64 protein-coding genes and 1 tRNA gene (1 of these 65 only partly in view) are annotated in these 54585 nt (G+C 71.7%); 45 read left to right on the plus strand and 20 right to left on the minus strand.

What is annotated here, in order from left to right:
* Both AAG827_RS00805 and AAG827_RS00810 read left to right on the plus strand, forming a co-directional pair.
* A partial coding sequence (locus AAG827_RS00805; protein WP_341923863.1) for an SAF domain-containing protein occupies positions 1 to 642 on the plus strand: 642 nt, incomplete at its 5' end.
* A 65-nt stretch (positions 643 to 707) separates the two neighbouring features.
* Positions 708 to 1076 (plus strand): MscL family protein, encoded by a 369-nt coding sequence (locus AAG827_RS00810; protein WP_341923864.1) that lies wholly within the window; start codon positions 708 to 710, stop codon positions 1074 to 1076.
* 26 nt (positions 1077 to 1102) lie between these two features.
* Here AAG827_RS00810 and AAG827_RS00815 read toward each other — a convergent pair whose 3' ends face one another.
* A complete protein-coding gene (locus tag AAG827_RS00815) occupies positions 1103 to 1300 on the minus strand; it encodes a hypothetical protein (protein ID WP_341923865.1) in 198 nt (65 codons plus the stop codon).
* Positions 1300 to 2538 (minus strand): LCP family protein, encoded by a 1239-nt coding sequence (locus AAG827_RS00820; protein ID WP_341923866.1) that lies wholly within the window; start codon positions 2536 to 2538, stop codon positions 1300 to 1302. The genes AAG827_RS00815 and AAG827_RS00820 overlap by 1 nt, the downstream gene beginning before the upstream one ends.
* 149 nt (positions 2539 to 2687) lie before the next feature.
* On the opposite strand from AAG827_RS00820, the gene AAG827_RS00825 reads away from it, so the two are divergent.
* Together AAG827_RS00825 and AAG827_RS00830 are read left to right on the plus strand one after the other, a co-directional pair.
* Positions 2688 to 2760, plus strand: a tRNA-Arg gene (locus AAG827_RS00825).
* 26 nt (positions 2761 to 2786) lie between these two features.
* Positions 2787 to 3983, plus strand: coding sequence for a YibE/F family protein (locus AAG827_RS00830; RefSeq protein WP_341923867.1), 1197 nt, complete (start codon positions 2787 to 2789; stop codon positions 3981 to 3983).
* Between the two features lies 1 nt (position 3984).
* On the opposite strand, the gene AAG827_RS00835 is transcribed toward AAG827_RS00830, so the two are convergent.
* Positions 3985 to 5163: a saccharopine dehydrogenase NADP-binding domain-containing protein gene (locus AAG827_RS00835; protein ID WP_341923868.1), complete on the minus strand. Its 1179-nt coding sequence runs from the start codon at positions 5161 to 5163 to the stop codon at positions 3985 to 3987.
* Positions 5164 to 5213: 50 nt separating this feature from the next.
* Between AAG827_RS00835 and AAG827_RS00840 the strand changes: the two genes are divergently transcribed.
* The gene (locus AAG827_RS00840; protein WP_341923869.1) at positions 5214 to 5483 is read left to right on the plus strand and encodes a DUF2277 domain-containing protein; all 270 of its coding nucleotides are present in this window, start codon (positions 5214 to 5216) and stop codon (positions 5481 to 5483) included.
* A complete protein-coding gene (locus AAG827_RS00845) occupies positions 5480 to 6310 on the plus strand; it encodes a Sir2 family NAD-dependent protein deacetylase (RefSeq protein WP_341923871.1) in 831 nt (276 codons plus the stop codon). Before AAG827_RS00840 ends, AAG827_RS00845 begins: the two co-directional genes overlap by 4 nt.
* On the opposite strand, the gene AAG827_RS00850 is transcribed toward AAG827_RS00845, so the two are convergent.
* On the minus strand, positions 6303 to 6668 hold the full coding sequence (locus AAG827_RS00850; RefSeq protein WP_341923873.1) for a hypothetical protein: 366 nt from the start codon (positions 6666 to 6668) through the stop codon (positions 6303 to 6305). The genes AAG827_RS00845 and AAG827_RS00850 overlap by 8 nt on opposite strands.
* Positions 6669 to 6862: 194 nt before the next feature.
* Complete coding sequence (locus AAG827_RS00855) at positions 6863 to 7549, minus strand: metal-dependent transcriptional regulator (protein ID WP_341923874.1); 687 nt, start codon at positions 7547 to 7549, stop codon at positions 6863 to 6865.
* A gap of 78 nt (positions 7550 to 7627) precedes the next feature.
* On the opposite strand from AAG827_RS00855, the gene AAG827_RS00860 reads away from it, so the two are divergent.
* Genes AAG827_RS00860 through AAG827_RS00870 form a run of 3 tightly spaced genes read left to right on the plus strand, consistent with a single transcriptional unit; the run spans position 7628 to position 11279 of the window.
* Positions 7628 to 8950: a deoxyribodipyrimidine photo-lyase gene (locus AAG827_RS00860; RefSeq protein ID WP_341923875.1), complete on the plus strand. Its 1323-nt coding sequence runs from the start codon at positions 7628 to 7630 to the stop codon at positions 8948 to 8950.
* Complete coding sequence (locus AAG827_RS00865) at positions 8947 to 9699, plus strand: hypothetical protein (RefSeq protein ID WP_341923876.1); 753 nt, start codon at positions 8947 to 8949, stop codon at positions 9697 to 9699. Before AAG827_RS00860 ends, AAG827_RS00865 begins: the two co-directional genes overlap by 4 nt.
* Positions 9696 to 11279, plus strand: a complete 1584-nt coding sequence (locus AAG827_RS00870; protein WP_341923878.1) for a glycoside hydrolase family 13 protein — start codon at positions 9696 to 9698, stop codon at positions 11277 to 11279. The genes AAG827_RS00865 and AAG827_RS00870 overlap by 4 nt, the downstream gene beginning before the upstream one ends.
* Here the strand turns inward: AAG827_RS00870 and AAG827_RS00875 are convergent.
* From AAG827_RS00875 to flgN, 11 genes are all read right to left on the minus strand, one after another.
* A complete protein-coding gene (locus AAG827_RS00875) occupies positions 11263 to 11706 on the minus strand; it encodes a MarR family transcriptional regulator (protein WP_341923879.1) in 444 nt (147 codons plus the stop codon). The two genes, AAG827_RS00870 and AAG827_RS00875, sit on opposite strands and share 17 nt — an antisense overlap.
* Positions 11703 to 11945 (minus strand): hypothetical protein, encoded by a 243-nt coding sequence (locus AAG827_RS00880; RefSeq protein WP_341923880.1) that lies wholly within the window; start codon positions 11943 to 11945, stop codon positions 11703 to 11705. Before AAG827_RS00880 ends, AAG827_RS00875 begins: the two co-directional genes overlap by 4 nt.
* On the minus strand, positions 11903 to 13351 hold the full coding sequence (locus AAG827_RS00885) for an MFS transporter (RefSeq protein ID WP_341923881.1): 1449 nt from the start codon (positions 13349 to 13351) through the stop codon (positions 11903 to 11905). The genes AAG827_RS00880 and AAG827_RS00885 overlap by 43 nt, the downstream gene beginning before the upstream one ends.
* 162 nt (positions 13352 to 13513) lie before the next feature.
* Complete coding sequence (locus AAG827_RS00890; RefSeq protein ID WP_341924036.1) at positions 13514 to 15940, minus strand: methyl-accepting chemotaxis protein; 2427 nt, start codon at positions 15938 to 15940, stop codon at positions 13514 to 13516.
* 5 nt (positions 15941 to 15945) lie between these two features.
* Entirely contained in the window at positions 15946 to 16473 is a 528-nt protein-coding gene (locus AAG827_RS00895; RefSeq protein WP_341923883.1) for a chemotaxis protein CheW, read from the minus strand.
* Positions 16470 to 18749 carry a chemotaxis protein CheA gene (locus tag AAG827_RS00900; RefSeq protein ID WP_341923884.1) on the minus strand — a complete coding sequence of 760 codons (2280 nt, stop codon included), beginning with the start codon at positions 18747 to 18749 and terminating at the stop codon, positions 16470 to 16472. The genes AAG827_RS00895 and AAG827_RS00900 overlap by 4 nt, the downstream gene beginning before the upstream one ends.
* A gap of 102 nt (positions 18750 to 18851) precedes the next feature.
* Entirely contained in the window at positions 18852 to 19088 is a 237-nt protein-coding gene (gene csrA / locus AAG827_RS00905; protein ID WP_341923885.1) for a carbon storage regulator CsrA, read from the minus strand.
* Positions 19089 to 19182: 94 nt separating this feature from the next.
* The gene (locus AAG827_RS00910; protein WP_341923886.1) at positions 19183 to 19623 is read right to left on the minus strand and encodes a flagellar assembly protein FliW; all 441 of its coding nucleotides are present in this window, start codon (positions 19621 to 19623) and stop codon (positions 19183 to 19185) included.
* 32 nt (positions 19624 to 19655) lie between these two features.
* On the minus strand, positions 19656 to 20546 hold the full coding sequence (locus AAG827_RS00915) for a flagellin (RefSeq protein WP_341923887.1): 891 nt from the start codon (positions 20544 to 20546) through the stop codon (positions 19656 to 19658).
* Positions 20546 to 21940, minus strand: a complete 1395-nt coding sequence (gene flgK, locus AAG827_RS00920) for a flagellar hook-associated protein FlgK (RefSeq protein WP_341923888.1) — start codon at positions 21938 to 21940, stop codon at positions 20546 to 20548. Before flgK ends, AAG827_RS00915 begins: the two co-directional genes overlap by 1 nt.
* A gap of 1 nt (position 21941) precedes the next feature.
* Positions 21942 to 22418, minus strand: a complete 477-nt coding sequence (flgN, locus tag AAG827_RS00925) for a flagellar export chaperone FlgN (protein ID WP_341924037.1) — start codon at positions 22416 to 22418, stop codon at positions 21942 to 21944.
* 270 nt (positions 22419 to 22688) lie between these two features.
* Between flgN and AAG827_RS00930 the strand changes: the two genes are divergently transcribed.
* The 5 genes from AAG827_RS00930 (at position 22689) to AAG827_RS00950 (ending at position 27135) form a co-directional block, all read left to right on the plus strand.
* Entirely contained in the window at positions 22689 to 23534 is an 846-nt protein-coding gene (locus AAG827_RS00930) for a sigma-70 family RNA polymerase sigma factor (protein ID WP_341923889.1), read from the plus strand.
* A gap of 201 nt (positions 23535 to 23735) precedes the next feature.
* A complete protein-coding gene (locus tag AAG827_RS00935) occupies positions 23736 to 24863 on the plus strand; it encodes a flagellin (protein ID WP_341923890.1) in 1128 nt (375 codons plus the stop codon).
* A 131-nt stretch (positions 24864 to 24994) separates the two neighbouring features.
* Positions 24995 to 26335: a flagellar filament capping protein FliD gene (fliD, locus tag AAG827_RS00940; protein ID WP_341923891.1), complete on the plus strand. Its 1341-nt coding sequence runs from the start codon at positions 24995 to 24997 to the stop codon at positions 26333 to 26335.
* A gap of 67 nt (positions 26336 to 26402) precedes the next feature.
* The gene (locus AAG827_RS00945; protein ID WP_309649192.1) at positions 26403 to 26783 is read left to right on the plus strand and encodes a flagellar export chaperone FliS; all 381 of its coding nucleotides are present in this window, start codon (positions 26403 to 26405) and stop codon (positions 26781 to 26783) included.
* Positions 26784 to 26790: 7 nt separating this feature from the next.
* Positions 26791 to 27135: a hypothetical protein gene (locus tag AAG827_RS00950; protein ID WP_341923892.1), complete on the plus strand. Its 345-nt coding sequence runs from the start codon at positions 26791 to 26793 to the stop codon at positions 27133 to 27135.
* Positions 27136 to 27208: 73 nt separating this feature from the next.
* On the opposite strand, the gene AAG827_RS00955 is transcribed toward AAG827_RS00950, so the two are convergent.
* Complete coding sequence (locus AAG827_RS00955; protein WP_341923893.1) at positions 27209 to 28255, minus strand: chemotaxis response regulator protein-glutamate methylesterase; 1047 nt, start codon at positions 28253 to 28255, stop codon at positions 27209 to 27211.
* A 99-nt stretch (positions 28256 to 28354) separates the two neighbouring features.
* Between AAG827_RS00955 and AAG827_RS00960 the strand changes: the two genes are divergently transcribed.
* The 30 genes from AAG827_RS00960 (at position 28355) to AAG827_RS01105 (ending at position 51611) form a co-directional block, all read left to right on the plus strand.
* On the plus strand, positions 28355 to 29209 hold the full coding sequence (locus AAG827_RS00960) for a protein-glutamate O-methyltransferase CheR (protein WP_341923894.1): 855 nt from the start codon (positions 28355 to 28357) through the stop codon (positions 29207 to 29209).
* Between the two features lie 60 nt (positions 29210 to 29269).
* The gene (locus tag AAG827_RS00965) at positions 29270 to 29653 is read left to right on the plus strand and encodes a response regulator (RefSeq protein ID WP_341923895.1); all 384 of its coding nucleotides are present in this window, start codon (positions 29270 to 29272) and stop codon (positions 29651 to 29653) included.
* Positions 29653 to 30147: a chemotaxis protein CheX gene (locus AAG827_RS00970; RefSeq protein ID WP_341923896.1), complete on the plus strand. Its 495-nt coding sequence runs from the start codon at positions 29653 to 29655 to the stop codon at positions 30145 to 30147. Before AAG827_RS00965 ends, AAG827_RS00970 begins: the two co-directional genes overlap by 1 nt.
* On the plus strand, positions 30144 to 30506 hold the full coding sequence (locus AAG827_RS00975; protein WP_341923897.1) for a response regulator: 363 nt from the start codon (positions 30144 to 30146) through the stop codon (positions 30504 to 30506). Before AAG827_RS00970 ends, AAG827_RS00975 begins: the two co-directional genes overlap by 4 nt.
* 10 nt (positions 30507 to 30516) lie before the next feature.
* A complete protein-coding gene (locus AAG827_RS00980) occupies positions 30517 to 30999 on the plus strand; it encodes a hypothetical protein (protein ID WP_341923898.1) in 483 nt (160 codons plus the stop codon).
* 144 nt (positions 31000 to 31143) lie between these two features.
* Positions 31144 to 31503, plus strand: coding sequence for a flagellar basal body protein (locus AAG827_RS00985; RefSeq protein WP_341923899.1), 360 nt, complete (start codon positions 31144 to 31146; stop codon positions 31501 to 31503).
* Positions 31503 to 31895, plus strand: coding sequence for a flagellar basal body rod C-terminal domain-containing protein (locus AAG827_RS00990; protein ID WP_341923901.1), 393 nt, complete (start codon positions 31503 to 31505; stop codon positions 31893 to 31895). The genes AAG827_RS00985 and AAG827_RS00990 overlap by 1 nt, the downstream gene beginning before the upstream one ends.
* Positions 31895 to 32233, plus strand: a complete 339-nt coding sequence (gene fliE, locus AAG827_RS00995) for a flagellar hook-basal body complex protein FliE (protein WP_341923903.1) — start codon at positions 31895 to 31897, stop codon at positions 32231 to 32233. Before AAG827_RS00990 ends, fliE begins: the two co-directional genes overlap by 1 nt.
* Positions 32233 to 33813: a flagellar basal-body MS-ring/collar protein FliF gene (gene fliF, locus AAG827_RS01000; RefSeq protein ID WP_341923904.1), complete on the plus strand. Its 1581-nt coding sequence runs from the start codon at positions 32233 to 32235 to the stop codon at positions 33811 to 33813. Before fliE ends, fliF begins: the two co-directional genes overlap by 1 nt.
* Positions 33813 to 34826: a flagellar motor switch protein FliG gene (fliG, locus tag AAG827_RS01005; RefSeq protein ID WP_341923905.1), complete on the plus strand. Its 1014-nt coding sequence runs from the start codon at positions 33813 to 33815 to the stop codon at positions 34824 to 34826. The genes fliF and fliG overlap by 1 nt, the downstream gene beginning before the upstream one ends.
* Positions 34810 to 35547, plus strand: coding sequence for a FliH/SctL family protein (locus AAG827_RS01010; protein WP_341923906.1), 738 nt, complete (start codon positions 34810 to 34812; stop codon positions 35545 to 35547). The genes fliG and AAG827_RS01010 overlap by 17 nt, the downstream gene beginning before the upstream one ends.
* A complete protein-coding gene (locus tag AAG827_RS01015) occupies positions 35544 to 36848 on the plus strand; it encodes a FliI/YscN family ATPase (RefSeq protein ID WP_341923907.1) in 1305 nt (434 codons plus the stop codon). The genes AAG827_RS01010 and AAG827_RS01015 overlap by 4 nt, the downstream gene beginning before the upstream one ends.
* Positions 36845 to 37291 carry a flagellar export protein FliJ gene (locus AAG827_RS01020; protein ID WP_341923908.1) on the plus strand — a complete coding sequence of 149 codons (447 nt, stop codon included), beginning with the start codon at positions 36845 to 36847 and terminating at the stop codon, positions 37289 to 37291. Before AAG827_RS01015 ends, AAG827_RS01020 begins: the two co-directional genes overlap by 4 nt.
* Positions 37288 to 38265: a transglycosylase SLT domain-containing protein gene (locus AAG827_RS01025; protein WP_341923909.1), complete on the plus strand. Its 978-nt coding sequence runs from the start codon at positions 37288 to 37290 to the stop codon at positions 38263 to 38265. The genes AAG827_RS01020 and AAG827_RS01025 overlap by 4 nt, the downstream gene beginning before the upstream one ends.
* A complete protein-coding gene (locus AAG827_RS01030; protein WP_341923910.1) occupies positions 38265 to 39572 on the plus strand; it encodes a flagellar hook-length control protein FliK in 1308 nt (435 codons plus the stop codon). Before AAG827_RS01025 ends, AAG827_RS01030 begins: the two co-directional genes overlap by 1 nt.
* Positions 39573 to 39585: 13 nt before the next feature.
* A complete protein-coding gene (locus tag AAG827_RS01035; RefSeq protein ID WP_341923911.1) occupies positions 39586 to 40080 on the plus strand; it encodes a flagellar hook capping FlgD N-terminal domain-containing protein in 495 nt (164 codons plus the stop codon).
* A gap of 19 nt (positions 40081 to 40099) precedes the next feature.
* Positions 40100 to 40954: a flagellar hook-basal body complex protein gene (locus AAG827_RS01040; protein WP_341923912.1), complete on the plus strand. Its 855-nt coding sequence runs from the start codon at positions 40100 to 40102 to the stop codon at positions 40952 to 40954.
* A gap of 146 nt (positions 40955 to 41100) precedes the next feature.
* A complete protein-coding gene (locus tag AAG827_RS01045) occupies positions 41101 to 41463 on the plus strand; it encodes a flagellar FlbD family protein (protein ID WP_341923913.1) in 363 nt (120 codons plus the stop codon).
* Positions 41463 to 42230, plus strand: coding sequence for a motility protein A (locus tag AAG827_RS01050; protein WP_341923914.1), 768 nt, complete (start codon positions 41463 to 41465; stop codon positions 42228 to 42230). Before AAG827_RS01045 ends, AAG827_RS01050 begins: the two co-directional genes overlap by 1 nt.
* Position 42231: 1 nt before the next feature.
* Positions 42232 to 43128: a flagellar motor protein MotB gene (locus tag AAG827_RS01055; protein ID WP_341923915.1), complete on the plus strand. Its 897-nt coding sequence runs from the start codon at positions 42232 to 42234 to the stop codon at positions 43126 to 43128.
* The gene (locus AAG827_RS01060; protein ID WP_341923916.1) at positions 43125 to 43574 is read left to right on the plus strand and encodes a flagellar basal body-associated FliL family protein; all 450 of its coding nucleotides are present in this window, start codon (positions 43125 to 43127) and stop codon (positions 43572 to 43574) included. Before AAG827_RS01055 ends, AAG827_RS01060 begins: the two co-directional genes overlap by 4 nt.
* Before the next feature lie 106 nt (positions 43575 to 43680).
* Positions 43681 to 44643 (plus strand): flagellar motor switch protein FliM, encoded by a 963-nt coding sequence (locus AAG827_RS01065; RefSeq protein WP_341923917.1) that lies wholly within the window; start codon positions 43681 to 43683, stop codon positions 44641 to 44643.
* Positions 44640 to 45455 carry a flagellar motor switch protein FliN gene (gene fliN, locus AAG827_RS01070; protein ID WP_341923918.1) on the plus strand — a complete coding sequence of 272 codons (816 nt, stop codon included), beginning with the start codon at positions 44640 to 44642 and terminating at the stop codon, positions 45453 to 45455. The genes AAG827_RS01065 and fliN overlap by 4 nt, the downstream gene beginning before the upstream one ends.
* A 3-nt stretch (positions 45456 to 45458) precedes the next feature.
* Positions 45459 to 46034, plus strand: coding sequence for a flagellar biosynthetic protein FliO (locus AAG827_RS01075; protein WP_341923919.1), 576 nt, complete (start codon positions 45459 to 45461; stop codon positions 46032 to 46034).
* Positions 46035 to 46087: 53 nt separating this feature from the next.
* Positions 46088 to 46987, plus strand: a complete 900-nt coding sequence (gene fliP, locus AAG827_RS01080; RefSeq protein ID WP_341923920.1) for a flagellar type III secretion system pore protein FliP — start codon at positions 46088 to 46090, stop codon at positions 46985 to 46987.
* 6 nt (positions 46988 to 46993) lie between these two features.
* Complete coding sequence (gene fliQ, locus AAG827_RS01085; protein WP_341923921.1) at positions 46994 to 47263, plus strand: flagellar biosynthesis protein FliQ; 270 nt, start codon at positions 46994 to 46996, stop codon at positions 47261 to 47263.
* Entirely contained in the window at positions 47263 to 48030 is a 768-nt protein-coding gene (locus AAG827_RS01090) for a flagellar biosynthetic protein FliR (protein WP_341923923.1), read from the plus strand. The genes fliQ and AAG827_RS01090 overlap by 1 nt, the downstream gene beginning before the upstream one ends.
* Positions 48027 to 49178 (plus strand): EscU/YscU/HrcU family type III secretion system export apparatus switch protein, encoded by a 1152-nt coding sequence (locus tag AAG827_RS01095; protein ID WP_341923924.1) that lies wholly within the window; start codon positions 48027 to 48029, stop codon positions 49176 to 49178. Before AAG827_RS01090 ends, AAG827_RS01095 begins: the two co-directional genes overlap by 4 nt.
* A gap of 76 nt (positions 49179 to 49254) precedes the next feature.
* A complete protein-coding gene (gene flhA / locus AAG827_RS01100) occupies positions 49255 to 51315 on the plus strand; it encodes a flagellar biosynthesis protein FlhA (protein WP_341923925.1) in 2061 nt (686 codons plus the stop codon).
* Positions 51312 to 51611, plus strand: coding sequence for a hypothetical protein (locus tag AAG827_RS01105; protein WP_341923926.1), 300 nt, complete (start codon positions 51312 to 51314; stop codon positions 51609 to 51611). Before flhA ends, AAG827_RS01105 begins: the two co-directional genes overlap by 4 nt.
* A 186-nt stretch (positions 51612 to 51797) precedes the next feature.
* Here the strand turns inward: AAG827_RS01105 and AAG827_RS01110 are convergent, their stop codons facing one another.
* On the minus strand, positions 51798 to 52382 hold the full coding sequence (locus AAG827_RS01110) for an AAA family ATPase (RefSeq protein WP_341923928.1): 585 nt from the start codon (positions 52380 to 52382) through the stop codon (positions 51798 to 51800).
* A 146-nt stretch (positions 52383 to 52528) separates the two neighbouring features.
* Between AAG827_RS01110 and AAG827_RS01115 the strand changes: the two genes are divergently transcribed.
* The gene (locus AAG827_RS01115; protein WP_341923929.1) at positions 52529 to 52774 is read left to right on the plus strand and encodes a hypothetical protein; all 246 of its coding nucleotides are present in this window, start codon (positions 52529 to 52531) and stop codon (positions 52772 to 52774) included.
* 24 nt (positions 52775 to 52798) lie between these two features.
* On the opposite strand, the gene AAG827_RS01120 is transcribed toward AAG827_RS01115, so the two are convergent.
* A complete protein-coding gene (locus AAG827_RS01120; protein WP_341923930.1) occupies positions 52799 to 54127 on the minus strand; it encodes a DUF222 domain-containing protein in 1329 nt (442 codons plus the stop codon).
* A gap of 179 nt (positions 54128 to 54306) precedes the next feature.
* A protein-coding gene (locus AAG827_RS01125) for an ABC transporter ATP-binding protein (RefSeq protein ID WP_341924038.1) crosses the window boundary here: on the minus strand, positions 54307 to 54585 show its 3' end. 1509 nt of this gene lie beyond the right edge of the window; 279 of the gene's 1788 nt are visible here — the last part of the coding sequence; its start codon lies off the right edge, out of view — the gene reads right to left on this strand; the stop codon is at positions 54307 to 54309.

Below are 54585 nucleotides of genomic sequence, written 5' to 3' on the forward strand. Positions count from 1 at the left end.
CGTCGGGGGATGGACTCCCTGACCCGCGTCCGCCGTGTCGCCCTCGCCACACGACGAGCCGTCCTGCGCCGTCGTCGGCTGCTGGCCTCGGCACTCACCGCCGTGGCGGTGGCAGCCGGCCTGCACGCGGTCGCCGCACCGCCCGAGCCGACGACCGGGGTCGTCGTGGCGGCCCACGACCTCGCCGCCGGCACCGTGCTCGCGCCCGGTGACCTCACGTCGGTGGACCTGCCGCCCGGTGCCGTCCCGTCCGAGGTCGTCGACGACCCTCTGGGGCGGGTGCTCGCGGGACCGGTGCGCGCCGGCGAGCCGCTGACCGACGTGCGCCTGGTGGGGCCCACCCTGGTCGCCGGCCGCTCCGACCTCGTCGCGGCGCCGGTGCGGCTCCCCGACGCCGCGATGGCCGACCTGCTGCAGGTCGGTGACCTGATCGACCTGGTCGCGGCCGACCCGCAGCGCGGCACCAGCGAGGTCGTCGCCGCCGCGGTGCCCGTGCTGGCCCTGCCCCGTTCCTCGCCGGCGGCTGGTGCAACGGGACTGCCGGGCAGCCTCGTGGTCGTCGGGCTGGGCGAGGGTGACGTCGGTCCCATCGCAGCGGCGTCCGTGCGCTCCTTCGTGACATTCACCTGGAGCACGGGCTAGTTTCGCGGAGACCCGAGGCCGCGCGCCTCGAGATCCATCCCTCGTCCCATCTCTAGGAGCGGCACATGTCCGGGTTCAAGAACTTCATCCTCCGCGGCAACCTGATCGACCTGGCCGTCGCGGTCATCATCGGCACCGCCTTCACCGCGGTCGTCACCGCCTTCACCGGCATGCTGATGTCGGCCATCGCCAAGGTCAGCGGCGGCAAGGAGCCCAACTTCGACACCTTCGCTCCCGGCGACGTGCTGATCGGCCCGTTCCTGACCGCGATGGTGGCGTTCCTGATCCTGGCCGCGGTCGTCTACTTCTTCGTCGTCACGCCCTACGTGAAGGCCAAGGAGAAGTTCTTCCCCAGCCCGGAGCCGGGCACCCCCGAGGACGTCCGACTGCTCCAGGAGATCCGCGACCTGCTGGCCAACCGCCCGCAGGTCTGACCCACCGGATCACCGATGGTGCCGTCTCACCCGTGGTGGGGCGGCACCTGCGCCTTGAGCCACGCCTCGGAGGCGTCCTCACGCGGCGCCGACCCGGGGTCGCGCTCGTCGCTCGTGGTGTCGGGCAGGGCGTCGCCGAAGATCTCCGCGAGCCGCTTCCTGCGCTCCCAGGCGGACTCCGCCGGGTTCGTGTCGCGCCCCGGCTGCTCAACCTGCTCAGCCATCAGGCGCACAGCCCGGCGGCCTCGCGGGCCGCGGCCACGTCCTCGTCGGGCTCGCTGGGAGACGCACCGTCGCTCGGGGACGCCCCACCGCTGGGTGAGCCGGAGCCGGGCAGCTCGCCGGCGTTGATCGCACCCGAGCTGAGGCGGCGGCTGAGCGGCTCGTCGTCGACGACCTTCTGCCACACGTCGTCGGCCTCGGGGAGCCACACGACGCGCCCCTCGAAGCCCTCGCGGGTGTCGTACTCGAACGGCACGGTGACGAACTTGATGTTGTCGAGGCCGATGTTCTTGAAGCCCAGGCCGGCCTTGCCGATCTTGAAGACGTTCTCCAGCCCGGGGTCGACGATGAGCGACTTGGTGGCGGCGTTGAGGAAGCCCACCAACCGGTCGAAGCGGGCCAGGGTGCCCCCGGAGACGACCTTGTTGGCCATGGCGGCGATGAACGCCTGCTGGCGGGCGATGCGGCCGATGTCGGAGCCGTCGCCGAGCGTGTAGCGGGCCCGGACGTAGTTGAGGGCCTCCTTGCCGCGCACCTCGCGGGTGCCGGCCGGGATGTTGATGCCGTGCTCGGGGTCCTCGATGTCCTCGGGGATGCAGACCTCGACGCCGTCGATGGCGTCGACCATGTCGCGGAAGCCGGAGAAGTCGACGACGACGAAGTGGTCCACGAAGACCCCGGTCAGCTGCTCGAACTGCTGGATCGTGCACGCGGGGCCGCCCAGCGCGAAGGCGGTGTTCCACTGCTCGTTCTCGCCGCCCGGGATGGTCTCGCCGTCCTCGGTCTTGCAGTCGGGACGGGTCACCAGGGAGTCGCGCGGGATGCTGACGCCGTAGGCCTGCTTCCGGTCGGCCGAGAGGTGCATCAGGATCGTGGTGTCCGAGCGGGCGCCGTCGCCGGTGAGCCCGTCGATGTTGTTGCCCTCGCCCTCGCGGCTGTCGGAGCCCATCACCAGGATGTTGAGCGGCTCCTGCGGCACGTCGGAGGCCTGGTCCTGCTTCTCGGGGCGGTTCTCGAGCTGGCTCGAGACGTCGAGCACCGTGAGGTTGTCGTTGAGGTGGCGGTAGATGAAGACCACCGAGAGGCCGGTGACCATCCCCAGGACGATCAGCGTGCTGAGGAGCACCTTGCCCACGACGTGGGTCCGCGGCGCCTTGCCACGGCGTCGCCCCCTGGTCGTGGCGGGCGAGACCTGCTCAGCAGCACGCTGCTCAGCGGGGTTCGACTCAGCGTCGGACATGCATCACCCTTCGGGGCGGGGACGTGGGCGCACCTGTACATCGTGACGGTCAACTCAAATAGTCGCCCTGACCCGCCGGTAAGGCCAAACCGGCGGTGCGCGGGGCCGCATTCGTCAGGGCGGCACCGGGCTGACAAAATGACCCCCAAGCCCCAGTAGCTCAGTGGATAGAGCAGCCGCCTCCTAAGCGAAAGGTCGCAAGTTCGACTCTTGCCTGGGGCACACCGCAGGACGACGCCAGGAGACCCATGGGGCACGGACACGGCCATTCCCACCGCGCGGGCGGCGAGGACGACTTCGAGGTGGACCGGACGCCGCGCCTGGTGCTGCTGACCGCCCTGGCCCTCGTCGCGGTCGTCACGCTCGTGGGGCTGGCGCTGCTGTGGCCCGACGGCGACGCCAAGGACGAGCTCCAGGGCTCGGTGGGCTTCGCGGCGGAGGGCGTGACCTTCCCCGAGGCGGTGGTGCGCGAGGTGCAGCGCGCGTGCGCAGCCGACGAGAACCCCGCCGAGGCCGGGTGCGGGCGGATCCGGGCGATCGTCGACGAGGGCGCGAGCGAGGGCACCCAGGTGCTCGTCGACGTGCCCCCTCAGATCAGCGACTCCGGCCTCGACCCCGGCGACCGCATCGAGCTGGTCCGTCAGCCGCAGGAGGGCGAGGGCCAGTTCGGCTACTTCGGCACCGAGCGCTCGAGCCCGCTGTGGATCCTGACCATCGCGTTCGTCGTCGTGGTGCTCGGGATCGCCCGCCTGCGCGGCCTGATGGCGCTGCTCGGCCTGGCGTTCGCCAGCGTCGTGGTGCTCGGCTTCGCGGTCCCGGCGCTGCTCACCGGCGAGCCGGGCATCCCCGTGGCCCTGGTCGCGGCGACCGCGATCATGTACGTCGTCCTCTACACGACCCACGGCTTCTCGGTCCGCACCAGCACCGCGCTCGCCGGGACCCTGGCCGGCCTCGCGATCACCGCCGCGGTCGGGTGGTGGGCGGTGCGCTCGACGCACCTGTCCGGCATCGCCGACGAGAGCGGCGGCTTCCTCACGACCTTCGCCGGCGAGATCAACTTCCAGGGCCTGCTGACGGCCGCCGTGATCATCGCCGGGCTCGGCGTGCTCAACGACGTCACCATCACCCAGTCGTCGGCGGTCTGGGAGCTGCGCGCCGCCTCGCCGACGATGAGCCGCACCGAGATCTTCACCAGCGGCATGCGCATCGGGCGCGACCACATCGCCTCGACGATCTACACGATCGTGTTCGCCTACGCCGGGACCGCGCTCACGCTGCTGCTCGTGCTCCAGCTCTACGACCGGCCGATGACCGACCTGATCGGCACCGAGGAGATCGCCGAGGAGATCGTGCGCTCGCTCACCAGCAGCATCGGCCTCGTGCTCGCCGTGCCGATCACGACGTTCTTCGCCGCCCTCACCGTGCCGGGGGCACGCGAGGCCTGACTCAGGCCAGCGCCTCGAACGTGATGCCCTGGGCGTGCAGGCGGGCGAGCAGGTTGTCGCCCATCGCCTGGGCGGTGGTGACCTGGCCGGCGGTGGCCGGGTTGTCGTCGAAGGCCAGGCACAACGCCGACTCGGCGAGCATCTTGGCGGTTTCGCCGTAGCCCGGGTCGCCCCCGGAGACGCGCGTGTGGATCGTGCGTCCGTCGCCCTCGCCGATGAAGTCGACGGTGAACCACGACTTCTCGCGCTTGGACGCGTCAGGGCCCTCCCCCTGCTTGATCCGACCGAGCATCAGGTTGCGCAGCGGCTTGACCTGCGCGGCCAACGCGATGGCGCCGACCCCGGCGGCTCCGCCCGCGGCGTAGTGCAGCGTCTTGGTGCCGGCGAAGTGGGAGTAGCGGAACTTCGGGCCGTACGCCGCCAGGGCGGCCCCCGAGCGCTGGACGACGAACGGGTCGATCGTCGGCATCGGGAGCAGCCAGAAGCCGAGCTGCTTGTCGCGGTGGGGCTTGCCGCCGACCGCGCGCGAGGAGCGACCGTCGGCCGGCTTGGGCTCGACCCGACGACGAGCGGTGGAGGCCTCCTTCATCTGCTTCGGCCGCGACATCGCGGTCATGGCCGAGTGGAAGGTGCCGCCGGAGAACATGCCGCTCGCACGGACCACACCGCGCACGGAGACCGGGCCGGACGCGGCGAGCTGCTGGACGGTGTACATCGCGCCCAGGTCGTGAGGGATGGAGTCGAAGCCGCACGCGTGCACCAGTCGGGCACCGGAGGCGACCGCGGTCGCGTGGTGCGCGACGTACATCCGGTCGACGAACTCCGGCTCGCCGGTGAGGTCGACATAGTCGGTGCCGGCCTCCGCGCACGCGGCGACGAGCGGCTCGCCGTGCGTGAGGTAGGGACCGACGGTGGTGATGACGACCTTGGTGCGCCCGGCGACCTCGGCCAGCGAGGCCGGGTCGGCGGCGTCAGCCACGAGCAGCGGCAGGTCGGCCAGCTCGGGGTGGTCGGCCGCGAGGTGGGCGCGGACCCGCTCGAGCTTCTCCTGGCTGCGACCCACCAGGGCCCAGCGCAGCCCGCTCGGGCCGTGCTCGGCGAGGTAGGTGGCGGTCAGGCCACCGGTGAAGCCGGTCGCCCCGAAGAGGACCAGGTCGAACTCGCGGGAGGTGTCATCCATGGGCTCATCGTGGCACCTCGCGACACCGTGCTGCGACGTAGTCTCGTCCCATGTGCCGCAACATCCGCCCGCTCAACAACTTCGAGCCCCCGGCCACGCGCGACGAGGTCACGGCAGCCGCGCTGCAGTACGTCCGCAAGGTCAGCGGGACCACCAAGCCCTCGCAGGCCAACCAGGCCGTCTTCGACCAGGCGGTGCGCGAGATCGCGCACCTCACCCAGCACCTGCTCGACGACCTGGTCACCACCGCACCTCCGAAGGACCGTGAGGTCGAGGCGGCGAAGGCCCGGGCCCGCGCCGACCTCCGCTACGCGCGGTGACCCGGACCTCGGTCGACGTCGACGAGCGCGACGCCGCGCTCGCCCTGCTCCTCGACCGCCCCCTCGTCGTGTTGACCGGGGCCGGGCTGTCCACCGACTCCGGGATCCCCGACTACCGCGGCCCGGGCTCCCCCTCGCGCATGCCGATGACCTACCAGGAGTTCGTCTCCGGCCCCGAGGCCCAGCAGCGCTACTGGGCACGCAGCCACCTGGGGTGGGGCCGCATGCGGCGCGCCGAGCCCAACGCCGGCCACCGTGCGCTCACGGCGCTCGACCCGACCCTGCTGATCACGCAGAACGTCGACGGGCTGCACGAGGCCGCCGGGTCGCGGTGGCTGGTGGCGCTGCACGGCCGGATCGCCGACGTCGTGTGCCTCACCTGCCGGGCGACGACGTCGCGGCGGTCGTTGCACGAGCGTCTGGCCGCCCTCAACCCGGGCTTCGACGAGCAGCACGCCCTCGTCGAGACCCGTCCCGACGGCGACGTCGACCTCGAGGAGACCGCGGGCTTCGTGGTGCCCGGGTGCGTCGACTGTGGCGGGGTCCTCAAGCCGGACGTGGTGTTCTTCGGCGAGAACGTCCCGCGGCCGCGCGTCGAGCGCTGCTACGCCGCCGTCGACGCCCTGGCCGGGACGGACGGGGCGCTGCTGGTCGCCGGCTCCAGCCTGACCGTGATGACCGGCTTCCGGTTCGTCCGCCGCGCGACCACGCTGGGCGTGCCGGTGGTGATCGTCAACCGGGGCGCGACCCGAGGTGACGACCACGCGACGGTGAAGCTCGAGGTCGGGTGCAGCGACTTCCTGGAGGCGCTGGTCGCGGTCAGCTGACCATCTGGACGGGGCTGAGGTCCTCGGGGGAGTCGGCCACCTGCCCCCGCACCTCGCCGAGCAGGTCGGCCACCTCGTGGACCTGGCTGCGCTCCACCGACATCGGCGAGCCTGAGAGCCGCTCGGCGGCGAGGTCGGCCGGCAGCCGGACGCCCATGCGCAGGCGGTAGGTGGTGTCCTCCAGGGTGAAGCCCACCTCGTCGACGACCGCGGCGTGGAAGCCTCCGTCGGCATCGAGGATGATCACCGACTCCTCGCGGTCGAGCCCGCGCTCCAGCCGCGTCTCGCTGTGCAGCACCTCCACCGACGCGCACTTGGCCAGCGCGTCGGCGTAGATGGGGACGGCGATCAGCTCCATGGTGCTACCTCCTCTGGGACAGGCCCCCCGGCCACTCCCCCTGAGAACGCGCGACGGTGCGACGCGGTTACGGTCTCAGGACCAATGGTCTACCCCCACAGGTATAAATCTCAAGTACCTGCCCGGGGTGTCGATGGTGAGGGGTCGAAGTCCCTCCACGTGGTCAGAGGTCCGTCACACGACGGAAACACGCGTCAGAGGCGTCGGACGAAGATGTGATCGGCCGCGTCGGGAGCGATCTCGGCGGTCTCGCCGCCCGAGCCGACGAGGACGCCCTCGCCCGTCGCGATGATCGTGACGGTCTTGTCGGGGATGGCCCCGACACGTCGCATGGCGCTCATCAGGGACTCGTCCTTCTGCATCTCCTCGGAGATCCGGCGCACCAGCACGCGGACCTCCTCGGGCCCGGCCGCCTGCGAGAGGGACTCGACACCGTCCATGAAGTCCTCGCCGACGGCGCTCTGGCCGAGCTCCTCGAGGCCGGGGATCGGGTTGCCGTAGGGCGACTCGGTCGGGTGGTCGAGCAGCTCGAGGAGCCGGCGCTCGACGGTCTCCGACATCACGTGCTCCCAGCGGCAGGCCTCCTCGTGCACCAGCTCCCAGTCGAGCCCGATGACGTCGGTGAGCAGCCGCTCGGCGAGCCGGTGCTTGCGCATCACCCGGGTGGCGAGCTGGAGGCCGACCTCGGTGAGCTCGAGGTGCCGGTCGCCCTCGACGGTCAGCAGCCCGTCGCGCTCCATGCGTGCCACCGTCTGCGAGACGGTCGGCCCGCTCTGGTGGAGGCGCTCGGCGATGCGCGCGCGCAACGGCACGATGCCCTCCTCGACCAGCTCGTAGATGGTCCGGAGGTACATCTCGGTGGTGTCGATCAGGTCGCTCACCCGCCCATTCTTGCGCATGACCCTGCTTCCGCCCGCCTGGCCTACTCCCGGTGGTGCGGTCCTGGCAGGCTGGAGCCGATGCCTGCCGTGATGTGGTTCCGCCGCGACCTCCGCCTCCATGACAACCCCGCGCTCCTCGCGGCCGTCGACGAGGGGGAGGTCCTCCCGCTCTTCGTGCTCGACCCCGCGCTCTGGGGCCCGGCGGGCGCGGTGCGCCGGGCCTACCTCGGCGCCTCCCTGCGCTCGCTCGCCGCTGACGTGCCGCTGTGTGTGGTCGAGGGCGATCCCGTACGACGCGTGGTGCAGGCCGCCCGCGAGGTCGGGGCCGCGCAGGTCCACGTGGCTGCGGACTTCGGGCCCTACGGCCGCGAGCGCGACGAACGCGTCGCGGCCGCCCTGGCCGAGGCCGGGATCGAGCTGGTGCGCACCGGGTCCCCCTACGCCGTGGCGCCGGGCCGGGTGACGAACGGCAGCGGGGCGCCCTACAAGGTCTACACACCGTTCTCCAAGGCCTGGGCCGACCACGGGTGGCGCGGCCCGGTCGACGCCCCCACGGACGTGACCTGGCTGACGGTCGGCGACACCGTCGAGATCCCCGACGACACCGCTCCCGAGGGCGTCGAGCTGCCCCCCGCCGGGGAGCGGGCGGCCCACGATCGCTGGGCCGACTTCCTCGACCGCGTCGCCGACTACGACGACGACCGCGACAAGCCCGGCGTCGAGGGCACCTCACGGATGTCGGTCCACCTCAAGTGGGGCGAGATCCACCCCCGCACGATGCTCGCGGACCTCGCGCCGCTGCGCAGCGCCGGCGCCGCGACGTACCGCAAGGAGATCGCGTGGCGGGAGTTCTACGCCGACGTGCTCGCCGCCCAGCCGCACACGGCCCGCGACTACCTGCGCCCCGACTACGCCCGGATGCGCTACGACGAGCCCGGCAGCGCCTTCGACGCCTGGCGCGAGGGCCGCACCGGCTTCCCCGTCGTCGACGCCGGGATGCGCCAGCTGCGCGCGACCGGCTGGATGCACAACCGGGTGCGGATGATCGTGGCCAGCTTCCTGGTCAAGGACCTGCACCTGGAGTGGCAGCACGGCGCGCGGCACTTCATGGAGTGGCTCGTCGACGGCGACCTGGCCTCCAACCAGCACGGCTGGCAGTGGACCGCGGGCAGCGGCACCGACGCATCGCCCTACTTCCGGGTCTTCAACCCGACCAGCCAGGGCAAGAAGTTCGACCCCCGCGGCGACTACGTGCGGCGCTGGGTGCCCGAGCTCGCCGACGTGCCCGACCCGCACGACCCGAGCCCCGACGACCGCGACCTGGTCGGCTACCCTCCGCCGGTCGTCGACCACGGCGAGGAACGCAAGGAGGCGCTCGCGCGCTGGGAGGAGATCCGATGACCGAGCTCATCGTGCCGAGCCGCTTCTGCGGTCCGCCCTCGTCGGGCAACGGCGGCTGGACCGCAGGAGCCCTGGCCACGCTGGTCGACGGCGGTGGGTCGCTCGGGGCGACGGTGACCGTCTCGCTGCGCCAGCCCCCGCCGCTCGACACCCCGATGCCGGTGGCCGAGGACGACGGCTGGACCGTGGCGTCGTACGACGGCAGGGCAGCCGTGCGCGCCCGCGTCGACGAGCGCCCGCTCACCACCGTGGAGCCGGTCGCGCTCGACGAGGCCCTGGCCGCGGAGGCCCGCTTCCCCGGCCTGGAGCACCACCCCTTCGCCACCTGCTTCGCGTGCGGCACCGCACGGGAGGAGGGTGACGGCCTGCGGATCTTCCCGGGTCGCGTCGACGACGTCGACGGCTTCACCCGTGCGGCGGCGACCTGGACGCCGCACGTCAGCACGGCGGACCCGGACGTCGAGGCGGGCGAGGACGCGCACGCCTCCCTGCCCGCGACCTGGGCCGCCCTCGACTGCGTCGGCGCCTGGGGCGCCGACTTCGGCGAGCGGCTGATGGTGCTGGGCTCGATGACCGCCAGGATCGACGCACGACCGAGGATCGGAGAACCCCACGTGGTGATCGGCAGCTCGCGCGGCCAGGACGGCCGCAAGACCTTCACGGCCGCGACCCTCTACGACGCGGACGGGCGGGTGGTCGGCACCGCCGAGCACCTCTGGATCGCGATCGACCCGGCGGCGTTCGCATGAGCGCGCCCGGCACCGTCGGCGCCGAGTGGTGGCGGCACGCGGTCGTCTACCAGGTCTACGTCCGCAGCTTCGCCGACGGCGACGGCGACGGGGTCGGCGACCTGCCCGGGATCACCTCCCGGTTGCCCTACCTGCGCGACCTCGGTGTCGACGCCGTGTGGCTGACGCCGTTCTACCGCTCGCCCCAGCACGACCACGGCTACGACGTCGCCGACTACACCGACGTCGACCCGCTCTTCGGCTCGCTCGCCGACGCCGACGACCTGGTCGCGACCGCCCACGACCTCGGGCTCAAGGTGATCGTCGACCTGGTCCCCAACCACACCTCCAGCGACCACGTGTGGTTCCAGGCCGCCCTGGCGGCGGAGCCGGGCAGCCCCGAGCGGGCGCGCTACCTCTTCCGCACCGGCCGTGGTGACGGCGCGAGCGAGCCGCCCAACAACTGGATGTCGGTCTTCGGCGGGCCGGCGTGGACCCGGGTCGGGGACACCGACCAGTGGTACCTCCACCTCTTCGACACCAGCCAGCCCGACCTCGACTGGCGCAACCCCGAGGTCGCCGCGATGTTCGTCGACGTGCTGCGCTTCTGGCTCGACCGCTCGGTCGACGGCTTCCGCGTCGACGTCGCCCACGGCCTGCTCAAGGAGGCGAGCCTGCGTGACCAGCGGCGCGCCGACGTCACGGCCGGGGAGACCTTCGAGGTCGGCGGTCACGAGGACGACGAGCCGATGTGGGACCAGCCCGAGGTGCACGACGTCTACCGGCAGTGGCACGCGGTGCTCGCCGACTACGACGGCGACCGCATGGCCGTGGCCGAGGCCTGGACCACCACCGTCGAGGCCAACGCGCGCTACGTCCGCTCCGACGAGCTGCACCAGGCCTTCAACTTCGACTGGGTGATGGCGCCGTGGTCGGCCGACGCGTTCGCCGAGGTCGTCACCACCACCCTGCCGGCGATGACGGCCGTCGGCGGGGCGCCGACCTGGGTGCTGAGCAACCACGACGTGCACCGCCACGCGACCCGCTACGGCGGCGGCGAGACCGGCCGGGCGCGAGCCCGTGCCGCGACGCTGGTCTCGCTGGGGCTGCCCGGCTCGGCCTACCTCTACCAGGGCGAGGAGCTCGGGCTCGAGGAGGTCGACGTCGCCCCCGACGACCGGCAGGACCCGTCGTGGTTCCGCACCGGCAAGCCCGGTCGGGACGGCTGCCGCGTGCCGATGCCCTGGGCGGGCGACCACCCGCCGTACGGCTTCGGACCCGGGACGGGACAGCCCTGGCTGCCGCAGCCGGACAGCTGGGCGGCGCTGACCGTCGAGGCGCAGGAGGGTGTGGACGACTCGACGCTGGAGTTCTACCGACGCGCGCTCGCGGAGCGGCGGCGCTGGACCGATGCTCCCGACGAGGTGTCCGTCGACGTCGCGGGCGACGTGCTGACCGTGGTGCGGGGCGACCTGACGATCGTCCTCAACTGTGGCTCGTCACCGGCACCCCTGCCGGACGGGACCGTCGTCGCGGCGAGCGGTCCGGTGGGCGACGCCCTCCCGGCCGACACCGCGGTGTGGCTCACTCCGGCTGGCTGAGCGCCTGGTTGTAGCGGCCGAGCTCCGCGACGAAGCCGGAGAGCTCGTCCGCGCTCCAGTCGCCGAGCTGCTCGTCGAGCCACTTGCGACGGTGCGCGGTGACGTCGGCCAGCCGGCGCACGGCATCGTCGGTCGCCGAGAGCAACGACGCGCGACCGTCCTCGGGGTCCTGGGACTTCTCGACGAGGCCGAGGTCGAGGAGGTGCTGCACCTGGCGGCTGATCGCGCCCTTGTCGATGGCGAAGATCTCCGCGATCACCGAGGAGCGGGTCGGCCCGTGCTCGGCGAGGTAGCTGAGCATCAGGTAGGAGGAGGGCTGCAGGTCCTCGTGGACCAGCCGGGCCCGCACCCCGATCACCCGCTTGACGCGTCGCACCAGGACGCCGACCTCCTGCTCGAGCTGGCGCAGGGAGTCGGCGCGGTTCATGCCTGAACCGTAGCGGTGTCGGTGTCCTCGCGGTCCTCGGCCGCGACGTAGTTGGTGGTGCGCAGCGGCACCTCCTTGATGAACAGCACGCAGATCAGCGCGACGGCCGCGAACGGGGCGGACACCAGGAACAGGTGACCGACCGCGTCACCGAACGACGACTCGTAGAGCGCACGCACCGGCGCCGGGAGGGCGCTCAGGTCGGGGATCGAGTGGCTCTGGTGGGACGTGGACTCCACGCCCATCGAGCTGAGGCCGTCGCGGACGCTCGAGGCGACCTGCGAGGCGAGCAGCGCGCCCAGGGCCGAGACCCCGATCGAGCCGCCCATCGAGCGGAAGAACGCGACCACCGAGCTGGCGGCGCCTCGGCGCGACGATGCAGAACCTCGTGCTCGCCGTGCAGAACAACACCCGCATCGAGGACATGGGTGCCGAGGCCGACCAGCGCCATGGAGGCGCCGACCAGGACCAGGTCGGTCTTCTCGTCGATCTGGCCGAGCAGGGCGAGACCCACGATGACCAGGACCATGCCGCCCACGAGCCAGCGCTTCCACAGCCCCGTGCGGGTGATGATGCGACCGGTGACGATCGAGGAGACCAGCAGCCCGCCGACCATCGCGATCGACATCAGGCCGGCCTCGGTGGGGCTCATGCCGCGGGCGAGCTGGAAGTACTGCGACAGGTAGACCGTCGCGCCGAACATCGCGATGCCGACCATGACGGAGGCTGCGGTGGCGAGTGCCGTCGTACGGTCCTTGAAGAGGCGCAGCGGGATGATCGGGTCGTCCGCGACGCGGGCCTCGACGTAGAGCGCGGCGGCGATGACGAGCGCACCACCGACGAGCATCACGGCCGTGGTGGCGGAGACCCAGTCGAACTGCTGGCCGGCGAGCGAGACCCAGATGAGCAGGATGCTGACGCCGGCGACGATGAGGGTGGCGCCGAGGTAGTCGATGCTGACGTCGCGTCGCACGACGGGCAGGTGCAGCGTGCGCTGGAGCACCACGAAGGCGAGGGCCGCGACGGGGAGGCCGACGAAGAAGCAGCCGCGCCAGCCCAGCGGGCTGTCCACGATCAGGCCGCCGATGAGCGGGCCGCTGACCGTGGCGAGCGCGAAGACGGCGCCGATGTAGCCGGAGTAGCGACCGCGCTCGCGCGGGCTCACCATCGTCGCGATGACGACCTGCACCAGGGCGGTGAGGCCGCCGACCCCGAGGCCCTGGACGACGCGGGCGCCGATGAGGACGCCCATGGTGGGGGCGAAGGCCGCGATCAACGAGCCGACCGAGTAGATCACCAGGGCCGACTGGACCAGCAGCTTCTTGCTGAAGAGGTCGGCCAGCTTGCCCCAGATCGGCGTGGTGGCCGTCATGGCGAGCAGCGTCGAGACCACGACCCACGTGTAGCCGGTCTGGCTGCCGTCGAGGTCGGTGATGATCCGCGGCAGGGCGTTGGTGACGACGGTGCTGGAGAGCATCGCCACGAACATCGCGAGGAGGAGGCCGCTGAGGGCCTCCATGATCTCGCGGTGCGTCATCTGCCCCGCCGCCCCTGCGGACGGCGTGGACGCGGTGCCCGAGGTGGGCCCGGGCGTGGGCCCTGATGCGGACGGGGTGACGACCTGCGACACGGAGGCTCGATTCATGGGGACCAGAAGGTTGACTTCCGCAACCATATTCCCGATTCGTTGCTCCCGGCAACCAGATGTGTCCCACCCCACCCGCCGAGTCGGCGCGATGGCGCACTCCGGACGCCGAGTCGGCGCGATGGTGCACAGGTTCGTGCAACACCGCGCCGACTCGACCTGCTAGACGGTGAAGCGGCTGACCAGGTCCTTCAGCTCGGAGGCCATCGTGGCCAGGTCGGTCGCCGACTGGAGCGTGTTCTGCGCACCCTGACGGGTGTCGTCGGCGGCGCTCGCGACCTGGGTGACGTCCGAGGCGATCCCGTTGGCGCCGGCGGCGGCCTCCGTGACGCTGCGGGCGATCTCGTTGGTCGTGGCGGTCTGCTCCTCCACTGCCGAGGCGATGGTGGTCGAGATGTCGTTGATCCGACCGATGACCTCGGAGATCTCACTGATCGCCGTGACCGCACCCTGGGTGTCGCCCTGGATGGCCTCGATCTTCTGACCGATGTCCTCCGTGGCCCGTGCGGTCTCCTTGGCCAGCTCCTTGACCTCGTTGGCGACCACCGCGAAGCCCTTGCCGGCGTCGCCGGCCCGAGCCGCCTCGATGGTGGCGTTGAGTGCGAGCAGGTTGGTCTGCTGGGCGATCGAGGTGATCACCTTGATGACCTGGCCGATCTCGGCGCTGGACTCCCCGAGGTTGGCCACGGTGCCCTGGGCCGAGCTGGCCACGCCCACCGCTCCGGTGGCGACGGAGGCCGCCTCGGTGGCGTTCTGGGCGATCTCGCGGATGCTGGCCGTCATCTGCTCCGCAGCGCTGGCCACGGTCTGGATGCTCGCCGAGACCTGGACCGAGGCGCCCGAGGCGCTCGCGGCACGGTCCGAGGTGAGGGTCGCACCCTCCCCCATGCCCTGCGACAGGATGGTCAGCTGCTCGGAGGCCACGGCGAGCGAGTCGGCGGTCTGGCCGATGTTGATCATGCTCTCGCGCAGCGTGGTGATCAGGGAGCTGAGGCCGCCGGCGAGCTGGCCGACGGCGTCGTCGCCGCCGACGTCGAGCTGCTGCGTGAGGTCGCCCGCGCTGGCGGCGCGCACGACGGCCAGCACGATGTCGACCTTCTCGGCCATCTCGGCGGCGGCGGCCCGCTCCTGGCTCTCCTTCTCGATCCGCTCGAGGGCGGAGGAGACCAGACGACCGACGTTGCGCAGCGCGTCGAGCCGACCCGGCGCCGGGCGCAGGATCTCGGTGGTGAAGAAGTCCATCGTCGCCGTGACCTTGCCCCCCATCATCACCGGGAAGCAGACGCCGGACTTGACCCCCACCCGCTGGGCCACCGGGGCCCGCACGCAGTCGGTCATCTCGCCGATGTCCTGGGTGAAGAACAGGTCCTCGGTGGCCCAGGCACGACCCGACAGGCCGACGCCCCGGGCGAACGACGACTCCAGCGTCACCTTGCGGAACTCAGGACCCGCGTCGCCCGACTCGACCTGGAACTTCAGCGTGTTGTCGGAGGGGTCGATGGCCCAGTAGGACCCGTAGGCCCAGCCGAACTCCGCACGCACCGTGTCCAGGGCGATCTGCACGGCCTGGTCGACCGAGGACGCCGCGCTGAGGCTGGCCAGGACCTTGTTGACCGCGGCGTTGTCGGCCATCGACTCCTTGGCCACGGCCTCCTTGGCCAGGCGCTCGAGCGCTCCGGAGACCAGCCGACCCACGTTGCGCAGGGCGTCGAGGCGCTCGGCACTGGGGCTCAGCGTCTCGGTGGCGAAGAAGTCCATGGTCGCCACGACCTGACCGTCCATCAGCACCGGGAAGCAGACCCCCGACTTGACCCCCACCCGCTGGGCCACCGGGGCCCGCACGCAGTCGGTCATCTCGCCGATGTCCTGGGTGAAGAACAGGTCCTGGTTGGCCCACGCGCGACCCGACAGGCCGACGCCCCGAGCGAACGACGCCTCCAACGTCACCTTGCGGAACTCCGCACCCGCGTCACCGGACTCCAGCTGGAACTTCAGCGTGTTGCTGGCCTCGTCGATGGCCCAGTAGGACCCGTAGGCCCAGCCGAACTCGGAGCGCACCGTGTCCAACGCGATCTGCACGGCCTCGTCGACCGTGCGTGCGGTGCCGAGGCCGGCCAGCACCTTGTTGACGGCAGCCGAGTCGGTGACGGACTCCTCGAGACGGCGCTCCGCGGCGAGCTTGTCGGTGATGTTGTCCCACGTCGCCATCGCGCCGACGTAGGTCCCGTTCTCGTCGCGGATGGCGTGGACGGTCAGGTCGAGGGTCTCGGGACCCACCTGGATGTTGGCACGCCGCGGCAGGTCGCTGCCGTCGCGCAGGAGCTGGCGCTGGTGCTGGGGGTGCTTGTGGAAGATGTCGATGTTGGCGCCCACGATCTCGTCGATCGAGATCGGGACCCAGTCGGCGAGGCGCAGCAGACCCTCGCGGGTGGCCTCGTTGACGTAGGTGATGGTGAGGTCGAGGTCGCAGAGCATGACGCGCGTCGGGATGGCGTCGAGCACGCCGGGCAGCGACCTGAGGTCCACCGCCTGAGGTGCCGCCGCGGCCCTGGGCTTGCTGCGGCCGTTGACGCTGGGCCTGGTGTCCATCTCGGTCACGGTGTTCCTCCGGTTGTGGTGTGGGGTGCGGTAGCTGGGGTGAGGGCAGGAGCGGGGTTCTCGGGGGCGGTGGCCACGTCGACCGCGCGGTCGGCGTCGACCACGAGGAGGATCGAGCCGTCGAGCGGCATCACGCCGCGCACGACGTCCTGGATGCTGCTGGGCAGGTTGGCCGGGGTGGGCTGGAGCTCGGCCCCGGCGATGGTGATCACGTCGCCGATGTCGTCGACGAGGAGGGAGACCACCTCGCCGCGGCTGCGCACGATGACGTTGGCGGGCAGCTCACCCTCGGCACGGGGCGGCAGCCCGAGGCGGCAGCGCAGGTCGAGGGCCGTGACGATCTGGCCCCGCAGGTTGATCAGGCCGTGCACGGCGTGCGGCGCCCGCGGCACGGCGGTCATCCGCTGGTAGCGCAGCACCTCCTGCACCTGCTCGACCGGCACTCCGAGGAAGAGCCCGTCGACCCAGAACGTGCAGCACTGCTGGCCGGGGGCCATGACCTCGCGGGTCGTGGCGGTCGTCATGAGATCAGCTCCAGGGGTCGTACGACGGCGTCCAGGTCGACCAGGTCGGTCACCCGGTCCTGCACGACGGCCGAGCCCAGCACGCCGGAGCGGCGCCCCACCTCGGTGGCGACGATGGCCTCGTCGACCACGTCGAGCACCTGGTCGATGACGATCCCGACGCGGTGACCGTTCTCCTCGTGGACGACCACGGAGATCTGCTCACGCTCGCCGGGGGTGTCCTGGAGACCGATGGCCGGGGCCAGCCGGAGGAGCCGCAGGATGCCGTCGCGGTACTGCACGACCTCGCTCGAGCCCGAGCGCTCGATGCGGGAGGAGTCGAACTCCTCCAGCCTCGAGACCGCGGTCAGCGGCAGGGCCGCCCGACGACCGTTGGAGACCTCCAGCACCAGCAGCGCCTGGCTGCCGACATCGGCGCTCACGGCGGCGGTGTCGGTGAACTCGGTGGGCGTCAACGCCCGGACCCGGGCGATGCCCCCGACGTCGAGGATCAGCGCCACCTGGCCGTCGCCCATGATCGTGGCACCGGCGTAGACCGGCAGCGCCTTGAGCTGTCGACCGATCGGCTTGACCACGATCTCCTGGGTGTCGTGGACCTCGGCGACGCACAGCCCGAAGCGGATGTCGTCGGCCTGCACGACCACGACCGTGAGGGCCTCGGTCTCGGGGCGCAGCCCGGTCAGGGTCTCGCCGAGCGAGACCAGCGGCAGGAGCCGACCGCGCAGGCGCAGGACCGGGGCACCGGCCAGCGTGTCCACGCTGTCGCGCAGGTCCTGGCCCTCGAGGCGCACGAGCTCGACGAGGTTGGCCTGCGGGATCGCGTAGCGCTCGCCGCACTCCGCGACGACCAGCGCGGGGATGATCGCGAGCGTGAGCGGGATCCGCACCCGGCACGTGGTGCCCGACCCGACGGTGCTGAGGATGTCGACGCTGCCGCCGATGCGCTCGATGTTGGTGCGCACGACGTCCATGCCGACACCGCGCCCGGAGACGTTGGTGACCGCGGCCGCGGTCGAGAAGCCCGCGCGAAAGATCAGGTCGAGCACCTCGCGGGGCTCCATGCGGGCGAAGGCCTCGCGCGTGATGACGCCGCGCGACACCGCCGCCTCACCGATCTTGACCGGGTCGATGCCGGCGCCGTCGTCAGCGATCTCGATGACCACCTGACCGCTCTCGTGGTAGGCGCGCAGGTGCAGGTGACCGGCCGGCGACTTGCCGGCTGCGACGCGGACGTCGCGCGGCTCGAGGCCGTGGTCCAGCGCGTTGCGGACCAGGTGGGTGAGCGGACCCTTGAGCGCCTCGAGCAGCGAGCGGTCGAGCTCGGTGTCGTGGCCCTCCATCTCCAGCTCGACCTCTCGGCCCAGCTGGTGGGCGAGGTCTCGCACGATGCGCGGCATCTTCGACCAGACCTGGGCCATGGGCTGCATGCGCGTGCGCATCACGTTCTCCTGGAGCTCGCTGGCCACCAGGTCGAGTCGCTGCGCGGCGCGGCCGAGCTCGATGTCGTCGGAGGCCTCGGCGCGCTGCAGGATCTGGTTGCGGGTCAGGACGAGCTCGCCCACGAGCTGGACGAGGCTGTCGAGCAGCTCGATGTCGACGCGGACCGAGGAGTCCACGACGCCGCGCTTCTCCGTGCCGTCCCCCGGCTCCTCCGCCACGGCGGCGGGAGCGGACGGGGCGGGCGGGGACGGCGCGGACGGGGCCGGCTCGGGCTCGGCGGGCACGAGCGGCACTCGGTCCTCGATCACCTCGGGCTCGGGCGCGGGCTCGGGCTCGAGCACTGCTGCCGGCTCGGGCTCCGGGGCCGACTCGGCGACCGGCTCCGGAGCAGGCTCCGACTCCTCGGCGGGCGCCCCGGCCTCGGCGTCCGGGGCTGCGGCCCCTTCACCGTCGAGGACGCGCTGCAGGGCGGCGACGACCACGTCGACGTCGACCGCGGGATCGGTGTCGAGACCGTCGCGCTCGACCCCTTCGAGAAGGGCCCGGACCGTGTCGACCATCGACAGCAGGACGTGGGTGACGTCGGCGTCCATCGTCATCTTGCCGTCGCGCAACCGGGACAGCAGGTTCTCGCCGACGTGGGTCAGGCTCTCGAGGCGGTGGAAGGCCAGGAAGCCGCTGGTGCCCTTGATCGTGTGGATCGTGCGGAAGACGCTGGAGAGGAGCTCGCGCGAGCCCGGGGAGCGTTCGAGCTCCACCAGGTCACGGTCGAGGTGGTCCAGGTTCTCGTGGCTCTCCACGAGGAACTCCTGGATGATCTCGGCATCGTCGTTCATGGGTCCTCCCCCTGCGCTCGGAGCGCGTTGGAGGTCCCATCGGCCCCGTCCGTGGGGAGTTGAGCGATCCGGACGGCCCTCGGGGTGCAGGGCCGAGCTGGTCTACTCCGGTCGGTTGCGCAGCGCCTCGGCGAGCGACGCGACGGCCTGCTCGCTGGGCGACGCGGCGTCGCGGTTGCTGGACTCGAGGGCCTCGAGCAGCTCGGCACGGTGGACCGCGACCGAGCGCGGCGCGTCGATCCCGACGCGCACCACGTCGCCTCGGACCTCGAGGATCGTGATCGTCACGTCGTCCCCGACGACCACGCTCTCGCCGGCGCGGCGACTCAGTACCAGCATGGGGCCCACGCTACCGCCAGGGCGGGCGTACGGCGGGCACGTCCCGCGCCGCCGTGCGTCACCGGGCGCGTCACCGGGCGCATCACCGGGCGCGTCAGCCGAGCAGCGGGGTGCTGATGGAGAGCGCCGGGTCGTCGAGGATGACCTGGCACGCCTTGCGGGTGACGGTGTTGACCAGCACCGGCGCGACGAGGTTGGCCGTGGTGCTCCCGAGCGAGTCACCGGCGTTGAGCACCACCAGCACGAGCACGTCGTCGGCGCTGCTGATCTCCAGCTCGGCCACCGTCGCGTCGTCGATGACCGGGGCGTAGTCGGGGAAGAAGGCCGACGGCGGCAGCACGAGGAACCGCAGGTCGGGGTCCTCCAGGGAGCGCAGGGCGCAGAGCACGCCCCCATCGCTGGACCCGTCGCCGGACCCCGCGCTGGACCCGTCGTCGCTCCCGCCGAGGCTGTCGAGCTGGACGAGCGCGAACTGCCGCAGGTCCGGGAAGCCCGGCAGCGGCTGGACGAGCTCGATCACGGGGATGTCGGGCATGGGTCTCCTGAGGACGGCGGCAGCACTGCGGATCATCGCAGAAAGTCCAGCAGGCTCGGCTGCATGACGCGGGCTGTCGAGGCCAGGGCCGCCTGGTAGGCGACCTCCTGCATCTTCAGGTCCACCATCGCCCGGGGCAGGTCGGTGTTCTCCACCTCGGAGAGCGAGGTGGTGAGGTCCAGGACCGCGTCGCGGCCACGTTGCGCGGCCTGCTCGACCCGGGAGAAGCGCGCACCCGCGGTGGCCCGGACCGAGCCCAGGTCCTCCAAGCGTCCCTCGAGGGCGGCCAGACCGGTGCGGATCCCGGGCGTGTCACCCGTGCGCAGCGAGAGCACGAGCGCGTCGAGGTCGTCGAAGAGCGAGGCGCCGTCAGGACCCACGACGTCGGTGCCGAGCACGTCGACGCGCACCTTCACGCCCTCGGCGATGGTGCGGTTGACGGCGCCGGGCACGCCGACGAAGGCCCCGGAGGCGTCGAAGGCCGCCGGCCCGGAGGTCACCCCGCCGAAGATCGGTCGACCGAGGTAGGTGGTGTTGCCGGCCGCGACCAGACCGTCGCGGATCTGCTCGACCTCGGTGGCCAGCGCGTCGCGGGCGCTCTGCGAGGTGGTGCCGGAGCTCGCCCCCTGGAGGCCCAGCTCGCGGGCCCGGCGCACCTGGTCGGTCATCCCACCCAGGGTCGCGTCGACGACGCCCAGCCAGCCGACGCCGTCCTCGGCGTTGCGGACGAACTGCGTCTGGTCGGCGATCGAGGAGCGCATCCGCATGGCGGCCGTGGTCTGCGTCGGCGAGTCGGAGGGACGGTTGAGCACCCTCCCGGTGGAGATCTGCTCCTGCACCTTGGCCAGTCGGGAGAGCCCGAGCTGGAGCGAGCCGACCGAGCGGTCGCTGAGCATGTTCTGGGTGACGCGCATGGTGGTCATCAGCGCAGCAGTCCTGTCCTGTTGATGAGGGTGTCGAGCACGGAGTCCATGACGCTCATGACCCGCGAGGCCGCCTCGTAGGCGCGCTGGGCCTGGAGCATGGAGACCGTCTCCTCGTCGAGGTTGACCCCTGAGAGCTGCTCGCGGGCACCGTCGACCTGGTGGGTCAGCAGGCTCTGCGAGACCGCCAGCCGCTGCACCGAGGCGACCTCGGTGCCGAAGCTGTTGACGAGTCGCTGGTAGTCGCCGTCGGCCGGGCCGGTCACTCCGAGCAGGTCGGCGTTGGAGCCGTCGAGGCCACCGCCGGTGATCCCCGATGCCGCCACGCCAGCGGGATCGGTCAGGGCGACCGCGAGCGTGCCGGCCGCATCGGAGGCGTTGTAGGAGAAGAGAGGCTGACCCGCGGTCCCGCCCAGGTCGAAGCCGGCCGCGTGCTGGGCGTTGACCGTGTCGGCCAGGGTGCGGGCGACGGCGCTCAGCCCGTCGGCGTACGCCGGGAGCGTCGTGGTCAGCAGGTCGGCGACGGCGCCGACCTCTCCCCGCAGGCTGGTGGGCACCGCGACGGTCGTGGCGCCGGTGACCACGGTGAAGCTGACGGGCTGGCCATCGTCCCCACCGCTCGGGGTCACCCCGCCGGAGATGACGAATCTGCCCGCGTCCTTGCCGGTCACGAGGGCGACCCCGCCGACCGTCACGTCGAGCCCGCCGTCGGTGCGCACCGTGGCGACGGAGCCGGTGAGCTCGGAGAGCCGCAGGGCAAGCTGGTCACGCTGGTCCAGCAGGGTCCCGGCGTCGGTGCCGTTGAGCTTGGCGACCGCGACGTTGGCGTTGGTCGCGGCGAGGTCGGAGGCGACCGTGTTGACCTCGCTCACCATCGCCTGGAGGCGGTAGCGCTGGTCGGACTGCTCGGTCGCGATGTTCGTGGCCTGGTTGCGCAGCGCCCCGGCCAGGGTCTCGGCCCGGGCGAGCAGCTGGCTACGGGCGGCGTCTCCCCCGGGGTTGTTGGCCAGGTCGTGCCAGCCCGATCGGAAGTCCGCCAGCGCGGCGGCCACCCCGTTGTCCCCTGGCTCGCCGATGCCGCTCTCGACCCGCTGCAGCACGCCGGCGCGCACGTCGAGGTAGCTCTGGGCGCCGTGCTCCCGGCGCGCACGGGCGTCGAGGAAGCTGTCGACCATGCGCTCGGTCGCTCCCGTGGCGACACCGCCGCCGACCCCGTCGTAGCGCGACCACATGGCCGGCTGGGCGGGAGCGCCGATGGCCTCGCCCTCCACGCGGCGCCGGGCGTAGCCCTCCGTCGTCGCGTTGGCGATGTTGTTGGCCGCCACGTCCATGGCGACGCGGTTGAAGCGCAGCGCGGTCAGCGCCGTGTTGAGCGAGGACAGGGTCCCAGCCACGTCACAGCCTCCGATCGACCAGCCGCCGCACGGGCGCGCTCACGACCGCGGACCCGTCCGGGCTATAGCTGTCGGTGGCGTCACCGATGGTCAGGAGTGCCTCACGGGCGGCGCGGTAGCCGCTGGTGATGAGGTCGCGGTTGGTGTCGGCGAGCGCCTCCACCTCGGCGGTCATCTTCACGAAAGCATCACGGTGGTCGATCAGGATCGAGCGCCAGGGCTCGTCGACCGACTCGGCGAGGGCGCGCAGCGAGGGGTGGGACGCCAGGCCCGAAGCGGCAGCGGCCTCCTCGGCGGCCACCGCACGCAGGACCTCGGTCTCGCGCAGGAGCTCGAGCACCGACTCCACGTCCTGCGCGGCGCGCATCAGCCACCGCGAGCGGGCGCTGGCGAGCACCATCTGCTCCACCTCCAGCTTGTAGAGCAGCAGCCCGAGCAGCTCGCGCTCACGCCAGAGGATCAAGGAGAGCTTCTCCATCGCGACCACGCCTCCTTCCTCACATGCAGCGGAGTCCGACATCACCTCCATCGGCCACCGACCCCCACCATCTGAGGACTTCCGCGGAGGGGACCGAGCAGTGAGGGACAGTGCACCGGCGGCATGCATCCGGTGCCGATGCACTACTAAGAGGTCGTTTCTGGGGTGTCGCCTAGTCATATCGGGCCACTCCGAGTGGGCCCGGTAGTCACGACCTTCATACCCGTCTTCATACTTCCTTCATCCCTCCCACAGGGTCAGGATGCACATGTGAGCCAGACAACAGCCAGCTTCGAGTCAGCCGACGCCCTCGTCGTCGAGAACATCGCCCTCGTCGGTCACATCGTCCGCGAGACCATGTCCCGAGTGCCGTCCCACGTGAACCGCGAGGACCTCAGCTCGGCCGGCATGATGGCCCTGGTCAAGGCGTCGCGCGCCTTCGAGGCGGACCGCGGGGTCCCCTTCGTCCGCTACGCCGCCACCCGGATCCGGGGTGCGATCCTCGACGAGCTGCGCGGCATCGACTGGGCGTCGCGCGCCGTGCGCCGTCGCAGCCGGGACCTGGACGCCACCCGCGCCCAGTTGGCCGTCACCCTCGGCCGCAGCCCCTCCAACGCCGAGGTCGCCTCGGCCCTGGGCATCCCGGTCACCGAGGTGGAGGGCAACGACGAAGACATCGCCCGCGCCAACGTCCTCTCGCTCCAGGGCACGACCGAGGCCGGCCTCGCCGACACCCTGGTGAGCCCGACCGCCGGCCCCGAGGACATGCTCGAGCACCGCGAGCGGCTGCAGTACCTCGTCGAGGCCATCGACGAGCTGCCCGAGCGCCTGCGCGTCGTCGTGACCGAGTACTTCCTCGCCGAGCGCCCCATGGCCGAGATCGCCGCCGAGCTCGACGTGTCGGAGTCGCGGGTCTCGCAGATCCGGGCCGAGGCACTGGTGCTGCTGCGCGACGCCCTCAACACCGCGCTCGACCCCGACCTGGTCGCCCCGCACCCGCGGCCCGAGGGCTGCGCCGCCCGTCGTCGCGACGCCTACTTCGCCGCCGTCGTCGAGCGGCACGCCGCCGGCCCGCAGCGCGGTGGCCTGAAGCAGCGCCTCGACGCCACCGGCTGAACGGCTCTCCGCCCACCGGCTCACGCACCGACCCCGGCCCGCTCCTCGACCCGAGGAGCGGGCCGTGCTCGTTGCGGGACCGCAACGACGTGCAAAGAAAATCGGTCCAGGTTTTCCTCAGGCCCCGAGGGCCGGGGTCGATCTGGATGCCACGGAGTCCACGGACGGACTCCAGTGGGACTCATACCAGGAGGGAACATCATGAGCCTTCGCATCAACCAGAACATCGACGCCTTCAACTCGTACCGCAACCTGTCGGTCACCCAGGGGCAGATGTCCAAGTCGCTCGAGAAGCTGTCCAGCGGCTTCCGCATCAACCGGGCTGCCGACGACGCCGCCGGTCTGGCCATCTCCGAGGGCCTGCGCTCGCAGGCCGGCGGTCTCAAGGTCGCCGTCCGCAACGCCCAGGACGGCATCTCGGTCGTGCAGACCGCGGAAGGTGCGCTGACCGAGGTCCACTCGGTCCTCCAGCGCATGCGTGACCTGGCCGTCCAGGCCGGTAACGACACCAACAACGCCGACGCCCGCACCGCGATCGCCGGCGAGGCCACGCAGCTGCAGGCAGAGCTGACGCGGATCTCGGGTGCCACGAACTTCAACGGCACCAAGCTCCTCGACGGCTCGGCCAACACCCTGGAGTTCCAGGTCGGCGCCGGCTCCTCGTCGGGCGACAACACGATCTCGTTCAACTTCGACACCGCCGACGTCGCCGCTGTCGCCACCGCCCTCGCCTCGGGCGGCGGCAACGAGTACGCCGTGGTCACCCCGACCGCCGTCACGGGCAACTGGTCCTTCAGCACCACCGGTGTCGTGGCCTCCTCGACGGTCGCCATGGGCGCCGCGGGCAGCCTCACCTCCACCCAGCAGGTGGCTGACAAGCTCAACAGCGACTCCGGCTTCGCGGCCAGCTTCCGGGCGACGGTCAACCAGGACAACGAGCTCGTCGTCAACGCCACCAACGGCGGCACGCTCGCCACGACCGCTCCCGGCACCGGTGGCGCCGCTGGCTCGGCCGTCGCCGGCGGCATCTCCTTCAACACCGCCGCCAACGCCCGCAGCGCCATCAGCGCGATCGACACGCAGATCACCGCGATCTCGACCGCTCGCGCCAACCTGGGCTCGGTGCAGAACCGGTTCGAGCACACCATCAACAACCTCAACGTGGCCATCGAGAACACCTCGGCCGCCGAGAGCCGGATCCGCGACACCGACATGGCCCAGGAGATGATGCAGTTCACCCGGGCGCAGATCCTGTCGCAGGCCGGCACCGCGATGCTCGCCCAGGCCAACTCTGCCCCGCAGAGCGTCCTGAGCCTGCTGCGAGGCTGATCGCACGGCCCCGGGCCACCCGGTCCGGGGCCTCAGCGGCAGCACCGCACCACCCATCGTCCGGGTGGGGGCGAGCACCCCCCCAGCTCGTCCCCACCCGGCACGCCACATCTGCAGGGCAGGAGGACATCGTGGCTACGACCAGCATCAGCGGACTCTCGAGCGGCCTCGACACCGCCAGCATCATCGACCAGCTCATGCAGCTGGAGGCGATCCCGCAGAGTCGACTCAAGACCCGCGTCGCGACGGAGCAGTCGCTCGTCACCACGCTCCAGACGCTCAACACCAAGGTGGCTGTCCTCGCCAGCCGCGCCGAGGCGCTTGCGAAGCCCACCGCCTGGGCGCCGCTCGTCTCGTCCTCGTCGGACAGCGACGTGAAGGTGACCACCGGGACCAACCTCGCGCCCACCAACCTGACGGTGACCGTGACGGCCGTCGCCAAGACCCACCAGCTGGGCTTCGCCACCTCGGCCGCCCTCACCGACCAGGTCACCGGCGCCTCCAACGTCGTGCGGCTCGACCGCTTCGACGGCTCCCCCGTCGACATCGACTCCGGCGACGGCACCCTCGCGGGCCTGGTCGCCGCCATCAACGACCCCGGGAACGCGACCGGGCTGCACGCGGCCGCCGTCCGCGTGGCCGACGGTCAGTACCGCCTGCTCGTCGAGTCGTCGGCAACGGGAGCCGCCCAGGACTTCACGCTCACCGCGCAGGACCTCAGCCCGATGCTGGGCGGCGCCACGGTGCGCAGCGGCACGGACGCCGCTATCGACATCGGCGCCGGCATCTCGGTCGGCTCGACCACCAACACGTTCGCCGACGTTGTCCCCGGCCTGACCCTGACGGTCGCACCGGAGACCACCCTCGGCACGGTCTCGACGATCAGCGTGACCCGCGACGCCACCGGCATCAGCAACTCGGTCAAGGGCCTGGTCGACGCGGTCAACAGCCTCCTCACCGACATCGACACGCAGTCGGCGGCCGGCTCCGCGACCAAGGCCAAGGGGCCCCTGAGCGGCGACGCCGGGGTGCGGGCCCTGCGCAGCGCGGTCATCGACAGCGTGTTCCCGACGGACGGCTCCTCGCTGGCCGACCTCGGCATCGAGGTCGACCGCTACGGCAAGCTCACCTTCGACTCCGCCGCCTTCGCCGGCGCCTACGCCGCCGACCCCGCGGGGGTCGCCGAGCAGTTCACCTCGACCGGCGGCGGCTTCGCCGACCGCGTCGCCACCGTGACCAAGGGAGCCAGCAACCCCTCCGACGGAACCCTGACGGCCGCCATCACCGGCCGCAACTCCGGGATCACCCGGATGAAGACCAGCATCGACGAGTGGGACCAGCGCCTCGAGCTGAGGCGCACCTCCCTCACCCGCCAGTTCACCGCGCTGGAGACGGCGCTCAACCAGATGACCAGCCAGTCCTCGTGGCTGGCCGGGCAGCTCTCCTCGCTGCCCACCAACAGCTCCGGCTGACGCACCACCGGCAGCACCGCTCGACCGCACCACCTGTCCGCACGGGAACGCTAAGGAAGGCAACCCCATGAACACCACAGCGCGCGCCGCATACATGGATGCATCGGTCGCCACCGCCAGCCCTGCTCGACTCCTCGTGATGCTCTGCGAGCGCCTCGTCCTCGACGTACGTCGGGGGCTCGAGGCGCAGCGCGAGGGCTCGATCGAGGAGGCCAACCGCCAGCTGATCCACGCCCAGGAGATCGTCTTCGAGCTGCGCAGCAGCCTGCGTGTCGACGACTTCGAGGGCGGACCAGGCCTGGCCTCGATCTACGACTTCGTCCACACCCAGCTGATCCGCGCCAACATCAGCAAGGACCCCCTGGTCACCGAGGGCTGCCTGCACCTGGTCATGGACCTGTGCGCCACCTGGTGCCAGGCCGCCCAGCAGTCCGCCCTGGCGGGGTGAGCTCGCCGTGTTCGTCGACCGCGGAGGAGTCGTCCGCCAGATCGACACGCACTTCGAGAGCTGGCAGCTGGAGCTGGACCGCCTCGAGCTCGACGTGATGCGCGCCGAGCGCGCCTTCGCCACCGACGGCCTGCTGCGCACCGACGTCTGGGAGGTCCCCAGCCTCGCCGGCCCGGTGCCCGAGGACCTGCGCGGGCGCGCGACCGAGATCCTGACCCGCCAGCAGGAGCTGCTGGTGAGCCTGGCCGAGCGCCTCGGCGCCACCCACCGCCAGCAGGCCCTCGCCGACAACGTCGGCCGGGTGTCGACCCGCGACCGGAGCCGACCGGTCTACTTCGACATCAGCGCCTGACGGCACCCAGACGCAGGAGGGGCCTGACCCGGTGGGTCAGGCCCCTTCGGCATGCCGGGTGGCGCGCGGTCGCTCAGCGCTGCAGCAGCGGACCGGCGACGAGCGAGGCCAGGCGCCCGGCGATCTCGCCCAGGGGCACCACCTCGTCCGCCAGTCCCGCGTTGGCCACGGCACCGGGCATCCCCCAGACGACCGAGGTGGCCTCGTCCTGGACGAGGACACGGCCCTGGCGCTCGGCGATCTCACGGCACCCGGCGAGGCCGTCGTGACCCATCCCGGTCAGCACCAGCGCGCCGACCCCGTCCCCGAACGTCTCGGCGGCGGAGCGGAAGAGCGGGTCGGCGGCAGGCCGGCAGAAGTTCTCCTTCGGACCGTCGTCGAGCCGAGCCCGGGTGACGCCGGCGACCCGCGAGATGCGCAGGTGTCGATCACCCGGCGCGACCAGCACCAGGCCGGGGACGACCAGGTCGCCGTCGACCGCCTCGCGCACGGACAGGGCGGAGACCCGGTCGAGCCGCTCGGCGAACATCGTGGTGAAGACCGGCGGCATGTGCTGGGCCACGAGCACCGGCACCGGTAAGTCGCCCGGCAGGGCGGCCAGCACCTGGGCCAGCGCGTCAGGACCACCGGTCGAGCTGGCGACGACCAGCAGCTCGCAGGGCGCGCGGCGCGGCGCCGGCTGACGTCGTACGACGGGGCGCGCGGCGCCGACGCGGCGCGCGCCGGCCAGGGCCTTGATGCGCGGCACGAGCTGCTCGCGCACCTCGGTCATCGACTCGGCCATGGAGCCGGTGTTGCTCGGCTTGGTCACGTAGTCGGACGCCCCGTTGGAGAGGGCCTCGAGGGTGCTGGCGGCGCCACGCTCGGTGAGCGTGGAGAACATGATGATCGGCAGCCGCGGGTGGCGCGGGTGGATCACCGCCAGCGCGCCGAGGCCGTCGAGACGGGGCATCTCCACGTCCAGGGTCACCGCGTCGGGCTGGAGCGCGTCGACCATCTCGATCGCCTCGAGCCCGTCGCGCGCGGCGCCCACGACCTCGATGGCGGGGTCCTGTGCCAGCACCGAGGTGATGAGCCTGCGCAGCACGGCTGAGTCGTCAACTACCAGAACTCTGATCACGGGGGGCAGATCGGCCCCGGAGCGCGCCGACTGAGGACAACCTCCAGGTCGCGCGGCGATACGTCTCAGGATGGTCGGCAGGATCCCGATGAGTGGCTCGTGAGCATCGCAGAGTCCAGCTTCCGCTACGTGGCCGACCTCGTCCGTCGGGAGACCTCCATGCTCTACGAGCCGGGCAAGGAGTACCTCGTCGAGGCGAGGCTCCTGCCCCTCGCTCGTGAGGCGGGGGACTCCGACGTCGACGTCTACGTGAGCCGCCTCATGTCCGACGCCGCCGAGCGTCGCAAGGCGATCGACGCGCTGACCATCAACGAGACGTCCTGGTTCCGCGACAACGCGCCCTACCAGGCCTTCACCGAGGTGCTCCTGCCGCGAGCGATCGCCGCCAACCAGGCCACCCGTCGCATCTCCATCTGGTCGGCGGCGTGCTCGAGCGGCCAGGAGGCCTACAGCCTCTCGATGCTGCTCGACCAGCACCTGCCGCTCGGCTGGACCGCCGAGATCCTCGCGACCGACGTGTCGACGGCGATGCTCGAGCGGGTCAAGGCCGGGCGCTACAGCCAGGTCGAGATGAACCGCGGCCTCCCGGCCACGCACCTGGTGCGCTACTTCAGCCGGGTCGGCAGCGAGTGGGAGGTCTCCGCCGACCTGCGGCGCATCGTCACCACCCAGCACCTCAACCTGGCCACGACGTTCCCGCCGCTGCCGACGTTCGACATCGTCTTCCTGCGCAACGTCCTCATCTACTTCGACCTCGACACCAAGCGCGACATCCTGCGCCGGGTGCACGCGCGGGTCGCACCCCACGGGTCCCTCCTGCTGGGCTCGTCCGAGACCACCCTCGACCTCACCGACAGCTGGGAGCGCGAGGCGGTCGGTCGGGTGCAGGTCCACCGTCCCGTCCAGCCTGCTGGGGCCTTCGGCCTCGCCGCGCCCACGAGGGCCGCCGTATGACCCACCGGATCCCCTTCGCCCCCGCCACGACCACGGCAACCCCGACAGGAGCCTGACCCCATGCACGCGCTGATCATCGACGACTCCCGAGCCATGCGTTCGATCCTGCGACGCATCGTCACGGACCTCGGCTACGACACGACCGAGGCCGAGCACGGCCAGGCCGCGCTGGACCACCTCGAGGCCGGACTCGTGCCCGACCTGTGCCTGATCGACTGGAACATGCCGGTCATGGACGGCTACCAGTTCGTGCAGCGGGTGCGCGACGACGCCCGGTGGCGCGACGTCACCTTGATGATGGTGACGACCGAGAGCGAGCACGGCCAGATCGTGCGGGCGCTCGCGGCCGGTGCCCACGAGTACGTCATCAAGCCCTTCACCCCCGACGCCATCGTCGACAAGCTCGAGCTGCTCGGCCTTCTCGTGGCGGAGGTGCCGGCATGATGCTCGAAGGCCCCTCCTTCACCGACCTGCACGCCGTCGTCGACGAGGTGTGGACGACCTTCCTCGGTCCCGAGGACCCCCTCCTGCCCGCCCTCCCGGACACCGGGCTGGGCGAGGGCGTGACCTGGTCGGCCGCCACCAGCGTGACCGGCGCCTGGAACGGCGTCGTGACCATCGAGATCCCCGACCTCGTGGCCCAGACCGCCACCGAGCGGATGCTGGGGCTGACCCCCGACGAGGTGCTCAGCACCGAGGACGTCGCCGACGCCGTGGGCGAGCTGGTCAACATGATCGGTGGCAACGTCAAAAGCCTGATGCCCGGGCCGAGCGCCCTCTCGCTCCCGTTGGTCGCCCGCGGCACCATCGCCTCGCCCTCCGACCTCACCGAGGTCTCCCACCTGGACCTCACCTGGGCCGGGTCCCCCCTCCGGGTCACCGTCCTCGCCCGGCGGGACGCGCCGGCGCACACCCTCGACAAGCGGGAGTCAGCATGAAGATCCTCGTCGCCGACGACAGCCGCGTGATGCGCCAGATCGTCATCCGCACCCTGCGCCAGGCCGGTCACGGCGGTCACGACATCGTCGAGGCCCAGGACGGCAAGGAGGCGCTCGACCTCGCGCGCAGCGAGGCACCTGACCTGGTGCTCTCCGACTGGAACATGCCGGAGATGAACGGCATCGACGTCCTGACCAGCCTGCGCGCCTCCGGCTCCCAGGTCGCCTTCGGGTTCGTGACCTCCGAGGGGTCGGAGGAGATGCGCACCCGCGCCTCGCAGGCCGGCGCCGCGTTCCTGATCGCCAAGCCCTTCACGCCCGAGGCGTTCGGCGAGGCCCTGTCGGGGATCGGGCTCTAGACCGATGACGATGACCGACACGCACCTGCCGATCACCAAGGACGTGCGCGACCTGCTGGTCGGGCTCCTCGGCAAGGACGTGACGCTCAGCCCGACAGGCCCCCTGGCGCCCGGGCCCTCGACCCCGGCGAGCGTCGCCCTCTACACCGACGACTCCCTGCAGCTGCGCGCCGTCATCGCCTGCGACCTGGAGTTCTCCGCACGGGCCGGTGCCGCCCTGGCGCTCATGCCCCCGGGCGCGGCCGACGCCGCCCTCGAGGAGGGCGCGCTCGACGAGACCCTGCGCGACAACCTCTACGAGGTGCTCAACATCGCCGCCTCGCTCTTCAACGTCGACGACGCACCCCACGTCAAGCTCTACGACCTGCACCCGGCCGGCCCACCGCTGCCACCCGACGTACGCGTGCGGACGCTGACGCTGGGCCGTCGCGAGGACCTCGCCGTGGACATCGCGGGCTACGGCTCCGGACGGCTCTCCATCGTCCTCTGCTGAGGCTCCGGTCTGGACCTTCACCGGTCCTTCACGGATTCCCTCAGGTCCCCCACCCCGGGACCGATCAACCCTGCGAGCAAGGATCGCTCGCCCCGCCCCACGCCGACGGACCGGCACCCACTCGACCACCTCGAGAGGCTCGCCGTGTCCGTTCCCGCACTCGCTGCGACCGATGCCGTCTCCTCGGTCCTGGGCGCCGCCCTCGACGGCCTGTCGATGCGTCAGCGCGTCATCGCCGACAACATCGCCAACATCGACACCCCCGGCTTCCGGGCGACCAGCGTCGACTTCGAGAGCTCGCTGCGCTCGGCCATCTCGTCCGGTGACGCCAGCCAGGTCGGGGTGGCGACGACGCCGACCGACACCCCGGTGGGTCCGGACGGCAACAACGTCGACCTCCGCAAGGAGACCGTCGCCGCGATGCAGTCGCAGTTCCAGTACCAGATGATGACGCGGGCGGTCAGCGACCGCTTCGACATCCTGCGCATCTCGGCCGGTGCCTGATGGGTGCCTTCGACCTGCTCGGCATCGCCGGCTCCAGCCTCGGCATGCACCAGACGTGGCTCGACTCGTTGGCCAACAACATCGCCAACGTCAACACCGTGGTCGCGACCAGCGAGAGCGCCTTCCAGGCCCAGATGGTCACCGCTGCGCCGCGGCCCGGCGGCGGCGTCCAGGTCGCCGGCATCGCGCTCAGCGACGCGGCCGGCACGGTCGTCAACGACCCGGACCACCCGCTCGCCGACGCCGACGGCAACGTCCGCGCGCCCGCGGTGGACATGTCGAGCCAGATGAGCCAGCTGATCATGGCCCAGCGCGGCTACCAGGCCTCGGTCCAGATCACCAAGTACGCGCAGGAGACCTACTCCAGCGCCCTGTCGATCGGGGGTCGATGATGAGTGTCTCCGGCATCGAGGCGATGGGCTTCACGCCGTACGTCGCCCCGCAGGTCCCCACCCCACCCGCAGGTCCCGGCGGGGTCGGCGCCGCCGGCGCCACCGCCGGTGTCCAGGGCGCGTCGTTCGGCGACCTGGTCCTCGACGGGATCGACCGCCTCGAGGGCGTCCAGGACCGCAGCGACCAGCTGGCCGTCAAGGCCGCGACCGGTGACCTGCAGAACCTCCACGACTACACGATCGCGGCCACCGAGGCCACCGTGACCACCCAGATGACCGTCGCCGTCCGCAACAAGGCGGTCGAGGCGTTCACCGAGATCATGCGGATGCAGGTCTGATGAAGCAGCAGCTCGGTCGCTCGCTGGCCAAGTACCAGCGCACCTTCGCGACGTTCACCACCGGCCAGAAGGCCATGGCCGTGCTCGGCACCGCCGCCCTCCTGCTCGCCGGCTTCATGGTCTTCAAGTGGGCCGCCACGCCCAGCATGGCGCCGCTCTACTCCAACCTCTCCTCCACCGACGCCTCCGCGGTCATCGACCAGCTCGAGACCAGCGGCGTCCCCTACGAGATCGGCGGCGGCGGCGGCACCGTGATGGTGCCCCGCGACCTGGTCTACTCGACCCGCATCGACCTGAGCGGCGAGGGCCTGCCCACCAGCAGCGAGGACGGCTACTCGCTGCTCGACAGCCAGGGCCTGTCCACCTCGCAGTTCCAGGAGCAGACCGACTTCAAGCGGGCCATGGAGGGCGAGCTCTCGCGCACCATCGAGGCGATCGACGACGTCGAGACCGCGGTCGTCCACCTCGCGCTGCCGCCCCAGCAGGTCTTCGCCGACGAGCAGGACCCGGCCACGGCCTCCGTGCTCGTGGCCACCCGCCCGGGCACCACGCTGGGCGCCGACCAGGTGCAGGCGGTCGTCCACCTCGTCGCCTCCAGCATCGACGGCCTGGACCCCACCAAGGTGACCGTGGCGGACTCCACGGGCCTCGTGCTCTCGGCGCCCGACGGCTCGGCCGCCGCAGCTGCGAGCACCCGCACCCAGCAGACCGAGGCCATGCAGGACCAGCTGCACAGCCGGCTCCAGGCGATGCTCGACCGGGTCGTCGGCGTCGGCAACTCCACCGTGCAGGTGACCACCGACCTCGACTTCGACAAGTCCGTCGTCGAGACCACCGACTTCTCCGTCGACGAGGACACCCCGCCGCTGTCCTCGAGCAGCAGCAGCGAGACCTACACCGGCCCCGACGCCACCGGTCAGGTCGGCGGCGTCGTCGGTCCGGACGGCCAGATGGACACCACCGCGACCGGCGGTGACGCCTCCAGCTATGTGAAGAAGCAGTCGGCGGAGGACAACGCGGTCGACAGCACCGTCGAGCGTCGCGAGACCTCGCCCGGATCGATCCGCTCGATGCACGTCAGCGTCGTGCTCGACACCGCCACCACCAAGCAGATCTCACCCGCCGACATCCAGGACCTGGTCGCCGCCGGCGTCGGGATCAGCCGCAAGCGCGGCGACACCGTCCAGGTCACCTCGCTGCCCTTCGACCGCACCGCCGAGCTGGCCGCGGCCGACGAGCTCAAGGCCGCCGCCGCCGCGAACGCCAAGGCCGAGCAGACCACGCTCTATCGCAACATCGGGCTCGGCGTGCTGGTCGTGCTGATGCTGCTGCTGGCCTGGATCACCGGACGCCGGCGCGCCAAGGCACGCGACAAGGCCACGACGTACGTCGTCGAGCAGCTGCGCCAGGAGTCGACCGCCCGCACCGCCGCCCTCGAGATGCCGCCGGCGGCGCTCGCCCTCGAGCAGGCCGAGCGCGACCAGACCATGGAGCTGCGCGAGGAGCTCAACTCCCTGGTCGAGCGCCAGCCCGAGGACGTCGCGGCGCTGCTGCGCGGCTGGCTCGTGGAGCGTCCCTGATGACCACGACCCTCGCGGGCATCGGCGTGCGCAAGGCCGCGATCCTGCTCGTCCAGCTCGGCCGCGACCGCGCCGCCGCCGTCATGAGCAAGCTCGAGGACAGCGAGGTCGAGGCGATCTCCGCCGAGATCGCCCGCCTCGACTCGATCAGCGGTGGCGAGACCGAGTCGGTCCTCACCGAGTTCCGCGACCTCATGACGGCCCGCGCCCACATCGCGCAAGGTGGCCTCGCCTTCGCCCAGCAGCTCCTGGAGCAGTCGCTCGGCAGCGAGCGCGCCGCGGAGATCATGGAGCGGCTCAACGCCGCCGCCGTGCAGATGCCCTTCCAGTTCCTCCACCGCGCCGATCCGGCCCAGCTGCGCTCCTTCATCGTCGACGAGCACCCGCAGGTGATCGCGCTCGTGCTCGCCCACATGACGCCCGACAAGGCCTCGCTGCTGCTCTCGGGCCTGCCCCCCGAGCAGCAGGCCAAGGTCGCCCACCGCATCGCCGTCATGGACCGCACCTCGCCCGACATCGTGCGTGCCGTCGAGGCGACCCTGGAGCGCAAGCTCTCCTCGATGCTCCAGCCGTCCGACCTCTCGCGCGTCGGCGGCCTGGACCCCCTGGTCAACATCATCAACCGCTCCGACCGCTCGACCGAGCGCCAGATCGTCGAGGGGCTCGAGAGCCTCGACGTCGCCCTGGCCAACGAGGTCAAGAGCCGGATGTTCATGTTCGAGGACATCGTCAACCTCGACGACCGCTCGATCCAGCAGGTGCTGCGCCAGGTCGACACCGGCGAGCTCGCGCTGGCGCTCAAGGGCGTCTCGGACCTGGTGCGCGACAAGATCACGGGCAACCTCTCCGAGCGCGCCGGCGCCACGCTGGTCGAGGAGATCGAGCTGCTCGGCCCCGTGCGCCTGACCCAGGTGGAGGAGGCCCAGCAGGCCATCATCCGCACCATCCGACAGCTCGAGGAGCAGGGCCAGATCATGGTCCGGCGAGGGAACGACGATGAGTTCGTCGACTGAGGCCCGCCCCGAGACGGGGCCGGCCACGGGCTCCGAGACCGGAGCCGCCGTGCTGCGCGGAGCCAGTGCCGACGCGGCCAGCTCCATGGGCACCCCCGAGCTGCGCTCGGGGTCCTGGACCCGCTTCGGCGACCGCTCGGTGCTCGGCGACGCGGTCACCGAGCAGGTGCTCTCCGGTCTCGCCGAGAGCACCCGCACGGCCGCCCGCAGCCAGGGCTACGCCGTCGGGTGGGCCGAGGGCCGTCGCGAGGCGGCCGTCGAGGCGGCCGCCGTCGCCGCCGTGGCCGAGGAGCAGCGCTGTCTCGCCGAGGTCCGCCGCGAGGCCGAGCACCGCGCGGCGCTGGACGCGCTGGTCGAGGCCGCGGCCTCCCTCCAGCAGACGCTCGCCCGGGTCAGCACCCGGGTCGAGGACCAGGCCCTGCTGCTCGCCCGCGAGCTCACCGAGGCGCTGGTCCACCACGAGCTCCGCCTCTCCCCCGACCTCGGCGAGGACGTCGTGCGCCGCGCCCTGCGGGTGCTGCCCGCCGGCTTGCCCGTGACGCTGCGCCTGCACCCCTGCGCCGCGACCGCCGACGCGGTGAGCGGGCTCGTCGAGCAGGGGGTGCGCGTCGTCGCCGACGCCTCGCTCATGCCCGGCGACGCGGTCGTCGAGGCCGACGACCACGTGGTCGACCTGTGTGTCGGCTCCGCGCTCGAGCGGATGCGGGAGGCGCTGTCGTGACCGCCCTGCTGGACCAGGCGCGCGACCGTGCGCTCACCTCCGTGCTCCCGCTGCGACTCGGTCGCGTCAGCGAGATGGTCGGCCTCCACCTGCGGGTCACCGGACTGCGCGCCGCCGTGGGCGACCTGCTCGAGGTCATGGCGCCCACCCCGGTGCTCGCCGAGGTCGCGGCCAGCAGCACCGACGGGCTCGTGTGCCTCCCCCTGGGCCACACCGCCGGGCTCGAGGTCGGCGCCCCCGTCCGTCACACCGGCGGTCCCCTGCAGATCAACGTCGGCGACCGGCTGCGCGGCCGGGTGCTCGACGGCCTCGGCCGCCCGATCGACGGGGGACCCTCCCTCCGCGACCTGCCCGCCGTACGCGTCGAGCAGGCGGCGCCCGACGCCCTCGCCCGACCCCGCATCGACCGCCAGCTCGGGCTGGGCGTGCGGGCCCTGGACTCGCTGGTGCCCTGCGGCACCGGGCAACGGCTGGGCATCATGGCCGGCTCCGGCGTCGGCAAGTCCAGCCTGCTGTCGATGATCGCCCGCGGCACCGAGGCGGAGGTCTCCGTCATCGCCCTGGTCGGCGAGCGCGGCCGCGAGGTGCGCGAGTTCATCGAGAACGACCTCGGTCCCGAGGGCCTGGCCCGCTCGGTCGTGGTCGTCGCCACCTCGGACGCACCGCCCGTCGAGCGGCTGCGCGCGGCCTTCGTCGCGACCCGGATCGCGGAGTGGTTCCGCGACGACGGCAAGCACGTGCTGCTGATGATGGACTCCCTGACCCGCGTCGCCATGGCCCAGCGCGAGATCGGCCTGTCGGCAGGAGAGCCGCCCGCGACCCGTGGCTACCCGCCCAGCGTCTTCGCCCTGCTCCCCCGGCTGCTCGAGCGCGCCGGCACCTCGCCCACGGGCTCGATCACCGGGCTCTACACGGTCCTGGTGGAGGGCGACGACATGCAGGACCCCATCGGCGACACGGCCCGCTCGATCCTCGACGGTCACGTCGTCCTGACCCGTCGCCTTGCGACAGCCGGGCACTTCCCCAGCATCGACGTGCTCGAGTCGATCTCGCGGGTCACCTCGGCGGTCACCACGCCGGTCCAGCGCGAGGCCGCGATCCAGCTGCGCCGAATGCTCGCCGCCCACCGCTCGGTGCGCGAGCTGGTCGAGATCGGCGCCTACGTCTCGGGCACCGACCCCGACGCCGACGCCGCCCTGGCGCGGATGCCGCAGATCAACGACTTCCTGCGCCAGCCGATGGACTCGGCCACCTCCCTGGAGGAGACCTGGGCGCGTCTGCAGGGGCTGGTGGCACCGTGAGCAGCGCCCAGCAGGACCGTGGCCTCCAGGCCGTGTCGCGCGTCCGCGCCGTGCGCGAGCGAGACAGCCGGCTCGGCCTCCAGCAGGCGATCGCCGAGCAGCGCCGCCACGAGGAGGCGCTCGCCGAGATCGAGCAGAGCGTGCGCGAGCACGGCAGCCGGGTCGTCACCGACGCCGGCCAGTTCGTGGCCCTGCGCGCCTCCCTGACCGCGCTCACCGACGCCGCCAGTCGCCGGCGGGGCGAGGTGGACCAGGCGGTCGTCGTACGCTCCAGCGCGGACGCTCACTGGCAGTCGCACAAGACCCGCCTCTCCGCCGTCGACAACCTCCTCGAGAGCCGCGTCGACGAGCGTCGCGCGGTCGACGCCCACGACGAGGCGCGTGAGCTCGACGAGGTCGCCGGGCGCCTGTGGCTGCGACGCGCGACGGGTGGCCACGCATGAGCGTCTCCGACGTCACCAGCCGGATCTCGATGATCCAGAGCCAGCTGGCGCTGCTCGCCCCGCCGCGGACGGCCTCGACCGCCTTCACCGGAGCGCTCGCCACGGCCGCCACGACCGCCCTGGCCGGCACGACGACCACCCCCCCACTCTCGAGCACCACCCCCACCACCGCCACTACCGGCGGTGCCGGCGTCAGCGGCGAGGCGGTCGTGGCCGAGGCGCGCAAGTACCTCGGCATCCCCTACCTCTGGGGCGGCACCGACCCCCAGAGGGGCCTCGACTGCTCGGGGATGATCCAGCTCGTCTACAAGAACCTCGGCATCGACATCCCGCGCGTCTCCTACCAGCAGGCCACCGCCGGCCGGCCGGTCGCGTCCCTCGCCGAGGCCCAGCCCGGCGACATCCTCGCCTTCAACTCACCGGTCAACCACGTCGGCATCTACATCGGCAACAACCAGATGATCGAGGCGCCGCGCACCGGCCTCGACGTCCGCGTCATCGACGTCTACGAGACCCCCACGGCGATCCGCCGGATCCTGCCCGAGGGCGGGGCCGCCCCGGTCACCCGGACCGGCGCACCGGCGGGAGCCGTCGGCGGCGTCCCGTTCGCCGACCTCTTCAACGGCGCCGCGCAGAAGTACGGCGTCTCCCCCGCGCTGCTCTCCGCCGTGGCCAGGCAGGAGTCGGGCTACGACCCGACCGCCGTCAGCCCGGCCGGCGCCCAGGGACTGATGCAGCTCATGCCCGGCACCGCGCAGGGGCTCGGCGTCACCAACTCCTTCGACCCGACGCAGGCCGTCGACGGTGCCGCCCGGCTGCTGCGCGACCTGCTCGACCGCTTCGGCTCGACGCCCCTCGCGCTCGCGGCCTACAACGCCGGGCCCGGCGCGGTGCTGCGCTACGACGGCATCCCGCCCTACCCCGAGACGCAGAACTACGTCCGCTCCGTCATGTCGATGCTGGAGGCAGCCTGATGACGATCGCCCCGATGGGCCCGCCCCTCGTCGCACCCGGTGCGGCCGGTGCACCCGGTGCGGCCGGCGCCGCCGGTGCGGCGCCCGGCCCCGCCCCGGACTCGGCCCTGGGCTTCGGCGCCCTGGTCGCAGCACTCGTCGAGGACGCCGGCACCGGTGTGCCTGCCCAGCAGGCCCCGGCCGACCCCACCGACCCGGCCGACCCCGCCGAGTCGGCCGAGTCGGCGCAACCGGGCACCGATGCCGGTGAGGTGGCTGACCAGGAGGACGCCGAGTCGGCGCAATGTTGCACGGCGATGCCGCCCGCGCTCCTGGACCTGCTCGTCGGCCGCCTGCCGGTCCCGGTCCCGGTCCCGGCTCCGGCCGGTCCCGTGACCGCTCCCGTTGCCGACGGGACCGCCCCGCTCCTCGAGGGCGCCACCGACGTGACGGTCGCCGCGCACGGCGCCGACCCGGCGGCCCTGTCCCCGCTGGCCCCCACGGACCCGGCGACCACCGCCGCTGGCCCCGACGCCGTACGACGCCCCGAGGGCGCCGCGCCCGACGCGCCCGCCGCCGTGCAACAACACGCCGACTCGGCGACCGCCGTGCAACAACACGCCGACTCGGCCCCCGCCGTGCAACAACACGCCGACTCGGCGACCGCCGTGCAACATCGCGCCGACTCGGCACCTGATCCCGGCGCAGCGGCTGCGGCCGGCGTGACGGGGAGCAGCGCGCCGGCACCGGCCTCGGTCGACCGCACGGCCGCACCGCCGGCCACGGCGGCCGTGACCCGCCAGGTCTTCCCCGAGGTCACCCGGCTGGCCTCGTCGGGCCCCGGCACCCACCACCTGACGCTGCGGCTCGACCCGGGCTCGCTCGGTGAGGTCCGGGTGACCCTCACGGTGCGCGCCGGTCAGGTGCGGGTGAGCCTGGCGGCCGGCCAGGAGGCGCGCGACGCCCTGCTGCACAGCTCGCCCGACCTGCGCCGGCTGCTCGAGCAGGGCGGCGCCGACGCGACCGTCACGATCCGCGACCTGGGCGCCGGCGGCAGCACCGGTCTGGGCGGACTGCTCGACCGCAGCACCACCCGCGACGACACCGCGGCCACCTACGCCCGTGCGGCCGGGGAGCAGGTCCCCTCGGGGAGCGACCGCCCCGCCGCGGGCGACCCCGGGCCCCAGCGGGGGCCCGGCCACGATCACCACGCACGGACGCGTGAGGACACCACCGCCAGGGATGGCAGCCCGGACCCGACGACCCCGTCGAGACCGGTCGAGCTGCGCACGTCACACGGGCCCTCGGGCCTGGACGTGTCCATCTAGGAGGAGGAACGCGTTGTCCATCCCGGCAATCGAAACCATGGCGCCGCCCACGGGCATGCTCGCCAGCACGTCCACGGCGGGGGCAGGCTCGGCCGACAAGGAGATGTTCCTGCAGCTCCTGGTCGCCCAGCTGCGCTACCAGGACCCGATGAACCCGAGCGACACCAGCGAGTTCCTCTCGCAGTCCGCGCAGTTCACCGCGCTCGAGAAGATGCAGTCCGTCGCCGACCAGACAGGTGCCCTGCTCGGGGCCCAGATGGCCTTCGGCGGCGCCCAGCTGGTCGGCCGCCAGGTCACCTACACGCTGGGCGACGGCACCGAGGGGAGCGGTCTCGTCAGCGGGGTGACCTTCGGCCCCTCGGGCCCGGTCCTCGACGTCGGTGGCATCGAGGTCCCCATCTTCCAGGTCCAGTCCGTCACCGACGGAAGCCCGACCAGCACCACCACCCCGACCACACCGGCCGCCACGGCCGCCACCATCCCATCCCTGGCAGTTCCGGCCCTCTGAGGGCCCGAGAGGACATCTCATGCTTCGTTCACTCTTCGCCGGTATCAGCGGCCTCCGCGTCAACCAGACCATGCTCGACGTCACCGGCAACAACATCGCCAACGCCAACACGATCGGCTTCAAGTCCAGCACCGTCGTCTTCCAGGACACCCTGAGCCAGATGCTCACCGGCGCCTCCGGTGCCAGCGCCGGCCAGGGCGGCACCAACCCGATCCAGGTGGGTCTCGGCGTGCAGGTCGCCGCGGTGGCCTCCAACCTGCTCCAGGGATCCGCCCAGATGACCGGCCGGGCCACCGACCTGATGATCCAGGGCGACGGCATGTTCGTCCTCCAGGACGGCAACGAGCAGATCTACACCCGCGCCGGTGCGTTCACCTTCGACGAGACCGGCACCCTGGTCAGCCCCTCGGGCGCCCGGGTCCAGGGCTACGCCCTCGACGCGGCCGGCCTGGCCACCGGCGGGCTGATCGACATCACGCTGGACTCGGCCGGGCTCACCCCGACGGTGCCCGTGGGCGAGGAGCTCACGTCCTACGCGATCGGCGCCGACGGCAAGATCCGCGGTGTCTTCTCCGACGGCATCCAGCGCGACATGGCACAGGTCGCCCTGGCCGACTTCAACAACCCCAACGGCCTCGAGCGCGTCGGTGAGACGGCCTTCCGCGGGTCGGCCAACTCCGGTGCCGCCGAGATCGACGTCCCCGGCGCCGGACAGCGCGGCACCCTGATCGGCGGCGCCCTGGAGATGTCCAACGTCGACCTGGCCGCGGAGTTCACCAACCTGATCCTCGCCCAGCGCGGGTTCCAGGCCAGCTCGCGCGTGATCACCACCTCGGACCAGGTCCTCGAGGACCTGGTCAACATCAAGCGCTGACACGCGTCCGTGCGACGGGCTGCCCGTCGCCGCTGCCGTCGCAGCCCGTCGCACGGATTCCTCAGGTCTTTACCTCCCCTACCGATGAGACCTCTGACAGCCACGGAAGGCCGTCGAACACCCGCACTAAGGATGGTGCTCCCCCCATGATCTTGCTGACCCGTCTCTCCGGCTCCGCGTTCGCGCTCAACTCCGAGCTGATCGAACGCGTCGACAGCACGCCCGACACCGTGATCACGCTCCTCGACGGCTCCAAGTACGTCGTCGCCGAGAGCCTGCACGCGGTCGTCAACGCCATCCGCTACCACCGCGCCGAGGTCATCGCCCTCAGCGCCCACGTGCAGGTGGGCGAGGTCGAGGCCTGGCCGGACGGCGACCGCGTGTCGCCCGACGCGGTGCGGCTCCTCCAGGACTCCCCCCTGCCGGCCGACACGGCGCCGAGGCTGGCCTCGGTCACCGCCCATCCCTCCCTGCAGGGCCTCGAGAACCGGTCGGGAGGGAAGGCCTGATGGACCTCGCGACCCCCATCGGCATCGGCGTCGGCTTCGGCGTCGTCTTCGCCTCCCAGATCATGGAGGGCGGCAACCCGATGAGCCTCATGCTCCCGGCGCCGCTGCTCCTCGTCTTCGGCACCACCCTGCTCGTCACGCTCGCCGGCGGCACGATGCAGGACGCCAAGGGCTCCCTCGCCGCCCTCAAGCGCGCGTTCACCGGCAACATCACACCGGCGTCCGACGTCGTCCCGGCGGTGGTCCAGCTCGCCGAGCGGGCCCGCCGCGAGGGCCTGCTGGCCCTGGAGGACTCGCTCAAGGACATCGACGACGAGTTCCTGGTCAAGGGCGTGACCCTGGCGATCGACGGCACCGACCCCGACGAGGTCCGCGAGATCCTCGAGTCGGAGATGATCGCCAAGAAGCGCTCCGACAAGCAGTCCGCCAAGTTCTTCGCCGACGCCGGCGCCTACGCCCCGACCATCGGCATCATCGGCACCGTCATGGGCCTGGTGCACGTCCTGGAGAACCTCGCGCAGCCCGAGGAGCTCGGTCACCTGATCGCCGCCGCCTTCATCGCGACCCTGTGGGGAGTCATGTCGGCCAACGTCATCTGGCTCCCCCTGGGCAGCCGCCTCAAGCGACTCAGCGAGCTCGAGGCCGCCCGCATGGAGATCATCATCGAGGGCGTGGCCGCGATCCAGGCCGGCTCCAACCCGAGGGTGATCGCGCAGAAGCTGACCTCGCTCCTGCCGGTGGGTCAGACGGTCCCCGAGGCGGCCTGACGTGTCGGCCAGACGACGTCGGCACGAGGAGCCCGAGGAGCACGAGAACCACGAGCGGTGGCTGGTCACCTATGCCGACATGGTGACCCTGCTGATGGTGCTCTTCATCGTGCTCTTCGCCATGAGCCAGGTCGACCAGAAGAAGTTCAACGCGCTCAAGGACGGGCTCGCGGCGGGCTTCGGACAGTCGACCTCGGTGCTCGACGGGTCGTCCTCGATCCTCGACCAGGCCGGGACGTCCTCGATGGCGCCGGTCGCGCCCTCGCTGAACTACCAGGAGCTGACCGAGGTCGAGCTCGCCTCCACCTCCAACGGCGTGGCTGCGGCGATGCAGGACGCCGTACGCCGTCGTCAGGACGCCGAGGCCGAGGTGACCCGCTTCGAAGCCCTCCAGGAGAAGCTCCTCAGGGCACTGCGCGAGAAGGGTCTGGCCGACGACGTGCGGGTCTCCTACGACGAGCGCGGGCTGGTGCTGAGCCTGGTGTCACGGCACGTGGTGTTCGAGGCGGACCTTGCCACGCTGAGCGCCCGCGGACGTGACGTCGTCGACACGCTCGCCACCGTGCTCGCCGACGTCGACGACCCACTCCAGGTCGACGGCCACACCAACCAGGTGAAGGTGAAGCCGAAGTACTTCGCCACCGACTGGGACCTCTCGGCTGCGCGGGCGCTGACCGTGCTGCGCCGGCTCGACGAGGTGGGCGGCCTGCCCGGCAGCCGGCTGATGCTGGCGGCATACGGCCACGAGAAGCCCCTGATGGACCCGGACCTCCCGGGATCGCAGGAGGTCAACAAGCGAGTGGACGTGGTCGTCCTGTCCTCGCTGCCGCCCGAGACCCGGGCGATGCTGGACGACGTGGCGGCCACCCGCACCGAGCCGACAGGAGACGGATCATGAGCACGACGACGGCCCCGGCGCCGAGCGCGGCCGCGCCCACCGAGGAGAAGGCCAAGGGCGGCGGCAAGAAGAAGATCCTGGTGATCGTGCTGGTGCTCGCCGTGGTCGCGGGCGCCGCGTGGTTCTTCCTGCTGCGTCCCTCGGGCGAGGCCGAGCCGGAGGTGGTGCCGGGCGAGGTGGTCGCCCTCGAGCCGGTCCAGATCAACCTCGCCGAGAGCCACTACCTGCGCATCGGCGTGGCGCTCCAGCTGATCGAGGGAGCCCACGAGGTCGACGGGAGCAAGGCGCTCGACGCGGTGATCGAGATCTTCAGCGGACGCAGGCCCGAGGAGCTGACGAAGCCCGCGGGACGCCACAAGCTCAAGAAGGAGCTGATGCACACCCTCGAGGAGAGCTATCACGGGGAGGTGATGGACATCTACTTCACCGAGTTCGTCACCCAGTAGTCGCCCGACCTCGATCCTGACCCCGGCTTGAACCCCTCTTGACGTCTCGGCGTCAGGCTGGAGCCATTTCTCTCAGGTGCACCGGCAGGGGGCCGATCCCCCTGACGTGAGCCTGCCGCCGTCGACCATCTCCCCGCCCCGACCGGGCAGCGGGAGCGGTCGCGCGCGCCGTCGTGCGCGGACCGTGGATCCCGTCGCCTACGACTTCCGGCGACCGATCCAGCTCTCCCGCGAGCACCAGCGCATCCTGCAGCTGGGCTTCGACGGCTTCGCCCGCCAGGCCACGACGGTCTTCACCTCCGCCCTGCGCAGCGTGTGCGCGGTGTCCGTGGTGAGCATCGACCAGCGCAGCTATGCGGAGTACGTCGACTCGCTCGGCGCTGCGACGTACATGACCAAGTTCTCCGCGGACCCGATGCCGGGCGTCGGGGTCCTCGAGATGCCGTTGGACGCCACGATGTCCTGCGTCGACCACATGCTCGGCGGCCCCGGGTCGGGAGACCAGCCGCAGCGGCCGCTGACCGAGATCGAGAGCGGCGTCATCCGCGGGCTCATCGACCGGCTGCTCGCCGAGATGCGCTACTCGCTGTCGGGCATCGTCGGCCTCGAGCCGACCGTCATCGGCGTGGAGTACAGCCCCCAGTTCGCCCAGGTGGCCGGCGCCGCCGACGTGATGGTCGTGATGCGCCTCGAGCTGCGCATCGACGAGCGCCCTCACCGGATGACCGTGTGCCTGCCCTTCAGCGGCCTGCTGCCCCACCTCACCGCCGCCGCTGCCCCGGCTCCTGTCTCCAACCGCGAGCGCGCCCAGCGCGCGCAGGCCGCCGCCCTGCTCCAGGAGCAGTTCCAGACCGTGCCCGTGGACGTCACCGTCCGCTTCCGCTCCACCAGCGTCGACCCGGCCGTCCTCAGCGACCTCCGACCCGGGGACGTCCTCCGGCTGGCCCACCCCGCCTCCGCACCCCTCGACGTCACCGTCGAGGACACCACGTTCGCCCATGCGACCGCCGGCGCCCAGGGCCCGCGCCTGGCCGCCCTGATCGTGAGCACCCCGAAGGAGACCTCATGACCACCTCTCCCCTCCCCTCCGACCCCACCGACCTGGCGATCGCTGCCGGCGAGGCTGCGGCCGAGGTCCTGCCCGCGGCCACCCCGCTCGTGGCCGGAGGGGCCCAGCCGGGCACCGAGCACGTGGTCTCCTCCTTCGCCGGCGCGGCCGTCGCCGAGGTCGGCGGCAGCCGGATCGCGGTCCTCGTGGGTGACGAGCTCGTCGCCGCGCTCGAGGCCAGCCCGCTGGGCGGGCTCGACCTCGCTGCGGCGGTGCAGCCGGCCCTCGACGCCGTCGCCGCGGTCCTGGGCGGGTCCGCGCAGGCTGCCACCCAGGTCGAGCTGACCCTGGTCGTCGCCGACCTCGGTGGCCCCTTCACCGTCGTGCCCCTGATCGGCAGCGGTATCGCCGCGGCCCTCCTCCTGCCCGACGCCATCCTGGCGCCCGGCGCAGTCGCGGGAGCAGCAGCGGGGTCAGCCCCGACGGGGACCGCACCGGTGGCGTCCGGCGCGGTCCCCGTCGGGGCGGCGCCGGCCCGCGACCAGGGCGCCGCGGCCCACGGCTCCAGCGTGATCCCCCTGGCCCACCGCGGCATCGAGATGCTGCACGGCGTCGACATGGAGGTCACCGTCGAGCTCGGTCGCACCCGCATGGCCGTGCGCGACCTGCTCGCCCTCGCCCCCGGGGCGGTCCTCGAGCTCGACCGGGCCGCCGGGAGCCCCGCCGACCTGCTGGTCAACGGCAGGCTCATCGCCCGCGGCGAGGTCGTCGTCGTCGACGAGGACTTCGGCCTGCGCGTCACCGAGATCCTCGACGACCAGGCCGCGAGCTGACCCATGACCGAGCTCGTCGTCCGACTCGTCTTCTCCCTGGCCGTGGTGCTGGGGCTGCTGCTCCTCACCGCCCGCCTCGGCGCGCGACGCTTCAAGGGGCGGTCCGGCTCGCCGGTCCGGGTCCTGCACCGTCAGGCTCTCAGCCGGACGTCGTCGGTCACCGTCGTCACCGTCGGGTCCCGGGTGCTGGTGCTCGGCACCACCGAGCAGCAGGTGCGTGTGCTGGCCGAGCTGGACCCCGACGAGCTCGAGGGCCTCGGCGACACGTCGGGCGACGGCAGCGGTGAGCCCGAGCTCGAGCTGGCCCCGGTCGCCCACCTGGTGAGTGCTCCGACCGCCTCGTCACCCGGGTTCGCGGCGCTGCTGCACGATCAGCTGGAGACGCCGGCACCCCCGGCGCCGACGTCGGCCGGTCGGCACGCCGCCCCGCGCAGCCACGCGGCGCCGCGCCGCACCGTGTCGCGCCGGGGCGCTCCGCCGACCACGACAGCACCGGCCGGGGGCGCCCTCGCGGGCTCGGTGCTCTCGCCCCAGACCTGGCGCCAGGCGCTCCAAGCCCTCTCGGGGCGAGCGTCATGACTCGGCCGGGGGGCTGGAGAGGACGAGCACTGGCCGGACGAGCACTGGGGAGGGTGCTCGTCCTGCTGGCCCTGGGAGTCACGATCTGGCTCGGCCTGAGCGCGCCCGCATCGGCGACCCCCGCCGCAGGTGCGACGGCCGCGGCCTCCGGCGTACGTCTCCAGGAGACGCCGCCCCCGACCGACACCCCGACAGACCCGCCGGCGGACGTGCCCGCCGTTCCCACCGACGAGCCAGGCGTCGACGGCCCGCAGGGGCCGGACGGGCCGAGCGGCGCGCAGGGCGACCCGGGATCGGTGACCGTCGACTTCGGCGGCCTCACCGACAAGCCGAGCACGTCGGTCGTGCTGCTGGTGGCGATGACGTTCCTGTCGCTGCTGCCCGCGATCCTGCTCACCTGCACCAGCTTCACCAAGATCCTGGTGGTGCTCGGGCTGACCCGCAACGCGCTGGGCCTCCAGCAGACGCCGCCCAACCAGGTCCTCGCGGGGCTGGCGCTGTTCCTCAGCCTCTTCATCATGGGCCCGGTGCTGTCGGAGATGAACGACGTCGGCGTGCAGCCCTACCTCGACGGCGACAAGACCACGACCCAGGCCTTCGACGACGGCATCGTGCCGCTGCGCGAGTTCATGCTCGACCAGACCGGCGACGAGGAGCTGACGTTGCTCACCAACGTCGCCAAGCGCGAGCTCCCGGAGAACCGCGACGAGGTCGGCCTCTCGACGCTCATCCCCGCCTTCGTGCTGAGCGAGCTCAAGCAGGCCTTCATCATCGGCTTCATCATCTTCATCCCCTTCCTGGTCATCGACATCGTCGTGTCCGGGGCCCTGATGGCGCTCGGCATGATGATGATGCCGCCGGTGATGGTGTCGCTCCCGTTCAAGCTGTTGCTCTTCGTGCTGGTCGACGGCTGGGGCCTGGTCATCAAGTCGCTCGTGGCGAGCTACGGGTAGCAGCCGATGACCGACACCGAGATCATCGAGATCGCCATGCAGACCATGATGGTGGCGCTGAAGCTGTCCGCCCCCGTCCTCACGACCGCTCTGGTCATCGGCTTCGTCGTCTCGCTCTTCCAGTCGATGACCCAGATCCAGGAGTTCACGCTCGCGTTCGTGCCCAAGCTGGTCGGCGTCGGCATCGCCCTGCTGGTCAGCGGCAACTGGATGCTGCACACGCTGATGACGTTCACCACCCAGCTCTACGAGCGCATCCCGGCACTCCTCGGCTGATGGCGCTCACCTTCGCCGGCGAGCCGCTCGTCGCCTTCCTGCTCGCCTCGGTGCGGGTGGTGGCCTGGCTCGCGGTCGTGCCGCCGTTCTCCTCCAGGGCGGTGCCGGCGATGGCGAAGGTCGTGCTGGCCCTCGGTCTGTGCTTCGCGGTGGCGCCGCTGCTCGCGGAGTCCGAGATCCCCCTCGACGTGCCCGGGCTGGTGCTGACCGTGCTCACCCAGGCGTTGATCGGCACCGCGATGGGCTTCGTGACCTCGATGCTGCTGGGCGCCATCGCCGCCGCCGGCAGCCTGGTCGACGTCTTCGGCGGCTTCTCCCTGGCCCAGGGCTTCGACCCGCTGGGGATGAACATGAACTCCGTCTTCGGCACCTTCCACCAGATGCTGGCCACGATGCTGCTCTTCGCCAGCGGCGGGCACCTGCTGGTGATCGGAGGCCTGCTGCGCACCTTCGAGGTCCTGCCGATCGGCACCACGCCCGACGTCGACGGCGGCGCGGGCGTGCTGACCAAGGCGTTCCTGATGTTCTTCGTGACCGCGGTGCAGATCGCGCTGCCACTGATCGCGGTGCTGTTCATCTCCGACCTGGGCCTCGCGCTGCTCACCAAGATCGCGCCCCAGCTGCAGGCGATCAACGTGATGTTCCCCGCCAAGATCGGGCTCACCCTGCTCCTGGTCGGGCTGTCGTTCCCGGTCCTGCCCGGCGTCATGCGCACGATGGTGGACATGGCCCTGCAGGCCATGGACGCGATGGCGGGCGGATCATGAGCAGCGGGGAGGAGAAGACCGAGAAACCCACCGCCAAGAAGCGCAAGGAGTCCCGCAAGGAGGGGCAGGTCCCCCGCACCCAGGAGCTGGGGGCGTGGGCGGCGATGCTGCTGGCGGGGCTGGCGATGCCGGCGATGATCGGCCGCGAGGTCGACGCGATCAAGGGCCTGATGACGGCGTGCCTGCGCACGATCGAGGACCCGACGGCCTCCGACGCGCTCCAGCTGCTCGGCCAGGGCTCCGCCCACGCCTTCAAGGCGCTGCTGCTCCTCGGCGCCGCCGTGATGGTCGTCGGTGTCGCCGCCGCCGTCGCGCAGGGCGGGTTCTTCCTGGCCACCAAGACCGTGCAGCCGAAGTGGTCCAAGCTCGACCCGATCAAGGGCGCCAAGCGCGTCTTCGGCATCCAGGCGCTCTGGGAGGGCGCCAAGATGCTGCTCAAGTGCGCCCTCGTCGCGGTGCTCGTCAAGGGTGCCGTCACCTCGATGATGCCCCTGATCGGCGGCATGGTGCCGGTCGACTTCATGCTCCACCAGACCGGCGAGGAGGCCCTGACGCTGATCCGCAACGTCGCGATCGCCGGGCTCGTCATGGCCGGCGCCGACTACGCGATGAACCGGCGCCGCATCGGCAAGCAGACCCGCATGACCAAGGAGGAGATCAAGCAGGAGCACAAGCAGCAGGAGGGTGACCCGATGCTCAAGGGCGCCATCCGCTCCCGGCAGCTGGCGATGGCCCGCAACCGGATGATGGCCGACGTCCTCACCGCCGACGTGGTGCTGGTCAACCCCACGCACGTCGCCGTGGCCCTGCGCTACGACCCCGAGGCCGGAGCACCCACCGTCGTGGCCCGCGGGGCCGGCACGATCGCCGCCCGGATCCGCGAGCTGGCCGGCGAGCACGACGTACCCCTCGTGCAGGACGTGCCCCTCGCCCGCGCCCTCTACTCCTCCACCCAGGTCGGCCAGGAGATCCCCGCGGAGCTCTTCGCGGCCGTCGCCCAGGTCCTCGCGTTCGTCATCAGCCGCCGCAACACCGGGCGCGTGGGGGGCACCCACCGCAGCCCGCGCCGCGAGGCCGACCTCGCGCCGGTGCCCGTCGCGGGACGCCGCCGCCGGATCCCCTCAGGTCCGGTGCTCGCGACCCGATAGGGACGACGACGCCAGGACGGTGTCGTGCTGCGCCAGGGACGGCGGGATCCGCAGCCGACCCTGAAAGGCGCACCCGATGCCCCTCAAGCGACTGACCCAGCTCGGTGTCCCGGTCGGCATCGTGATGATCGTCGTGATGCTGGTCGTCCCGCTCCCGGCCGTCGTCCTCGACCTGCTGATCGCCGCCAACATCACCGGCGCGCTGCTGGTCCTGCTCACCGCGATGTACGTCACGCGGCCCCTGGACTTCGCGGCGTTCCCGGCCGTGCTCCTGGTGATGACGCTCTTCCGCCTGGCGCTCAACGTCAGCGCGACCCGGCTGGTGCTTCTCGACGGCTACGCCGGCAAGGTGATCGACACCTTCGGCCACTTCGTCGTCGGCGGCTCGCTGATCGTCGGGCTGATCGTCTTCGTGATCCTGCTCATCATCCAGTTCGTCGTGATCACCAACGGCGCCGGTCGCGTGGCCGAGGTCGGTGCCCGCTTCACCCTCGACGCGATGCCCGGCAAGCAGATGGCCATCGACGCCGACCTCAACTCGGGTCTGATCGACGAGGACCAGGCGCGCAAGCGACGTGCCGAGGTGCACGCCGAGGCCGACTTCTACGGCTCGATGGACGGTGCGTCGAAGTTCGTCAAGGGCGACGCGATCGCCGCCATCATCATCACGCTGGTCAACTTGGTCGGTGGCTTCGCGATCGGGATGACGCAGAAGGGCATGAGCCCCGGCGACGCCATCTCGACCTACAGCCTGCTGACCGTGGGCGACGGCCTGGTCTCGCAGATCCCGGCACTGCTGCTCTCGGTCGCGACCGGCCTGGTCGTCACCCGCGGCGTCGGCGACCAGGACATGGGCTCCGACATCATCCAGCAGCTCACGGCCCGCCAGCTCCCGCTGCGCATCGCCGGGATCGCCGCCCTCACGCTGTGCCTGATCCCGGGCCTGCCCAAGATCCCGTTCATCATCACCGGCGGTGTGCTGCTGCTGATCTCGACGCGGGTCGAGCAGGGCTCCGACGACGCCCCGGAGTCCGCTCTCGCCCTGGAGGCGGCTGCCGCTGCCGGCCCCTCCCACGACTCCCCCGAGCACCTCGCCGCCGAGATCCGGGTGGATCCCCTCGGCCTGGAGCTCTCGGCCGACATCATCGACCTCGTCGACACCGGCGCGGGCGGTGACCTGCTCGAGCGGGTCAAGGCCCTGCGTCGCAAGATCGCCACCGAGATCGGCATCGTGATCCCGCCCGTGCGCACTCGCGACAACCTCGAGCTGCCGCTCAACACCTATGTCGTCAAGGTCTTCGGCATCGAGGTCGCCCGGGGCGAGGCACCTCCGGGCACGGTCCTCGCCATCGGCGACCACCTCGGCTCCCTGCCCGGTACGCCGACCCGCGAGCCCGTCTTCGGCCTCGACGCCACCTGGATCGCCGCCGACCTGCGCGGTCAGGCCGAGCTCAGTGGCGCGACCGTCGTCGACCGGTCGGCGGTGATCACGACCCACCTCGCGGAGATCGTGACCGTCCACGCGTCGCGGCTGCTCGGTCGCGAGGACGTCCGCCTGCTGACCGACGTCGTCAAGCGCACGCACCCCGTCGTCGTGGACGAGCTCACCCCGTCGCTGCTGAGCCTCGGCGAGGTGCAGCAGGTGCTCCAGGCGCTGCTCGACGAGGGCGTCTCGGTGCGCGACCTGGTCCGGATCTATGAAGCGCTCTCCCTGCGTGCCCCGCACGGCAAGGACCTCGACAGCCTCGTGGAGGCCGCCCGTGCCGCGCTCGGACCGGCGATCGTCGCGCCGCACGTCGTCGACGGCGCCCTGCACGTCATCTCGTTCGAGCCGCAGCTCGAGCAGCGGATCCTCGAGTCGCTGCGGCCCACCGAGAGCGGGCTGACGGTGGTGCTCGACCCGGCCACCGCCCAGGCGGTGCTCGGCTCGCTCTCCCAGCTGCTGGTCGACGCCGAGAACCGCAATATCCGCCCGGTGCTCGTGTGCGCCCCGCAGGTGCGCGCTGCCGTGCACCGGATGGTCACCCTGGCGGTCGACCGCCTCCCCGTCCTGTCCTACTCCGAGCTCAACGGCAACGCGCAGATCCGGTCGGTCGGCATCGTGACCGGTGAGCGCATGATGGAGGTGACCGCATGAACCTGCTCTCCCTGCCCGTCCTCGCCGCGGCCGGCGTGCTGGCCTCACCGGCGCTGTGGCAGACCGCCATGACCGGGGCGGTGCCCTTCGACGTCGCCGTCACCCGCTACCTGGCGGTCGTGGTGGCCACCTGGGTCGCCCTCTCGATGGTCGGCTCGCTGATGTCGTGGGGCCCGAAGGCCGACGCGCCGGCCTCCGGGTCCGACGTACGGGCTGGGGGCGGGGAGCCGCCGGGTCCGGACATGGGACGACCCGCAGGCCTGGCCTCAGGAGAGACCGCTCCGGCGGACGTGTAGCCGGATGACCTGCGGGTCGGGTAGCTGCTAGGAATTCGCCAGCAGCAGGCCGGGCACTTCCGCCCGACGTGGTGCATGGCTGCTAGCGGGCAGCCACCTCACGCGTCCTTGAAGAAATCATTCTTCGGACCACCTCCTTTCCCGTGTGCAACCACGGTAGGTCGGTCCTGGTCGGGGTTCAAGGGGTTATCGGCGGCGCTGGCCCAGGGACTCCAGGACCGCCGCATAGGTCTCCTCGACGTCGCCCTCAACGCTCTCGATCACGACCGCGTCGGGGCGCTGGGTCAGCAGACGCTCGAGCGCCTCGTGGGACCGGGCCAGCGCCTCGTCCCCACCGTTGGCCGCCACGATGCTGCGGACCTGGTCGTGCCACGGATCGTCCGTCCCCGTCCCTGTCCCCGTCCCTGCATCCGTCCCACGGCGGTGGAACCGCGCAGCCGAGGCCGCCGGCGTGTCCATCAGGAAGCGTTCGACGAGCTGCGCACCGGCCGCGGTCGCGCTCGCCTCGAAGCGCGCCAGCTCGGTGGGGTTCGTCAGCATCTGGGGCAGCACCACGTCGTGGCCGTGGGCGAGGTAGGCCTCGATCATGGCCAGCGCCGCGGGCCGGATGAGTCCTCCTGCCGCGGCGAAGTCGCTCTCCCAGCCGCCGATGAGGGTGCGGAGCACGTCGATGTCGCAGTTGAGGACGCCCGGGTGGTCGGCGACGTAGCGCCTGGCCAGCGTGGACTTCCCGATCCCCGGCGGTCCGTTGAGGTGCAGGAGGCGACTCACGTCGAGTGACTCTACGGCCGAGTCGATCGGTCGCTGCCGACCTCTCTGCGTGGGTTCGCTGCCCGGTTGTCGGATCCGGTGGTCTCCGTTCGTGGCATGGTCGAGCGGCGCCCGTCGGAGGCACCCCCACCGAGCAGGAGAATCCCATGCAGTTCCTGGTGTCCGTGATCGACGACCTGACCGGCTCCGCCTCGGCGGAGGAGATGGCGACCATCGACGCCTTCAACGACCGGCTCCGGGCCGGGGGCCACTGGGTCTTCGCCGGCGGGCTCTCCTCGCCCGCCTCGGCCACGGTGATCGAGGCGCCCGACGCGGAGACTGCCCACCTCCTCGCCGCCGAGGGGTCCCTGGCGTGCCAGCGTCGCGTCGAGGTGCGTGCCTTCCTCGGGTGAGTCGGTCGAGATGAGTCCGCCGGGTCAGGCGATGAGGTCGTAGACGAGCTGCTCGACCGGCGACGTGGAGATGTCGAGGTGACCGGGTGGGGCCGGGGCTCGGGAGTAGTAGGTGTGACCGGTCGGGGTGGTGGTGGCGACGGTGTGGCGGTGGGTGCGACCGGCGCCGGGCAAGGGCCCCGCCTGCCAGCCGGGGGCCTGCTTGGCGAGGTTGCACCGCGTGCAGAGACCTTGGGTGTTGGTGACGGTGGTCTGACCACCGTCGGCCCAGTCGGTCACGTGGTCGGTCTGCGCGATGGGGGCGCCGCACCACGGAGTGCGACAGAGATCGTGGTCGCGGCGAGCGATGAACCGCGCGAGGCTCTTGGGCGCGAGACGGGCCCGGGAGTCCATCGCGACCAGGCACCCGGTCCCGGGGGTGGTGTAGAGCCGGCGGACCCAGAGCTGCGCACGGTCCAGGGTGTCGTGGGTCAGCGCTTGGTGAGCCAGGGCTCTGGCCCAGCCGGCGGGGACGGGCCCGTAGCCGGGCACGTGGGCGGCTTCGTCGGTGGTGGCGAAGAACGCACGGTCGGTCATGACGAGGTCGAGGGCGACGCTGACGGGCTCGGCGGCGCTGGCGCCGGTGACGCGCTCGAACAGGGTGTCCGCCATGACCTGGCCCCGCGACCGAGGGTCACCGGCGGCGCGTGCGGCGTCGGCCGCGCGCTTGAGCGCGGCGTAGACGCCCACGCCCTGCTTGACGGGGAGCAGGGCGCCGACCCAGGTCATGGTGTCGGGGGCCGGACGGATGGTCACGTGCCGGTCGGCCTCAGCCTTGGCGGCCCGCTCCACCACGGCGCTGGTGTCGAGCGCCAGGGCGTGCCTGCGGGCAGCCTGCTCGAGGGCGCGGGTGCTGAGCGAGGCGGCGTTGCCTCCGGCGCCGCACAGCGCGTGGTCGACGTGGCGACGGTCGGTCTCGTCGAGACAGTCGGTCTCCTTGACCAGGATCGAGGCACGGTGCTCGCTCAACGCACCGCTCGCCATGAGCCGCAGGGTGTGGGGCATCTGGGTGTGCAGCACCCTCGCCACGCTCAGCCAGCGGGCGCCGCGGAACGGTGACTCACGCCGGGCCAGGCCGAGCTGGGCCGCGACGCCCTCGCCGACCCGTCGCGCCGGCACCTGGGCCTCGACCTGGGCCGCGCGCTGGGAGTGGTCGAAGTCGACCGCGGCCACTGCCTGCGCGGCGCTGGCGGCGTTCTTCAGCCGCTCGAGGGTGGCGATGAGGTCGATCCGCTCGGCGTCGTCCAGGTCACGCGGGAGCGCGGCCAGGGCTGTGGCGACCTGGCTGAGCTGGGCGATCCCGAGTTCGAGCATGCGTACGATTGTAGTGCGCACCACCGACAGTCGCACGAAGCGCACTCGCACCTGTGGACAGTGGCTCTTCAGCGACGCTGCAGCTCCCAGGCCAGGTCGATGGCCGCACGGACGGCCTCGGGATCGGCGCGGTCGAGGTAGGCCTCGACCTTGTGGTGGGCCTCCATGCGCAGGCACCCTCACGCCAGGGCGGCCACGAACTGCGACTGGTAGAGCCGGTTGTAGGCACCCCCCGAGGCCAGCAGCTCGTCGTGCGTGCCCTGCTCGACGATCGCCCCGTCCTCCATGACCAGGATCAGGTCGGCGTCGCGGATCGTGGAGAGCCGGTGCGCGATGACGAACGACGTGCGGTCGCTGCGCAGCGCGCTCATCGCATGCTGGAGCAGCAGCTCGGTGCGGGTGTCGACCGACGAGGTCGCCTCGTCGAGGATCAGCAGCGCCGGGTCGGAGAGGAAGGC

Source organism: Nocardioides psychrotolerans, assembly GCF_943371775.1.
In the GTDB taxonomy this organism is placed as follows: Bacteria; Actinomycetota; Actinomycetes; order Propionibacteriales; family Nocardioidaceae; genus Nocardioides; species Nocardioides psychrotolerans_A.

What these genes read in the sequence shown, in the direction of transcription:
- AAG827_RS01040 (WP_341923912.1), top strand. Translation starts at nt 40,100, where the DNA reads ATGCTTCGTTCACTCTTCGCCGGTATCAGCGGCCTCCGCGTCAACCAG.
- flgN (WP_341924037.1), bottom strand. Translation starts at nt 22,418, where the DNA reads ATGGAGAAGCTCTCCTTGATCCTCTGGCGTGAGCGCGAGCTGCTCGGG.
- fliN (WP_341923918.1), top strand. Translation starts at nt 44,640, where the DNA reads ATGACCACCTCTCCCCTCCCCTCCGACCCCACCGACCTGGCGATCGCT.
- AAG827_RS01025 (WP_341923909.1), top strand. Translation starts at nt 37,288, where the DNA reads ATGAGCGTCTCCGACGTCACCAGCCGGATCTCGATGATCCAGAGCCAG.
- AAG827_RS00810 (WP_341923864.1), top strand. Translation starts at nt 708, where the DNA reads ATGTCCGGGTTCAAGAACTTCATCCTCCGCGGCAACCTGATCGACCTG.
- AAG827_RS01095 (WP_341923924.1), top strand. Translation starts at nt 48,027, where the DNA reads ATGAGCAGCGGGGAGGAGAAGACCGAGAAACCCACCGCCAAGAAGCGC.
- AAG827_RS00990 (WP_341923901.1), top strand. Translation starts at nt 31,503, where the DNA reads ATGGGTGCCTTCGACCTGCTCGGCATCGCCGGCTCCAGCCTCGGCATG.
- AAG827_RS01090 (WP_341923923.1), top strand. Translation starts at nt 47,263, where the DNA reads ATGGCGCTCACCTTCGCCGGCGAGCCGCTCGTCGCCTTCCTGCTCGCC.
- fliF (WP_341923904.1), top strand. Translation starts at nt 32,233, where the DNA reads ATGAAGCAGCAGCTCGGTCGCTCGCTGGCCAAGTACCAGCGCACCTTC.
- AAG827_RS00885 (WP_341923881.1), bottom strand. Translation starts at nt 13,351, where the DNA reads ATGAATCGAGCCTCCGTGTCGCAGGTCGTCACCCCGTCCGCATCAGGG.
- AAG827_RS00870 (WP_341923878.1), top strand. Translation starts at nt 9,696, where the DNA reads ATGAGCGCGCCCGGCACCGTCGGCGCCGAGTGGTGGCGGCACGCGGTC.
- AAG827_RS00970 (WP_341923896.1), top strand. Translation starts at nt 29,653, where the DNA reads ATGCTCGAAGGCCCCTCCTTCACCGACCTGCACGCCGTCGTCGACGAG.
- AAG827_RS00850 (WP_341923873.1), bottom strand. Translation starts at nt 6,668, where the DNA reads ATGGAGCTGATCGCCGTCCCCATCTACGCCGACGCGCTGGCCAAGTGC.
- AAG827_RS01115 (WP_341923929.1), top strand. Translation starts at nt 52,529, where the DNA reads ATGCAGTTCCTGGTGTCCGTGATCGACGACCTGACCGGCTCCGCCTCG.
- AAG827_RS00840 (WP_341923869.1), top strand. Translation starts at nt 5,214, where the DNA reads ATGTGCCGCAACATCCGCCCGCTCAACAACTTCGAGCCCCCGGCCACG.
- AAG827_RS00935 (WP_341923890.1), top strand. Translation starts at nt 23,736, where the DNA reads ATGAGCCTTCGCATCAACCAGAACATCGACGCCTTCAACTCGTACCGC.
- AAG827_RS00965 (WP_341923895.1), top strand. Translation starts at nt 29,270, where the DNA reads ATGCACGCGCTGATCATCGACGACTCCCGAGCCATGCGTTCGATCCTG.
- AAG827_RS00915 (WP_341923887.1), bottom strand. Translation starts at nt 20,546, where the DNA reads ATGACCACCATGCGCGTCACCCAGAACATGCTCAGCGACCGCTCGGTC.
- fliG (WP_341923905.1), top strand. Translation starts at nt 33,813, where the DNA reads ATGACCACGACCCTCGCGGGCATCGGCGTGCGCAAGGCCGCGATCCTG.
- AAG827_RS00945 (WP_309649192.1), top strand. Translation starts at nt 26,403, where the DNA reads ATGAACACCACAGCGCGCGCCGCATACATGGATGCATCGGTCGCCACC.
- AAG827_RS01105 (WP_341923926.1), top strand. Translation starts at nt 51,312, where the DNA reads ATGAACCTGCTCTCCCTGCCCGTCCTCGCCGCGGCCGGCGTGCTGGCC.
- AAG827_RS01010 (WP_341923906.1), top strand. Translation starts at nt 34,810, where the DNA reads ATGAGTTCGTCGACTGAGGCCCGCCCCGAGACGGGGCCGGCCACGGGC.
- AAG827_RS00910 (WP_341923886.1), bottom strand. Translation starts at nt 19,623, where the DNA reads ATGCCCGACATCCCCGTGATCGAGCTCGTCCAGCCGCTGCCGGGCTTC.
- AAG827_RS00980 (WP_341923898.1), top strand. Translation starts at nt 30,517, where the DNA reads ATGACCGACACGCACCTGCCGATCACCAAGGACGTGCGCGACCTGCTG.
- AAG827_RS01045 (WP_341923913.1), top strand. Translation starts at nt 41,101, where the DNA reads ATGATCTTGCTGACCCGTCTCTCCGGCTCCGCGTTCGCGCTCAACTCC.
- AAG827_RS00820 (WP_341923866.1), bottom strand. Translation starts at nt 2,538, where the DNA reads ATGTCCGACGCTGAGTCGAACCCCGCTGAGCAGCGTGCTGCTGAGCAG.
- AAG827_RS00975 (WP_341923897.1), top strand. Translation starts at nt 30,144, where the DNA reads ATGAAGATCCTCGTCGCCGACGACAGCCGCGTGATGCGCCAGATCGTC.
- fliE (WP_341923903.1), top strand. Translation starts at nt 31,895, where the DNA reads ATGAGTGTCTCCGGCATCGAGGCGATGGGCTTCACGCCGTACGTCGCC.
- AAG827_RS00835 (WP_341923868.1), bottom strand. Translation starts at nt 5,163, where the DNA reads ATGGATGACACCTCCCGCGAGTTCGACCTGGTCCTCTTCGGGGCGACC.
- flhA (WP_341923925.1), top strand. Translation starts at nt 49,255, where the DNA reads ATGCCCCTCAAGCGACTGACCCAGCTCGGTGTCCCGGTCGGCATCGTG.
- AAG827_RS01060 (WP_341923916.1), top strand. Translation starts at nt 43,125, where the DNA reads ATGAGCACGACGACGGCCCCGGCGCCGAGCGCGGCCGCGCCCACCGAG.
- AAG827_RS00815 (WP_341923865.1), bottom strand. Translation starts at nt 1,300, where the DNA reads ATGGCTGAGCAGGTTGAGCAGCCGGGGCGCGACACGAACCCGGCGGAG.
- AAG827_RS00860 (WP_341923875.1), top strand. Translation starts at nt 7,628, where the DNA reads ATGCCTGCCGTGATGTGGTTCCGCCGCGACCTCCGCCTCCATGACAAC.
- AAG827_RS00830 (WP_341923867.1), top strand. Translation starts at nt 2,787, where the DNA reads ATGGGGCACGGACACGGCCATTCCCACCGCGCGGGCGGCGAGGACGAC.
- fliQ (WP_341923921.1), top strand. Translation starts at nt 46,994, where the DNA reads ATGACCGACACCGAGATCATCGAGATCGCCATGCAGACCATGATGGTG.
- AAG827_RS01050 (WP_341923914.1), top strand. Translation starts at nt 41,463, where the DNA reads ATGGACCTCGCGACCCCCATCGGCATCGGCGTCGGCTTCGGCGTCGTC.
- AAG827_RS00890 (WP_341924036.1), bottom strand. Translation starts at nt 15,940, where the DNA reads ATGGACACCAGGCCCAGCGTCAACGGCCGCAGCAAGCCCAGGGCCGCG.
- AAG827_RS00875 (WP_341923879.1), bottom strand. Translation starts at nt 11,706, where the DNA reads ATGAACCGCGCCGACTCCCTGCGCCAGCTCGAGCAGGAGGTCGGCGTC.
- AAG827_RS00900 (WP_341923884.1), bottom strand. Translation starts at nt 18,749, where the DNA reads ATGAACGACGATGCCGAGATCATCCAGGAGTTCCTCGTGGAGAGCCAC.
- AAG827_RS01075 (WP_341923919.1), top strand. Translation starts at nt 45,459, where the DNA reads ATGACCGAGCTCGTCGTCCGACTCGTCTTCTCCCTGGCCGTGGTGCTG.
- AAG827_RS01030 (WP_341923910.1), top strand. Translation starts at nt 38,265, where the DNA reads ATGACGATCGCCCCGATGGGCCCGCCCCTCGTCGCACCCGGTGCGGCC.
- AAG827_RS00895 (WP_341923883.1), bottom strand. Translation starts at nt 16,473, where the DNA reads ATGACGACCGCCACGACCCGCGAGGTCATGGCCCCCGGCCAGCAGTGC.
- AAG827_RS01120 (WP_341923930.1), bottom strand. Translation starts at nt 54,127, where the DNA reads ATGCTCGAACTCGGGATCGCCCAGCTCAGCCAGGTCGCCACAGCCCTG.
- csrA (WP_341923885.1), bottom strand. Translation starts at nt 19,088, where the DNA reads ATGCTGGTACTGAGTCGCCGCGCCGGCGAGAGCGTGGTCGTCGGGGAC.
- AAG827_RS00865 (WP_341923876.1), top strand. Translation starts at nt 8,947, where the DNA reads ATGACCGAGCTCATCGTGCCGAGCCGCTTCTGCGGTCCGCCCTCGTCG.